Here is a 56346-nt window from a genome sequence, read left to right as displayed (position 1 = left end):
TGCGGACAGCGGAGGAGTCTTCCCAGGTCAGAGGGCCTGCCCCCCCTTGCCGGCCGCCTCCTCCTGGTCCAACTCTCCTGGCCGCTGCTGTGTCCGTACCTGGCCGCCGTCCGGTCACCGTGTCCGGCAGTCTCCTGGCCGCTGTCTCGTCTGTGTCCGGCTGGCCGTCGCTGTGTCCGCCTGTGTCCGGTGCCTGCGTCCGTCGCTGTCCGCACCCTGGAAGACATGGCCGCCACCCTGTCCGGGGAGCCTGTCTCCGTCCGGACATGACTGAGCCCTGACCACCTTCCCGTACTGGGTTGGCCGGTCAGGGCTCTTGTCGTGTCCGGGGCCGTGTCCGCTACTGGCCGCGCCCTGGCCGCATCATGCGGAGCGCCTGGCCGACAGCCCTGGCGCGCTCGCCGTAGAGCGGCTCATCCGCCGGGTGGCTCTCGCCTGCCGGGGCGCTGTCGATGTTCAGTCGCTCACCCCGGAGCGTTGCCACCAGGGCCGCGTCCCGGAGCGAACCAGCCAGGTAGCCCAGTGCCTTACGCATCTCTTCCGCCGTAGCGTCCGGGTCAGCGACCAGATCACGGGCCTTGTCGGCGTCATCCTGGGCTGTCTCGATCATCTGGCCTTCGAGGGTGTCCGCCAGCCGGTTCAGGAAGCTGTCTCCGGACTCCACGAACGAAGGCCTATCGGCGTCGTTGCTCCACGGCAGGCGACGGAGGCGCGTCCCGCGCTCGGCTGCCTCACTCACGCGGCCACCCCCGCGCATGTGGTCCGTTCGTCCCGCTGCCGTGCCTGCTTCTCCTCGAACGCGACCAGGTACCGGGGCACGATCGGCAGCGCGTCAGCTTCGATCACGACTTCCCAGGCACGCGAGGGCTTCGGGGCAGTCATCGGCGGACAGGCGGGGACGGGGGCCGTGTCGGCCCTGTGCTTGCCCCTGGCGGGCATGCAGACGGCCAGGAGTCCAGCCAGTATCGTTCGCATTGTCGTTCGCTCCTTGTCAGCGTTCGGCCATGCCCCGGGGCCGTGTCAGCGGCTGCCGGGGTCCTTCGTCCGCGAACCTTACGCGCTTACGCGGTATCGCGGTAGCACATGTCCGCATTCACGCGGACGCTGAAGGTATGGATCTCGACCGCTCCGTCCCTGTCTGGCCTCAGGTTGCCGGGGATCTACGCCGCCGCCTGGACGCTGGCGAGTGGAAGTCTGGCGAGCGCTTCCCGGGCACGGTCACACTGGCAGCGGAGTACGACGTTACCCAGTCCACGATTCAGAAGGCCGTCGTGGCGCTGAGGCAGGAAGGCCGCCTCCGCACGGTCCTGGGTGCGGGGAGCTACGTGCTCTGAGTCGGCGGCGGAGGAGACGAAGGGACTGAGTAGTTACTGATCTTCCGTCCCGGAGTAAGAAAGACTCTCTGGAACTCAGCTCCTACGGCCTGACCCCTGGTGGTGGGACGCTTCCAGGCTTTCCGCTCAGCGCTACCGGCCCAGCGTCTCACCCCAGCGCCAGTCAAAGACTGCCGTTACCGGCGCGTGGTCTGACCAGCGTTCAGCGTGGCTAGCTGCCTTCTCCACGTACGCCTTCACGGCACGGGCCGCCAGGCCAGGCGAACTGTAGATTGCGTCAATCCGCCAGCCGCTGTCGTTGTCGAAGGCCCGCCCCCGGTACGACCACCAGGAGTACGGCCCGTCCACGCCCGGATGCAGTTCCCGCACCACATCGGCGTAGCCGGCCTCCTCGTAGACCCGGGTGAGCCAGGCGCGCTCCTCCGGGAGGAAGCCGGCGTTCCGCCGGTTGGCGCGCCAGTTCTTGAGGTCGGCCTCCCGGTGGGCGATGTTCCAGTCGCCGCAGACGAGCACCTCGCGCCCGCCGGCCGCCGCTCGCTCCCGCAGCCCGGCCAGGTACGGCAGGAACTCGGCCATGAACCGTTCCTTCTCCGCCTGCCGCTCGGTGCCCACCTCGCCGGAGGGGAGGTACAGGCTGGCGACCGTGATGCCGGGCAGGTCGATCTCCGCGTACCGGCCGGCGGTGTCGAACTCCGCCGAGCCGAAGCCGATCCGCACCGCCTCGGGGGGCCGGCGCGTGTAGAGGGAGACGCCGGCGCGGCCCTTGGCTGCGGCGGGCGCGTGGACGCTGTGCCAGCCCTCCGGTTCCCGGACGGCGTCCGGGAGCTGCGCCGGCTCGGCCCGCACCTCCTGGAGGCAGATCACGTCGGCGGCGGTCCCCGCCAGCCACTCCACGCAGCCCTTCCTGGCGGCGGCACGGAGCCCGTTCACATTCACGCTGGTCACAGTGAGCACCAGCGCACGATACCGGGACGCGGACTCCGCTCCCCGGCCGCCCGGGACATCCGTACGATGTCGCCCATGCAGCTCCGTACCGTGCGTTATGACCATCCCGATGCCCGAAAGCTGAACGACCGCGTCCAGCTGGAGTACACCGAGCGCTACGGCGATCCGGACCTCACGGAGATGGACCCGGCCCAGTTCGACCCGCCGAACGGCCTGTACCTCGTCGCGTACGACCCGGACGGCACCCCGCTGGCCACCGGCGGCTGGCGCGCGCAGGAGCGCAACCACGAGGGGTACGAGGACGGCGACGCCGAGCTGAAGCGGATGTACGTGGTCCCCGAGGCGCGCGGCCGCGGTCTCGCCCGGCGGCTGCTGGCCGCGCTGGAGGAGAGCGCCCGGGAGGCGAAGCGGATCCGCATGGTGCTGGAGACGGGCACCAAGCAGCCGGAGGCGATCGCGCTCTACACCTCCTGCGGCTATCTGCCGACCGCGAAGTTCGGCCTCTACCGCCGCGAGCCGGACAGCCGCTGCTTCGCCAAGCCGCTCACCGTGTCCGCCGGCACCCCGGCCCCCGGCCGGGCCGTCGCGCTCGGCCACCCGGCCGGAGCGGGGCCCGCGGCGGTCGGGAACGGGTAGCCGGGGGACGGCCGCGTCACGGCCGCGCCGTCGTGCCGTGCCGGTAGGTCTCCAGCAGCCGCAGCCAGACCTCGCTCATCGTCGGGAACGCCGGGACCGCGTGCCACAGCCGGCCGAGCGGCACCTCCCCGGCCACCGCCACCGTCGCCGAGTGCAGCAGTTCGGCCACGCCCGGTCCCACGAAGGTCGCCCCGAGCAGCACGTCGCGGTCCGCGTCGACGACCATCCGGGCCCGGCCGCGGTAATGGTCGGCGTACAGGCCGGCGCCGGCGACGGCTCCCAGGTCGTGGTCCACGGCCCGGACCCGGTACCCCCGGCGCCCGGCCTCCGCGGCGGTCAGCCCCACGGAGGCGGCCTCCGGCTCCCCGAACACCACCTGCGGTACCGCCGCCGAGTCCGCCGTCGCCGTGTGGGGGCCCCAGCGCACGCCCTCCTGTCCGCCGTCCTCGCCGCCCAGGGCGCGGGCCGCGATCGCCGCGCCCGCGATCCGGGCCTGGTACTTGCCCTGGTGAGTGAGGAGCGCACGCCGGTTGACGTCACCGACCGCGTACAGCCAGCCCTCCTCCACCCCGCCGACCCGGCAGGAATCGTCGGTCTCCAGCCACGACCCGGGCCGCAGGCCGACCGTCTCCAGCCCGATGCCGTCCGTGCGTGGCTCCCGCCCGGTGGCGAACAGCACCTCGTCGGCCTCGCTCTCCCCGACACCGTCCAGCACCAGCGTGACCGTGCTGTCCGCGGACGCCCGCCGCACCTCGGTCACGCTCGCGCCGGTACGGATCTCCACCCCGGCCGCCGCCAGCCCCTCGGCCACCAACTCGCCCGCGAAGGGCTCCATGCGCTGCAGCAGCCCCCCGCCGCGGACGAACATCGTGACGGCCGAGCCGAGCGCCTGCCAGGCACAGGCCATCTCCACGGCGACCGCACCGCCGCCCACCACGGCCAGCCGCTCCGGGATCTCCCGGGAACTGGTGGCCTCCCGGCTGGTCCACGGCCGCGCGCCGGGCAGCCCCGGCAGATCCGGCAGGCGGGGCCGGCTGCCCGTGGCCACCACCACCGCGTGCCGAGCCGTCAGGATGTGCTCGGCCCCCTCCGCCGGGCGGACGACCACGCGCCGCGTCCCGTCGAGCCGCCCGTGCCCCCGGACGAGTACGGCCCCCTCGGACAGCAGCCAGTCCACCTGCCCGCCGTCTTCCCAGTGCGACACGAACGCGTCCCGCCGGTCCAGTACGGGCTCCGGGGCGAGCGGCCCGGTCACCGCCTCCCGCACGCCGGCGACGGCGTGCGCCGCGGCGAGCGCGGACACCGGCCGCAGCAGCGCCTTGCTGGGCATGCAGGCCCAGTACGAGCAGTCACCGCCGAGCAGTTCGCTCTCGACGACCGCGACGGAGAGTCCGGCGGCGCGGACGCTCCGGGCGGCGTTCTCGCCGACCGCGCCCCCGCCGAGCACGATCACGTCGTACGCCTGTTCGCGCGGTGCCCGGGGACTGGGCGCGCCGGCCCCCGGCGGGGCCGGGCGGGGGCGGGGCCCGCCGGGCGGTGCCTGCCGCTCCTGCTCCTCCCCGGTCTCCGGCGGCTCCGTCGGCCCCGCCGGCTTCGTCGGCCCCGCCGCGCTCTCGTCCGGCGTTCGTGTCATTCCTGTTCCACCTCTCCGTATCCGGGTACTCGTGGACCTCCCGGGTGCCCTTTCCGGCCGTCCTCACCACGCTCCGGGAAATCGGCCACATGAACCGGCGGGATCCGGACAGGCTCCCCCTGATCTCCGGAAGCCCCGTTCCCCGGACACAGCAGCCGGCAAGGGTTCCGGCAGGACCGAACAGAAGACATCTCTGGAAGCAGGTAGGACATATGAGCACGGTCGAGCTGACCAAGGAGAACTTCGACGAGGTCGTCTCCGCCAACGACTTCGTCCTGATCGACTTCTGGGCCTCCTGGTGCGGCCCCTGCCGCACTTTCGCACCCGTGTACGAGAAGGCGGCCAACCGCCACTCGGACCTGGTCTTCGCCAAGGTCGACACGGAGGCCCAGCCCGAGCTCGCCGCGGCCTTCAACATCCAGTCCATCCCGACCCTGATGGTCGTCCGGGAGAACGTCGCGGTGTACGCCCAGCCCGGGGCCCTGCCCGAGCCCGCTCTGGAGGACATCATCGGCCAGGCCCGCGACCTGGACATGGAGAAGGTGCACCAGTCCGTCTCCGAGCAGCAGGCCGCGCAGCAGCAGGCCGGCGGCAACCAGCCCCCCGGCCCGTCCGACCCGGCGGTCTGACCGGGCCGTCCCGTCCGGACCGGCCGTCCGCCCCGGCCGGTCTTCCGGGCGGACGGCGGCGCGCGCCCGGGCCGGTGCCCGGGGTGTTCGGGCCCGGCCGGGGCCGGTGCGCGTGTTCGGGCCCGGCCGGGGCCGGTGCCGTGACCGGCGGGGTTCACCGGCACGCGGCGCCGGCCCGGCACTCCCCCAGCGCCCGGCCGGGGGTACCCCGCGCGCCGCGTTGCCGTACCGCCCGCGTACCCCCAGTACCGGTGCGGCACTCCGCCTGGCGACGCGCCGCACCGGACGCCGCGAGCTTTCCGGCAAGCCTTCCCGGCCCCGGCCCCGGCCCCGGCACTAGGCGCGAGGTCCCGTGCTCGACCGGACCGTCAGCCGCGGCGGCAGCAGTGTGGCCTCCGGGACCGGCTCCCCGTCGAGTTGCCGGATCAGCAGGTCCACGGCCCGCGTGCCGAGTTCGGCGGCCGGGATGGCGACCGAGGTGAGCGGGACGGGGGCGCGCTCCGCCTGGTCGTCGGGGCAGACGGCCACCACCGACAGGTCCTCCGGCACGCGCAGGCCCTCGGCGCGGAGTGCGTCGGTCAGCGGGCCCAGCACGGCCTCGTTGTGGACCACCACGCCGGTGGGTGGCGGGTCCGTCCCGAGCAGCCGCCGCACCAGGGCGGGTGCGGCGGCCGGATCGGTCCCGCCGGGGTGCACCGCGGCGGCGAGCCCGTTCCGCTCCGCGGCCGCCGTGAACCCCTCCGCGACGCGCCGCGCGAAACCGGTGCCCCGTTCGTAGACCTCCGGCGGTGAGCCGAGCAGCGCGACGCGGCGGTGACCGAGCAGGGCCAGGTGTTCGACGCAGGTCTCGCCGACGGCCCGGAAGTCGAGGTCGACGCAGGTCAGTCCCGCCGGTTCGGCGGGGAAGCCGATGAGCACCGAAGGCCGCCGCAGAGTGCGCAGTAACGGCAGTCTGCGGTCGTTCAGTTGTACGTCCATGACGACGAACCCGTCGGCGCGCGCGCTGTCCGCGACCCGCCGCAGCCCGTCCTCGCCCTCCTCCCCGGTGAGCAGCAGCACGTCGTGGTCGTGGCGGCGCGCCGCGGTGACGACCGACATGGCGAACTGGGTGACGACCGGCAGATGGACACCGCTGCGCAGCGGCATCACCAGGGCGAGGGCACGGGAGCGGGCACCGGCGAGGGCGCGGGCCCCCGCGTGCGGGTGGTAGCCGAGTTCCCGGATGCTGGCCTCGATCCGGCGGCGGGTCTCCTCCGATATGGGCCGTTTGCCGTTGAGCGCGTAGCTGACGGTGCTGGGCGAGACCCCGGCGTGCCGGGCCACGTCAGTGATCTTGACCATGCCGGACATCCTCCCCGGAGCCGTCGGCTTCCAGATGCCAGGGTCTTCCCCCGGTGCCGCGCGCGGTGACCCGCACCGCCTCGCCCTCCCGCCGCACGGTGTACTCGGCGCCCGGCGGCACCCGCACCGTCACCTCGGCGCCGTCCGCCAGCCCGTACGCCCGGAGCGTGACCCCGTCCGCCCAGTCGTAGTCGGGCCGGTCGTCCACCGAACCGAGCGGGAGCACGGCGCCGGGCCGGACGAGGACCGGCGCGCTGAGGAAGCCGTGGGTCTCCCGCACCCACCGGGGCCCGGTGACCCGCTCACCGGACAGGAGATGGGTCCAGGTCCCCTCGGGCACGTAGTACGCGACCTCGCCGCCGTCCGAGAAGACCGGAGCGACGAGCAGGTCGGGGCCGAGCATGTACTGCCGTTCCAGGTGTGCGCAGGCCGGGTCGTCCGGGAACTCCAGCGCCATGGCCCGCATCATCGGCACGCCCTCGGTGTGGGCCTGCCGGGCCACTTCGGCCAGGTACGGCATCAGCCGCAGCTTGAGCCGGGTGAAGACGCGCAGGACGTCCACGGCCTCCTCGTCGAACAGCCACGGCACGCGGTAGGAGGACGAGCCGTGCAGCCGGCTGTGCGAGGAGAGCAGCCCGAAGGCGATCCACCGCTTGAACAGCGCGGCGTCCGGGGTGCCCTCGAAGCCGCCGATGTCGTGCGACCAGTAGCCGAAGCCGGAGAGCCCCAGCGACAGCCCGCCGCGCAGCGACTCGGCCATGGACGCGTAGGTGGACTCGCAGTCGCCGCCCCAGTGCACGGGGAGGCGCTGGCCGCCGGCGGTCGCCGAGCGGGCGAAGACGACGGCCTCTCCCTCGCCGCGCTCGCGGCGCAGCAGGTCGAAGACCGTCTCGTTGTAGAGCTGGGTGTAGTAGTTGTGCATCCGCTCGGGGTCGGAGCCGTCCGCGTAGACGACATCGGTGGGTATCCGCTCCCCGAAGTCGGTCTTGAAGCAGTCCACGCCCATGTCGAGCAGCCGCTTCAGCTTGCCGGCATACCAGGCGCGGGCCGCGGGGTTGGTGAAGTCCACCAGGGCCATGCCCGGTTGCCACAGGTCCCACTGCCAGACGCCGCCGTCCGGTCTGCGCAGCAGGTGGCCGCGGTCGCGGCCCTCGGCGAAGAGCGGCGAGCGCTGCGCGATGTACGGGTTGATCCAGACGGAGATCCGCAGCCCGCGTTCCCTCAGCCGGCGCAGCATCCCCTCGGGATCGGGGAAGACCCGGCAGTCCCACTCGAAGTCGCACCAGTGGAACTCGCGCATCCAGAAGCAGTCGAAGTGGAAGACGGAGAGCGGGAGCCCGCGTTCGGCCATGCCGTCGACGAAGGAGGTGACGGTCGCCTCGTCGTAGTCGGTGGTGAAGGAGGTTGACAGCCAGAGTCCGAAGGACCAGGCGGGCGGCAGGGCGGGACGCCCGGTGAGGGCGGTGTACCTGCGGAGGATCTCCTTCGGGGTGGGCCCGTGGATGACGTAATACTGCAGTTCCTGGCCCTCGACGCTGAACTGGACCCGGGAGACCGCCTCGGAGCCGACCTCGAAGGAGACCCGGCCCGGGTGGTCGACGAAGACGCCGTAGCCGGCGTCGGTGAGGTAGAACGGCACGTTCTTGTAGGACTGCTCGCTGGAGGTGCCGCCGTCGGCGTTCCAGATGTCGACGGCCTGGCCGTTCTTCACCAGCGGGCCGAAGCGCTCGCCGAGCCCGTAGACGCTGGTCCCGACCCGCAGGTCGAGTTGCTCGCGGAGGTAGTGGCCGCCGTCGCCGGTCTCCATGATGCCCATGCCCTTGACGCCGCTGCTGGTCAGCGTCCGCCCGCCGGCCCGGAAGTCCAGCGACCAGGGGCCCTTGCGGCCGACGGCCAGCGACAGGCCGCCGGAGGTGAGGACGGCTTCCTCCCCGTCGTACGCGACCTCGGGCAGGAAGCCCTCCTGCGGGGAGAGCGGGAAGTGCGGTCCGGTGTCCGTGCCGCCCGCGAAGTGGGTGAGGCGGACGCCGATCACGCCGGGCATGGGGGAGGTGCAGGTGATCGTGACGACGGGGCCTTTGAGGAGGTCGCCGCGGTGGCGGATCGGACGGGTGGGCGCGTGGATCTCCAGCGTGCCCGGGCCCGTGGTGACGTCGAGGACTTCGACGGGGTAGGACCCGGTCACGCCCTCGCGCATCAGCCAGTAGCCGTCGGTGAACTTCATGCGTCAGCCCTTTCGGCTCACGTGGTGGGGGGCCACAGCGGAAACCCGGTCACTTGACCGCGCCCACGGCGATGCCGCGGGTCAGGGTCCGCTGGAAGAGGAGGAAGAAGACGATCGCCGGGAGGACGCCCAGCAGCGCGGCCGCGTTGGTCATCGTGGCGTCCATCAGCCGCTGCCCCTGGAGTACCCCGAGGGCGACCGAGACCGTCTGGTTGTCGTTGGAGATCAGCATGACCAGCGGCAGCAGGAACTCGTTCCAGGTCCAGATGAAGAAGAAGACCAGCAGCACGCCGAGCGTGGGACGGCTGACGGGGACGACGACGCGCCACAGCACCTGCCACTTGTTCGCCCCGTCGATCCTCGCCGCCTCGACGACCTCCCGGGGGAAGGAGCCCAGGACAGAGGCGAGCAGATACGTTCCGAAGGCGGCCTGGATCACCGTGAAGACGATGATCACGCTGAGCCTGGTGTCGTAGAGACCCACCTGCTTCGACAGGTAGTAGACCGGGTAGACCAGCGCCTCCTGCGGCAGCATGTTGGCCAGCACGAAGAAGGCCAGCACATAGGGCCGGCCCTTGATCCGTCCGATGCCGATCGCGTAGGCGTTCAGGACCGACAGCACCACGGCGCCGACCGCCACCGACCCGCTGATCAGTACGGAGTTGAGAAGTTTCCGGCCGAAGTCGACGCGCTGCCAGAAGTCCGCCAACCCGTCCAGGTAGAGCCCCTCGGGAAGGCTGAGCGGTCCCCCGGCGCTGTACTCCGCGGGCGATTTGACGGCGTTGAGCGCCACGATGACGAACGGCAGCACCATGAACGCGGCACCGGCGCACAGCGCGACGAGCACGGGGTAACGGCGGATGGCTGTGGCGGTCACCGGGCTTCGTCCTCCGCCCTGGTCTGGAGGCGCAGCCCGAGCAGGGCCAGCGCCAGGATGAGAGCGGTGAGCACGGTGGACACCGCCGAGCCGTACCCCACCTGTGTCTTCTCGAAGAAGTTCTGGAAGGAGAAGTAGGAGGGGACATTGGTGGCGCCGCCCGGGCCGCCCTTGGTCAGGACGTACACGGCGCCGAAGACCTTCAGCGCGGCGATGGTGCACCACACCAGGACGACGTGGATCTCCGGGCGGATCTGCGGCAGGGTGATATGCCAGAACCGGCGCCACCAGCCCGCTCCGTCCAGTTCGGCCGCCTCGTACAGCCCGGGGTCGACGCGCTGCAGCCCCGCCATGAACACGACCAGCGGGAAGCCGAGCTGCACCCAGACCATCACCGCCATCACGCCGTAGAGCGCCAGGTCGGGATCGCCCAGCCAGTCCTGCCGGAGGGAGCCGAGGCCCACGGCCCGCAGCAGCTCGTTGAGGGAGCCGTCCCCGGGCGCGAGGATCCAGGACCAGACGATGCCGGCGACGGCGATCGGCAGCACCTGCGGGAGGTAGAAGCAGGCCCGCAGGACGGCCGCCCAGCGGGAGCCGAAGTGCTGGGCGATGTAGTCGAAGAGCGCGGCCGCCAGGACCAGGCCGAGGGCGGTCGGGAGGACGGCCATCGCGACGACCATGGCGACGCTGTGCCGGAACGACTCCCAGAAAGCCGAGTCCCCGGCGAGCTGCCGGTAGTTGTCCAGGCCGGTCCAGCCGGGCGTGCCCACGCCCCGCCAGTCGGTGAAGCTGATGCCGGTGTTCAGGGCGAACGGGACGACGACGACGGCGAGGAAGGCGAGGGTGCCGGGGAGCAGGAAGAGGACGTAGGAGTCCCGGCGGCCGGGGCGGTGGTGGCCGCCGCGGGCCCGCCGGGGCGCTCCTCCCCGGCGGGCCGCGGGCCGCTTGGCGACGGTGCTCACCGCTTCGGCGCGCCCGCGTCGTACGCCTTCTGCAGGGCGTCCAGGTACTGGTCGGGGCTGGCGCTGCCGGTGATCAGCTTCTGCGTCTCGGAGACGAGGACGTCGTAGAAGCCGGGGACGGGCCAGTCCGGGTAGAAGGCCAGGCCGTCGTTCTCGGAGAGCGTGTTGAAGTTCTCGATGAGGGTCTTCGACTGCGGGTCGGTGATGGCGGAGGGGTCGGCGGCGACGGGGACGCCGCCCTTGTTGCCGAGCAGGTTCTGGATCTTCTTCGTCATCGTGATGTCGATGAAGTCGTAGGCGAGTTCCTTGTTCTTCGCACCCTTGGGGACGACCCAGAGGTTGCCGCCGGAGCCCAGGGTGAGGTCCGAGCCGGGCCACAGGAAGGTGCCCCAGTCGAAGGTGTCGATCTCGCTCTGGAAGCGGCCGAACCACCAGCTGCCGGAGAAGAGGATGGGGTACGTGCCGGAGATGAAGGCGACGCCCGCGTCCTCGGCCTTGGTGCCGCTGGAGGTCTTGGCGATGTAGCCCTTCTTCACCCAGTCGGCGAAGGTCTCGGCGGCCCGCGTCCAGGCCGTGTCGTGGAAGTCGGTCCGGCCCCGGTAGAGCTCGTAGGCGTCCACCCAGGAGCGGTCGGCCCGGGAGAGGGCGAGCTGGTAGACGTACTGGTGGGCTATGTACTCGGCGCCGGCGTTGGCCAGCGGGGTGACGCCCTTGGCCTTGAACGCGGCGAGTGCCTCGGTGAGTTCGGCGAAGGTGGCGGGGACCTCGACGCCGTGCTTCGCGAAGAGGTCCTTGTTGTAGTACGCCATGGTGTATTCGGCGTAGTTGGGAACGCCATACCACGTGCCGGAGCCCATCACGCCGTCCGCGTCGTACCGGCTGGTGGTCTCGACACTGTCGCTGAGCTGCTTGTCCCAGCCCCGCTCGGTGGCCTCGGAGCTGAGGTCGGTCAGCAGCCCCTGGCGGGAGAGCAGCCCGGCCGTGGCATTGCCCTTGTTGTACTCCATGAGGTCCGGGGCGTCGTCGGAGTTGAGGATCATCGGGGCGGTCTTCTGGATCTGTTCGAAGCCCTTCTCCTCGAACTCGACCTTCACGCCCGGGTGGGTCTTCTCGAACTCCTCGATCGCTGCGGCCCAGGCCCGGCCCATGGCGCTGTCCGGGCCCTCGTAGTGCCAGAGCCTGAGGGTCTTTCCGTCGCCCGCGGCCGTACCGTCCGAGGTGCCGCAGCCGCTCAGCGCCAGGGTCAGGGCTCCCGCGAGGGCGGCTGCCAGCAGGCCCGCCCCGCGCTTTCGTGCCGTCAACATCCGCTTCCTCCGGGAGAGGGGATCAGAGCTGGGAACGGGTGGCGTGGATGGTTCACCCGCCGTCGAAGCGATTCGAAGAAATCGTCGAAGCGCTTCGATTGACGGGAACGTAAGCCCAGGCCCTAGGTATGTCAACGCTCTTGACGAAACCCGCCGCCGCTCTCCGCCCGGACGGTTGGGCCCGGAGACGGCGCCCACCTGCCCGGGCAGACCCTCCGCAGGCACCCGGGCAGTCCCTCGGCGGCCCCGAGGACCCGGCGCCGGGACCCCGCGCGATCCGGGGGGACGCCTCGGCCGGCAGCTCGCGGGCGGCAGGCGCACCGCGCCGCCGCACAGCACGAAAGAACCCCTGCCGGATCTCTCCTGCAGGGGTTCTCACCGCTGTGCCGTGCGATGTTCGCACTGTCTGTGTCTGTGGACCTGTGGGGATTTGAACCCCAGACCCCCTCGATGCGAACGAGGTGCGCTACCAGACTGCGCCACAGGCCCTTGCGACGTGAGGAACTCTAGCATCCCGGCGGGGCAGCTCGGAAATCCGTTGCCGTGCTGGTCACCGTGGCCGTCGGCGGGCCCGGGCGGGCAGGCACCGGACTCCGCCCCGGCCCCGGGATCACTCGTTGGCGGCGCGCGGCCGGTCCTCGTCCGCGTACTGGTCGAAGAGCGGGGTGCGGCCCCGGTCCCGGGAGCGGCGGGGGCCGCGCTCCCGGCGGCTCTCGCGCGCGGCGGGCCCCGGCTCCGGCCCGGGCTCGGCGGGCGGCTCGGCGGCCGGTTCGGCCGCGCTGGAGCGGGCCGAACTCCACGCGTCGGGGGCGTCGAGGTCCACGCCGCCGGTGGCACGGGGAGCGACCGGCGCCGTGACGTAGGTGGGCAGCGGCACCGGGACCGGCTCCCAGCTCTCCCCGTCCGGCCGGACCCGCTCGCGCTGCTGGTCGACCCATTCGGCGTGGTCGGTCTGCTCGACGAGCGCGCGGCGGCCCGCCGCATGGGGGGACGCCGGAGCGGGCTCGGGAGCCGGCTCCGGGCCGGTCTCCTCGCCGGCCGCCTCGCCGTCCGCGGCCGCGGGGCGTGCCGGCTGCCCGGGACCGCGCGGGCCGCGCTCGCGCAGCCGCTGGGCGGCGGCTTCGGCGCGCCGCCGGTCCATGGTGAAGGCGAAGCGGCGCCGCTCCTGCGCCCGCAGATGAACGATGTACGAGCTGAGCAGCACGGCCGGGACTGCGGGGGCCCACAGGAAGGCGAGCCCGCCGACCGCCGCGACGACCGCGCCGAGCGCGAAGGCGAGGAACAGCACCATGGTGGTGCGGCGGCGGCGCGCCAGAACCTTGGAGCGGCGGGCCCGTTCGGCGACGGAGACGGCGCGGCGGCCGTCCGGCCCGGCGGACGCGTGGTCCGCCGCGGGCGGCGCGGGGTCGCCGTCGGCGCGCAGCGACTCGGGAACCGGCATGGCCGCGGACATGGCGAAGGCCCGGACGTCGACCGTGTCGGTCGGCGCTTCCGGGTCGGCGGCGGGCGCTTCCGGATCGGCGGGGCCGACGTAGTCGTCCGCTTCGCCGGAGTGGCGCTCCTCCAGGTCCTTGGCGTAACGGCGCTCCATACCGGCCCGTCCGGACAGCAGCCGGATGGCGGTGGAGAAGCGTTCCGTAGGACGAGCCTCGTTGAGTTCGTCCTGCCTACGGAGCCACATCGGCACCAGGTAGGCGGCCCAGGCCCCGACAATGACTGCGTAGATGAGGCCGCTGCTGCTCACGCCTCACACGGTAGAGGGGTTTTCAGCAGGCCATCCGCCAATTGCCACGGTGTGTCGCACGATCTGGCTGATAACTCGAACTTTTTTTCCGATTGCCTGGTCGAGCTGACGGAGAATGCGCTTTATCGCCGCTTAATATCGAACACATTTCTTATTTGTGGGCCGTTCCGGGCCGGACCCGGTGCCAGCGGTTCAGCAGCCCTTCCGGCACCTCCTCCGCGGTGAGGGCGAAGACCAGGTGGTCGCGCCAGTCCCCGTCGATGTGGAGATAGCGCGGACGCAGCCCTTCCTCACGGAATCCCAGCTTTTCGACGACACGGCGGCTCGGCCCGTTCTCGGGCCGGATGCACACCTCGATGCGGTGCAGGCCGACCGTGCGGAAGCAGTGGTCGACGGCGAGCGCCACAGCCGTCGGGGTGACCCCGCGCCCGGCGACCTCCTGGTCCACCCAGTAACCGATATGGCCGGAGCACATGGAGCCCCAGGACATTCCCGCGACCGTCAACTGCCCGGCCAGCCGCCCCCGGTACTCGATGACGAAGGGCAGCATCCGGGCCGCGTTGGCCTCGGAGCGCAGATGCCGCACCATCTGGCGGTAGGTCGGGCGCTGCGCCGACGGGCCACCCGCCACGGGCGGCGGGATGGTCGCCTCCCAGGGCCGCAGCCAGTCGCGGTTGCGGCGGTTGACCTCGCGCCAGTCCCGCTGGTCGCGCATCCGGATGGGGCGGAGGGTGACGTCGCCGTCGGTCAGGACCGCCGGCCAGAGGGGAGTCATCGGTGGGCCCGGGGAACCGTGCCGCCGTCGGGGGGCGTCCCGCCGCCCCCGCCGGGGGCGGGGCGGGGGTGGTCGCCACCGCGGAGCTGGTCGACGGCGTGCACCAGCAGCCGGCCGAGGACGGCGAGACCGTCCCGGACCCCGCCGGTGGAGCCCGGCAGGTTGACGATCAGCGTGCCGCCGGCGGTTCCGGCCAGGCCACGGGAGAGCGCGGCGGTGGGCACCTTCGCCAGCCCTTCGGCGCGCAGGGCCTCGGGGATCCCGGGGATCTCCCGGTCGAGGACCCGGCGGGTCATCTCGGGTGTGCGGTCGGTCGGCGAGATACCGGTGCCGCCGGTGGTGAGCACCACGTCGTACCCGGCGGCGACGGCCTCCCGCAGGGCTGCTTCGACCGGTTCGCCATCGGGGACGACGCGCGGTCCGTCGGTGGCGAAGCCCATCGCGGTCAGGCCCTCGGCCAGCAGCGGGCCGCCCTTGTCGGCGTAGACGCCCGCGGAGGCGCGGTTCGAGACGGTGACGGCCAGGGCACGGTAGCCGCTCATGCGGTGCCCTCCCCGGCCGGGCGCGACCAGTCGCCGGACGTGCCGCCGCTCTTCTCCTCGACCCGCACGTCCGTGATGACCGCGGCCTTGTCGACGGCCTTCACCATGTCCACCACCGTCAGTGCGGCGACGGTGACGGCGGTCAGGGCCTCCATTTCGACGCCGGTGCGGTCGGTGGTCTTCACGGTCGCCAGGATCTCCACGGCGTCGTCGGCCACGGAGAGTTCGACCTTCACCCCGGAGACGGCCAGCGGGTGGCAGAGCGGGACGAGGTCGGGGGTGCGCTTGGCCCCCATGATCCCCGCGATGCGCGCGGTGGCGAGGGCGTCCCCCTTGGGAACGCCCTCCCCGCGCAGCAGTTCGACGACGCGCGGGGAGACGAGCACACGGCCGCTCGCGCGGGCCGCACGCGCGGTGACGTCCTTCGCGGAGACGTCGACCATGCGGGCGGCGCCCCGGGCATCGAGGTGGGTGAGGTGCTGCTGGGCGCTGCTCATCGTTCTCCCGGTCCGGTCCTTCCAGGGCAGCAACCGTACCGGGGCTCCTCCGGTTCAGCGCAGCAGGATGGCCTCCACCTCGCCGCCGGGCGGAACCGACGTGGTGTCCTCCGGGACGACGATCAGGGCGTCGGCGTCGGCGAGCGCCTTGACCAGATGGGAGCCGGGGCCGCCGACCGGGGTGACGAGGCCGTCCGCGTAACGGCCGCGGAGGAACTGCCGCTTGCCCCCGGGGGAAGAAGCGATGCCGTCGGGGCAGATCGCGCGGACCGTCTCGCGCCCGTCCGGAGCGAAGCCCATGAGAGCGCGGATCGCGGGGCGCACGAAGAGCTCGAAGGAGACGTACGCGCTGACGGGGTTGCCGGGGAGGGCCAGCAGGGGGGTGCGGTCGGGGCCGATGCGGCCGAAGCCCTGCGGTTTGCCGGGCTGCATGGCGAGCTTGCGGAAGTCGACGCGGCCGGGTCCGGGGGGTGCCGCCGCCGCGGGGGTGCCGTCGCCTTCCGCCGTCTCTCCGGTCTCGCCCGTCTTGTCCGTCTTGTCCGTCTCGCCGGAGCCGCCCGGGGCCGGGCCGCCGGGGGCCGGTTCCGCGCCGGACGCCGCGCCCGGCTCCGCCGGCCGGTCTCCGGTGGCGGGGGCGCTGCCGGAGAAGGCCTCCTTCACGACGTCGTAGGCGCCGACGCTGACGCCGCCGCTGGTGACGACGAGGTCGGCACGGAGCAACTGGTCCTCGACGGCGGAGCGCAGGGAGGCCGCGTCGTCGGCGACGGCGGTGACGCGGTAGGCGATGGCTCCCGCGTCCCGTGCGGCGGCGGTGAGCGCGAAGCTGTTGGAGTCGTGGATCTGTCCGGGGCCCAGCGGCGCACCGGGGGGAACGAGTTCGCTGCCGGTGGACATGACGACCACCCGCGGCCTGGGACGGACCCGGACGGTGGCGCGGCCGATGGCGGCCAGCAGCCCGATCTGCGCCGGGCCGATGAGCGTGCCGGCGGACAGCACCGGGGCTCCGGCGGAGACGTCGCCGCCGCGGGAGCGGATGTGGGCTCCGGCCTCCGCGGGGCGGTACACGCGGACGTCGCCGGCGGCGCCCTCGGGCGCGGCACTGTGGGCCGTCATGGCGGTGGCCGGGCCGCCGCCCGAGCCGCCGTCCGTCCACTCCACGGGCACCACCGTGTCCGCGCCGGGCGGCAGGGGGGCGCCCGTCATGATGCGGGCCGCCTCGCCGGGCCGGATGGTGGGCAGCCGGCCGCTGCCGGCCGCGATGTCGCCGATGACGGTGAGCACCGCCGGGGATTCCCCGGTCGCGTCGGCGACGTCGGCGCTGCGGACGGCGTATCCGTCCATGGAGCTGTTGTCGAACGGCGGCAGGGCCACGGCGGCGGTGACGTCCTCGACGAGGACGCAGCCCTGCGCGTCGAGCAGTTGGAGCTCCAGTGGTTCGAGCGGCCGGATGTGCCGGAGGATGTCGGCCAGATGCTCGTCGACGCTCCACACGCGGGGCGGGGCTCCGGCTCCGGCCCCGCCGGGCCCGCTCCCGTGGTCCGGGGCCGGCGACGGGACGGCGGCCGGGGCGGTGTGCCCCGGCTCTGCGGCCTGCTCAGCGGTGCTCAAGGTGCTACATCTCCTCCGCGACGTACCTCCGAAGCCAGTCCCGGAAGTCCGGTCCCAGATCCTCACGTTCGCATGCCAGTCTGACAATGGAGCGGAGGTAGTCGGCACGGTCGCCGGTGTCGTAACGGCGGCCCTTGAAGAGGACTCCGTGCACCGGGCCGCCCAGGTCCGGGTTCTGGGCCAGGGTCTGGAGGGCGTCGGTGAGCTGGATCTCACCGCCGCGTCCGGGCTGCGTCTTCCGCAGGACGTCGAAGACGGCGGCGTCGAGGACGTAGCGGCCGATGATCGCGTAGTTGCTGGGCGCCTCCTCGCGGCTGGGCTTCTCGACGAGGCCGGTGACCCGGTGGATGTCGTCGTCCCCGGTGGGCTCGATCACCGCGCAGCCGTAGAGGTGGACCTGGTCCGGGTCGACCTCCAGCAGGGCCACGACACTGCCTCCGTACCGCTCCTGCGCCTCGATCATGCGGGTCAGCAACGGGTCCCGGGGGTCGATGAGGTCGTCGCCGAGGAGGACGGCGAAGGGCTGCTCCCCGACGTGGGGTGCCGCGCACAGCACGGCGTGGCCGAGGCCACGGGGGTCGCCCTGGCGGACGTAGTGCATGGTGGCCAGGTCGCTGGACTCCTGCACGCGGGAGAGACGGTCGCCGTCGCCCTTGTGGCGGAGCATCTCCTCCAGCTCGTAGTTGCGGTCGAAGTGGTCCTCCAGCGGGCGCTTGTTGCGCCCGGTGACCATGAGGACATCGGGGAGACCGGCGGTGACGGCCTCCTCGACCACATACTGGATCGCGGGCTTGTCGACGACCGGCAGCATCTCCTTGGGGGTGGCCTTGGTGGCCGGGAGGAAGCGGGTTCCGAGTCCTGCTGCGGGAATGACAGCCTTGCTGATCCGGGTACGCGATGCAGTCATGCGGAGAACCATAACCGGTACGTATGAGCGGAACGTGATGATCCGGTAAGTGTGGCCGCATACGAGAGGATTCCCGGCTCAGATGACCACCCCGAAGTCTCGCAAGGCCCGGTTGCGCCACGGCCTCGGCCGGATGAGGTCGCGGTTGACGGAAGATGACGTCTCGGCGGCCGGAGCCGCGTTCGCGCTGCACGCCCTGGCACTCCCCGAGCTCGCATCCGCCCATACCGTCTGCGCCTATGTGTCGGTGGGGCGGGAGCCCGCGACAGGGCCGCTGCTGGACGCGCTGCGGGCACGGGGGGTGCGGGTGCTGCTGCCCGTTCTGCGGGACGACGACGACCTCGACTGGGCCCCGTACGAGGGGCCGGAGCGGCTCGTGGCGGCCGGCCGGGCGGGCCGGATGGTGCTGCGGGAGCCGGCGGACGAACCGCTGGGCCTGCGGGCCGTGCTGGAGGCCGACGCGCTGCTGCTGCCGGGGCTCGCGGTGGACGGCCGGGGACTGCGGCTGGGACGCGGCGGCGGTTCGTACGACCGGGTGCTGGAGCGGCTGGCGGAGGCCGGGGCGGACCCGGCCCTGATCGTGCTGGTGTACGAGGGCGAGGTGCTGGAGGACGTGCCCGCCGAGGCGCACGACCGGCCCGTCCAGGCGGCCGTGACCCCCACGGGGGTGCGCCGCTTCGGGCCCTGACCCCGCCGGGCGCGCCGCGGCCCCGGTGCTCCGCGCGAACACGGTGCACCGGGGCCGCCGGTGGACGGTGCGGGTCCCGTGAGCGGGAGCCGCGGCGGGCTCAGGGGATGAGCGCCAGCTTGTCCTCGGTCGCCTTCTCGACGCTCTTGCTGCCGAACACCCAGGGCAGCAGCTCGCCCTTGGCCCACTTGGACGTCTGGTCGCTGTAGTGCGTGTTGTAGGCGTGCCCCGACGCTCCGGAGAGGTTGACCCACTTCGACTTGTCGAGGTCCGCGAGGTTGACGATCATCCGCATCGACGGCACCCAGACGACGCCGTAGCCGCCGGCCGCGTTCCAGCCCGTCGCGTTGACGGCGGCCTCGCCGCCGCCGAGGTTCCACGGGCCGCGGTTGAGGGCCCAGCGGAGCACGGCGGGGCCCTTGATGCCCAGCGTCTGGTTGCGCAGCGTCAGCTGGTGCAGCCGGCCCCAGCTCCAGCTGTCGATGTCCTTGCCGAGCTTGGCGGTCAGCTCCCAGCGGGCGTCCGTCATGGCCTGCTTCAGCAGCTTGTCGCGGTCGCCGTCACCGGAGTCGGGGCGGGTGCTCGTCTTCCACCAGTCGTTGTCCTCGTCCTCCAGGATGGAGCGGACCACCTCGAACCAGCGGTCGCCGCCGTCCGGCTGGGCCGCGTCCCGCGCCCGCTCGCCGCACTCGCGGACCAGGGAGTCGCCGTCCAGGTCCTCCAGCGGGCCGGAGTCGTCGGCGGGCGGCACGCGCAGGCATTCGCCGGTGACCCGCAGTTCCTTGGGCAGCTTGTGGCCGAAGGCCAGCTTGAGGGTGTTGCGCCAGACGCCGTTGAAGTAGGCGGCGGCCGCGGAGTCGGAGTCCTGGGTGTAGTCCCAGCCCTCCAGCAGCTTCTGCGCCTCGCGGATGTAGGGGTCCTCGACGTCGATCTTGAGCAGGTAGGGCGTCAGCAGCTTGGCGATCTCGCTGCTGTCGTCCGTCTGCATGGTCTGCATGTCCTTGGTCGAGATCTTGCCGCCGTCCTTGATCTTCGACTGGATCAGGTTGTCGAGCCGCTGGCTGCGCGCTCCGTAGCCCCAGTCCTCGGTGAGGAGGTAGGGGTACTTCTCCGGGTCGACGACGGCCTGGTTGGCGGTGACGATGTAGCCGCGGGCGGGGTCCTTCTCCCAGGGGAGCGCGGACTGGGGGACGTAGCCGGTCCACCGGTACTCCGGGTCCCAGCCCGGAGCCGGGTAGCGGCCGTCGCCCTTGCCGCGGACGGGTATGCGGCCCGGCGCCTGGTAGCCGATGTGGCCGTCGGTGTCGGCGTAGAGGAGGTTCTGCGCGGGGACGTCGAAGAGCCGGGCGGCCTTGCGGAACTGGTCGAAGTCGGCGGCCTCGTTGAGGGCGAAGACGGCGTCCATGGTGCGGCCCGGGGTGAGGGCGGTCCAGCGGAGGGAGACGGCGTAGCCGCTGGCGCGGTCGGGCGAACCGGTGGTGACGGGCGCGGTTCTGCCGACGTCGTCCAGCTCGTCGCTGCGGTCGGAGACGATCGGGCCGTTGCCGGTGCTGCGGACGGTGATCCGGCGGTCGGCGCCGCCCGCGACCTTGATGGTCTCCTTGCGGGTGGTGAACGGCTTCTGCTCGCCGTCGTAGAGGTAGCCGTCCGCGGTGATCTTCTCCAGGTAGAGGTCCGTGACGTCGGCGCCCAGGTTGGTGAAGCCCCAGGAGACCTTCTGGTTGTGGCCGATGATCACGCCGGGCATGCCGGAGAAGGTGAAGCCCGCGACGTCGTAGCGGCACGTGTCGCTCACGGAACGGCAGTGCAGGCCCATCTGGTACCAGAGGGACGGCATCTGTGGTGCCAGGTGCGGGTCGTTGGCGAGGAGGGGTTTGCCGGTGGTGGTGTGCTTCCCGGAGACCACCCAGGAGTTGGAGCCGATGCCGTCGCCGTTGGGGCCGAGGAGGGCGGGTACCTCCTCCAGGGTCCTGGAGAGGGCGCCGAGCTGGGACTGGAGGCCGCCGGTGCCGGTGCCGCCGGTGCCGCCGGTGCCGCCGGTGCCCGTGCCTGCCCCGGGAACACCCGTACCCGTGCCGGTGCCGGTGCCGGTTCCGCCGGCGCCTGCGCCTGCGCCGCTGCCCGTGCCGGTCTCCGTGGCGGTCGCCTCCGGGTCGAAGGTGTCGGTCAGTTCGCCGACCGCGCCGTCGCGCACGATGGGCTTGTTCCGGCCCGCGGGGTACTCCGGGTACAGCTGGTCTATCTGCTTCTCGCTGAGCCTCGTCGTCATCAGGGAGCGGTCGATCTCGTCCTGCATGTTGCCGCGCAGGTCCCAGGCCATGGCCTTCAGCCAGGCGACCGAGTCCACCGGGTCCCAGGCCTCGGGCTTGTAGTCGTTGGTGAAGCCGAGGGCCGCGTACTCGACGGAGAGCTCGGCGCCCTCGTGCTCGGCGAGGTAGGCGTTGACGCCGTCGGCGTACGCCCGGAGGTACTTCTTGGTCCGCGACGAGAGCTTCGTCTCGTACTCCTTCTCCGCGACCTGGCGCCAGCCGAGGGTGCGCAGGAAGGCGTCGGTCTCGACCTGGCTCGCGCCGAACATCTCGGAGAGCCGGCCGGCGGTGAGATGACGCCGGACGTCCATCTCCCAGAAGCGGTCCTGGGCCTGCACATAACCCTGCGCGCGGAAGAGGTCCTCGTCGCTGCTGGCGTAGATCTGCGGGATGCCGTGGCCGTCCCGCTTCACCTCGACCGGCCCGGAGAGGCCCTTGAGGCGGATCGATCCGGTGGTCTCGGGGAAGGACGCGCGGACGGTGCTCACGCTCCAGAACGCGCCGTAGCCGACACCCGCCACGAGGGCCAGCACGATCGCGATCACGAGGAGCCGCGCGCGGCCCCTCTTCTTCTTGCCGGAAGGGCCGTTTGTGTTGGCGGGCATCGCTGTCCTTCGCGGGGCAGGGTGGTCCTGGGAGTGCTGGAGCAACTGTAGGCGCAGGCACGCGGTCGCCCCTACACGGAGTCAAGTCCGGCGGTACGGCTCACGGAGGCGTCAAGAACCCGTAAAATATTAGGTAAGGCAATGAAGTTCCGGTCGGCCGCTGGGGACGAACCACCCCATACCTCACGGAAGGGTCCAGGCCCCTGACTATCCATCAGCTGAATGAGCTCATGCTGCTCGGCTCCGTCGTCCTGCTCGTCGCGGTGGCGGCGGTACGGATCTCCTCGCGGTCCGGGCTTCCCAGCCTGCTCGTCTACCTCGGTATCGGCGTCGCGATCGGCACCGACGGGCTCGGTATCGACTTCAGCGATCCCGAGCTGACCCAGGTGATCGGCTACGCCGCCCTCGTCGTCATCCTCGCGGAGGGCGGTCTCGGTACCGCGTGGCATGAGATCAGACCGGCGCTGCCGGTGGGTGCCGCACTGTCCACCCTGGGCGTCGCCGCCAGCGTGGGGATCACCGCAGCCGGTGCGCACTACCTCGTCGGCCTGGACTGGCGGCAGTCGCTCATCATCGGCGCGGTGGTGTCCTCCACCGACGCCGCGGCCGTCTTCTCCGTCCTGCGCAGGGTGCCGCTGCCGTCCCGGCTGACCGGCGCGCTGGAGGCGGAGTCCGGCTTCAACGACGCCCCCGTCGTCATCCTGGTCGTCGCCTTCGCCACCGCCGGCCCGATCGACGCCTGGTACCTGCTGATCGGAAAGATCGTCCTCGAACTGGCCATCGGCGCGGCGATCGGCCTCGCGGTCGGCTGGCTCGGCGCGCTCGCCCTGCGGCACGTCGCCCTGCCCGCCTCCGGTCTCTACCCGATCGCCGTGATGGCGATCGCCGTCACCGCCTACGCGGCCGGCGCCCTGGCGCACGGCAGCGGCTTCCTCGCCGTCTACCTCGCCTCACTGGTCCTGGGGAACGCCGGACTGCCGCACGCACCGGCGACCCGCGGCTTCGCGGACGGGCTCGGCTGGCTGGCGCAGATCGGCATGTTCATCCTGCTGGGCCTGCTGGTCACCCCGCACGAACTGGTGGACGACATCTGGCCGGCGGTGATCGTCGGGCTGGTGCTGACCTTCGTGGCCCGGCCGCTGTCCGTGCTGCTCAGCTGCCTGCCCTTCCGGATGCCGTGGCGCGACCAGGCCCTGCTCTCGTGGGCCGGGCTGCGCGGCGCCGTGCCGATCGTCTTCGCCACCATCCCGATGGTGGCCGGAGTGCCGGGAAGCGGACGGCTGTTCAACATCGTCTTCCTGCTGGTGATCGTCTACACCCTGGTGCAGGGCCCGACGCTGCCCTGGGTCGCCCGGCGGCTGCGGCTCCGGGACCCCGAGGCCGCGGCCGACCTCGGCATCGAATCGGCACCGCTGGAGCGGCTGCGCGGGCATCTGCTGTCGACCACCGTCGCCGAGAACTCCCGGATGCACGGCGTGGAGGTCGGCGAGCTGCGGCTGCCGCCGGGGGCGGCGGTCACCCTCGTCGTCCGCGACGGCCGGAGCTTCGTCCCGGGCCCGACGACCATGCTGCGCCGCGGGGACGAACTCCTGGTCGTGGCCACCGACCCGGTACGGGACGCCGCGGAGAAACGGCTCCGGGCGGTGGCCCGGGGCGGCAAGCTCGCGGGGTGGCTGGGCACGGAGGCGGGAACGGGCTGAGGGCGGGGCGCGGCGGACGCGGGCACCGCTCGGCGGCGGGGCGGGCGGGGGCGCCGCCCGGCGGCGGGTGTGCGTGGCGTGCGTACGCGGTTCGCTGCCGGGGCTGTGGTCACACCGGGCGTTGGGCCCCGGGCATGGTGTTGGGCTCGGCCCCCGGCTCGGCTCCTGCCCGCCGTCGTGGCCGGGGTGGCCGGCGGACGACCCGGCGGCTGGGCCGGCGGCTGGGCCGGAGAAGGGCTCCGACCGGCCGGTGGCCGTGCCGGGCGGGCCTCGTCCCCCCGGGTCCCGGCCCCCGCCCCCGTTCCCGCCCTCGTACTGACGTCCGGCACGCCCGGCGGACCGGACGGTAGGATGACCGGGCAACCGACACACCACCCTGCCTGACGCAGAGCTGGCGCGACCGTACGGCGGCCTCGGTCCCCTGACATCCCGTCCTCCTGGGATGCGGACCCGGTATCTACCCCGGTTCGGCGCAAGAGGACAGCTCTCGGCGCACCCGGCGGCCACGCGCCGCGGATGCGCTACCAGGCGGCAGAAAGGTACGGCCGTGGCAGCCACGGTCACCAAGAGTTCCAGCGGGCGCCGTCCCGGTTACGGCTCGCTGCTGCGCACTCCCGGCGCATGGACGTTCCTGCTCCCCGGCTTCGCGGCCCGGCAGCCGTTCGCGATGCTGACGCTGAGCATCGTGCTGCTGGTCGAACACACCACCGGCTCGTACGGCACGGCGGGAGCGGTGGCGGCGGCCACAGGCGTCTCCATGGCACTGTTCGCGCCGCAGAGCGGCAGGCTCGCCGACCGCTGGGGACAGGCCGCGGTGCTCGTCCCGGGCGTGCTGGTCCACACCGCCGCAGTGGCCCTGCTGACGGCTCTGGCGCTGCTGGAGGCGCCCCTGTGGGCCCTGTTCGCGGCCGCCGTCCCGGCGGGCGCCTCGGTGCCGCAGGTGGGGCCGATGGTGCGGGCACGGTGGGCCGCCCTGCTGAGCGGCGGCGAGCGCGGCGGCGGACCCGGCGGCGGACGCGGAGAGCCGTCGCCGCTGCTGTCGACCGCTGCGGCGTTCGAGTCCGTGACGGACGAGCTGACCTTCGTCATCGGTCCGGTGCTGGCGACAGCCCTGTGCATCGGTGTCCACCCGGCCGCGGGCCTGCTCGCCGAGGGTGCCCTGACGTTCCTCGGCGGTCTGCTCTTCGCGGCGCAGCGGCGCACACAGCCGTCTGCACGACGGGGTGCCGGACAGCGCGGCGCGGGAGCGGGGACGGCGGAGCCCGGGGCGGGGACACCGGGGACGGGGACGGGGACGGTCGGCGTGGCTTCCGGACCGGGGGCCGGAGCGGGAGGGCGCGGAGAGCGTTCCGCGTCCGCGCTGTCGGTGCCGGGCGTGCGGGTGCTGGCCGTGCTGTTCCTCGGGATCGGGTCCGTGTTCGGGGGGATGCAGGTCTCCCTCACGGCCTTCACCGAGGCCATCGGCCACCCGGGCCTCAACGGGGCCCTGTACGGCGTCTTCGCTGGGGGCAACATGCTGGCGGGGGCCGTCTCCGGTGCCATCGTCTGGCGGCGGCCGGCCCACCGCCGGCTCCTCATCGCGTACACGGCCCTCGCCCTGGTGACGTCGCCGCTGTGGGCCGTGGACTCGGCCGCCGCCGTGGGCGCGCTCGGGCTGCTGGTCGGACTGAGCATCGCCCCGGCGCTGGTCACCGGTTACACCCTGGTGGAGTCGCTCGTTCCGGCAGCCGTGCGGACGGAGGCGTTCACCTGGCTGACCGGGGCCGTGGCGCTGGGGCAGGCCCTGGCGGCCACGGCCTCCGGACGGCTCGCCGACGTCTTCGGCGCGAACGCCGGATTCACCGTGCCGCTGGCCGGGACGGGGCTCGCCCTGCTGGTCGCGGTGGCGCTGCGGACCCGGCTCGAACCGGCCGTGCCGGTGCGGGTGGCGGCACGTGGGGTGGATCACCGTCGGGCCGCCGCAGTGGACTGAGACCACGGAATGCTGCACTATGGATCGTCGTTAGCACTCAATGAGTGAGAGTGCCAGGAGGAGCAAGTGCCGACCTACCAGTACCAGTGCACCGCATGCGGCGAGGGCCTCGAAGCGGTGCAGAAGTTCACCGACGAGGCGCTCACCGAGTGCCCCGCGTGCGAGGGGCGCCTGCGCAAGGTGTTCTCCGCGGTCGGTGTCGTCTTCAAGGGGTCCGGCTTCTACCGGACCGACAGCCGGGGCGCTTCGTCGTCCAGCAGCGCTTCCTCGTCGCCGAAGGCCAAGAGCGACAGCGGCTCGGCGTCCGCGGGCTCCGGCTCGTCGTCCGGCTCCTCGTCGGGTTCGGCCTCCTCCTCGGCGGCGCCGTCGTCCGGCTCCGGCAGCTCGGCCGGCTCGTCGGCCGCCTGAGGCCCCTGCGAGAGCCGCCTGAGGCCCGTTCGAGAGCCGCTTGAGGCCGCTTGGCGTCTGTCCGGGGCCGGCCGGCGCCGGCCCGGCATCCGCTCGGCGTTCGCCTGCCGCCCGCCCGGCAACCGCTGCTCTCCATCCGTGTCCACGCCGGTCACCGTCTTCCTGCCGGAGGACGGCGGACCGGCGTTGCCGCGCGCCCTTAAGGTATCGGCATGGCGGAGACCAGCAGCACACACGCGGACAGCGCCGGCCCCCTGGCGGAGATCGGGGTCATCGGCGGATCGGGGTTCTACTCCTTCCTCGACGACGTGACCGAGGTCACGGTCGACACCCCCTACGGCGCCCCGAGCGATTCCCTGTTCCTCGGCGAGATAGCCGGCCGGAGCGTGGCCTTCCTGCCCCGGCACGGCCGCAAGCACCACCTGCCGCCGAACCGCATCAACTACCGGGCCAACCTCTGGGCCCTGCGCGCGGCGGGTGTCCGCCAGGTGCTGGCCCCGTGCGCGGTGGGCGGGCTGCGCGAGGAGTTCGGCCCCGGCACGCTCCTCGTGCCGGATCAGCTCGTGGACCGGACGAAGTCCCGGATCCAGACCTACTTCGACGGCGAGCCCCTGCCGGACGGCTCGGTGCCCAACGTCGTCCACGTCACCTTCGCGGACCCCTACTGCCCGGCCGGACGGCGGGCGGCCATGGCGGCGGCGCGCGAGCGGGAGTGGGAACCCGTCGACGGCGGAACGCTCGTGGTCGTCGAGGGGCCCCGCTTCTCCACACGCGCCGAATCGCGCTGGCACGCGGCGCAGGGGTGGTCCGTGGTCGGCATGACGGGGCACCCCGAAGCCGTACTCGCCCGCGAACTGGGCCTCTGCTACACGTCGATCGCGCTGGTCACCGATCTGGACGCCGGTGCCGAGACGGGCGAGGGCGTCTCCCACACGGAGGTCATGAAGGTGTTCGCCGAGAACATCGGACGACTGCGGCCGCTGATCTTCCACGCCGTCGAGGCACTGCCGGAGACCGCCGCGCGGGACTGCCTCTGCACGACGGCTCTGGACGGCCTGGACACGGGAATCAAGCTGCCCTGACGGCTTGCCTTGCTCACGGGCAGGGGCTCGCGGGGTGCACGGGTCGGCGTCCGGCGGGCTCGGGCTTCGGGTTTCGGGCTTCGGGTTTCGGGCTTCGGGTTTCGGGTTTCGGGTTTCGGGTCCGGATGGTCCGCCGTGCGCGGTTCGCGTGGCGCCTCGCTCCCGGCCCTCGCTCCCGGCCCTCGGTTCGCCGTGCCCGGCTTACCGGGATCCGGCACGGGTCGGGCGGCGAGGCGCCGGGCACTTGGCGTCGGAGGCCCGGAGGCCGGGTGCCTGAACAGGTGGCGGGGCTGCCTCCTCGCCACCGGTGGGGCTCCTGTGGGTGAGCGGGTTGTCCACAACCCGTCGGTTGTCCACAGGCTCCGGCGGCGGGAGCGAAACCCGTGCATCGTGAGGGCGGAAACGAGACCGGCCCTCACACCGCAGGTGGTGACCCTCATGTCCGAGTACACCGGCAGCCCCGAGCGCCTCGCCCTGTCCGGAGCCCTTGCCCCGGTCCGGCACGCCTCCGTGCCCGCGCAGCCCACCGCGCACCCCACACACGGGGAACAGCCCGCCGCGCCGCCCGGGCTCGGCCGGGACACCTGGCTGTTGCCCCCGCCGACCGGGCCGCGCCACCGGTCCGAACGGCCGTGTCCCGCGGCTCCGGACCCCGCGGCTCCGCCCCCCGCGGGTCCGGACGCCAGTGCCCGGCCGCGCGGCCGGGCCCGGCAGTCCGGCGCCGCCCGGGCGGGCGGCGGCCGGGCGGCGGGCTGGAGCACGGGCGGCCCACCCCTCTCCCCTGCCGACCGCGGGCGGGAACACGGGGGAAGGAACGGGTGCGGGCGCGGGGACGGGCGCCCGTGGAGCGGGGGCGGCCGGGAATGGAGCGGCACGGTGCCGGTCGGGCCGCCTCGGCCGGTTCCCCCGCCCCGGCATGTGCCGCAGTTCGGACCGCTGCGGCTCGGCGGCGGCCGGTGGTGGGCGCGGAGCGCCGTGCGGCGGAGCCGGCCGGTCGCCCTGACGCTGGCAGCCGCGGTGCTCTCGGTGCCCGTCGTCGGCACGCTCGCCGAGCGATGAGTTCCCCGCTGGACAGGGCGTGCCCGCTCCGTCCACCATTGCCGTCGCACCGCCCCGGAACAGGAACATCGGTTTCCGACTCACCGAAGGGAAAGACGCTCCTTGAGCGAGGACAAGCAGAGCGTGTGGGAGGGCTTCAAGGCCTTCCTCATGCGGGGGAACGTCATCGACCTCGCGGTGGCGGTCGTTATCGGTACCGCCTTCACCAACGTGGTCAACTCGGTGGTGAAGGGACTCATCAATCCCGTGGTGGGAGCCTTCGGCACCAAGGACCTCGAACGGTACCGCTCCTGTCTCGACGGCCCCTGCAAGACCGATCAGGCGTCGGGCGAGGTCATCCGGGGCATCCCGATCATGTGGGGCACCGTGCTCAGCGCCACGCTGAGCTTCCTGATCACCGCGGCGGTCGTCTACTTCCTCATGGTGCTGCCGATGGCGAAGTTCCTCGCCCGCAAGGCAGCCCGGCAGAAGGCCGTGGAGGAGAAGCAGGCCCAGGCGGAGGCCGCCGAGATCGTGCTGCTGCGGGAGATCCGCGACGAGTTGGTCGCCCAGCGGGGCGGCTCGGGTTCACCGGTTCCCGGCCGGGAGTAACCGGCACTCGCGGGCGCCCCCGCGCATCCGGAACGGTGGGGCCGGCGGGTCCGGGGGCGGGGTCAGATGTGGTGCGGCGGCTTCTCGTCCAGGAACCGGGCGAGGTCGGCGGCGCTGCCGCCGCTCGCCGGCCGCTCACCCCAGCCGCTGTCGGTGTCATCGGCCGACGGCTGCGCGAGCGGATCGTCGAACACAAGGGAGTCGGCCGGGTCGCGGGGCGCGGAACCGGGTGCGGGGGTGTTCATGTGTCCAGAGTACGGCTATGTCCGTTTCCCGTCCCCCGCGCTCCCCGGCTCCGCGCCCTCCGTCCCCGGCTCCTCGCGTTTCTCGTTCCGGTCCTCGGCTCAGCGCGCGGCGGCCTCGGCCCGCTGCGCCTCGCCGCCCGGTGCGGTGTGCTCCGGGCCGTCCGCCCGGCGCGGAGTCCGGCCCCGTATCTCCTTGAGCAGGACGACCAGAGCGGCCGCGGAAGCCGTACCGGCGGCGACGGCCACCAGATAGAGCAGCGGCCCACTGATCAGGGGAACCACGAAGACCCCGCCGTGCGGTGCTCGCAGGGTGGCGCCGAACGCCATGGAGAGCGCACCGGTGACCGCGCCGCCCGCCATCACGGAGGGGATGACGCGCAGCGGGTCCGCCGCGGCGAACGGGATCGCGCCCTCCGTGATGAAGGAGGCGCCCAGAACCCAGGCCGCTTTGCCGTTCTCGCGTTCCGCGGTGGTGAAGAGCCTCGCCCGGAGGATCGTGGCGAGCGCCATCGCCAGCGGCGGGACCATACCGGCCGCCATCACCGCGGCCATGACCTTGAGGCTCCCGCTGTTCGCGTCGGCGAGACCGCCCACGGCGAAGGTGTACGCGACCTTGTTGAGCGGTCCACCGAGGTCGAAGCACATCATGAGACCGAGCACGGCTCCCAGGATGACGGCATGGGAGCCGGAGAGGTCGCCGAGCCACCCGGTGAGTCCGCGCTGGAGCGCGGCGACGGGCTCACCGATCACCACGAACATGAGGAAGCCGACGGCAGCGGAACCGAGCAGGGGAATCGCCAGCACCGGCATGATGCCGCGCAGGGCCGCCGGAATCCCGATCCGCTGGATGCCCCGGACCACCGTGCCCGCGATCAGGCCGGCGACCAGACCGCCGAGGAAACCGGCTTCGACGGTGACGGCGACGGCTCCGCCGACGAAGCCGGGGACGAGTCCCGGCCGGTCGGCCATGCCGTAGGCGATGTATCCGGCCAGGACGGGCACGAGGAAGCCGAAGGCGGCGCCGCCGATCTGGTGGAGCAGAGCGGCCCAGCTGACCGCCTCCGTCCAGACGAAGTGCTCGGTGACCGGCTTCGCCTCGGTGATGTCGTAGCCGCCGAGCGCGAAGGAGAGGGCGATGAGGAGTCCGCCGGCGGCGACGAACGGCACCATGTAGCTGACACCGCTCATCAGATAGCGGCGCAGCTGCGAGCCGGCTCCTTCTTCCCGGCTTCCCCCGCCGGCGTCACCGGGCGTTGCCGCACCGGGTACGGCCGGGGCCGTGGTCTCGCCGCGCCGGGCCTTGGCCCGGGCCTCGGCGACCAGTTCGGCGGGGCGGCTGATCGCGGCCTTCACGCCGGTGTCGACGGTCGGTTTCCCCGCGAACCGGGTCTTCTCCCGTATCTCCACATCGTGGGCGAAGATCACGGCGTCGGCGGCGTTGATCACAGCCGGGTCCAGTCTGCGGAACCCGGCGGAGCCCTGCGTCTCCGTCACCAGTTCCACCCCGGCGTCCCTGCCGGCCTGGTGCAGCGCCTCGGCCGCCATGTAGGTGTGGGCGATGCCGGTCGGGCAGGAGGTGACGGCGACGATGCGGAAGGGCCGTGCGTCGGGTGGGGTGCCCGCCGCGGGACCGGACTGCCCGGACGGTTCGGACGGGTCGGGCGGTTCGCTGCCGCGCTCCCTGCCCTGCCCGGGTACGGCCTCGTGGGGCGCCTCGGCGGCGCTTCCGGTCTCGTCCCGCCGGGCGGCTGCCGGTCCGGTGCCGGCCGGGGCGGCCGGGGCGGCCGGGGCGGCCGGGGCGGGGGCCGACTCGGCCGCCGGAGCGGCTCCGGCGGCCGGAACCGGCCGTTCACCGCGGATCAGGGCCGCGGCCCCGGCCGGGTCCGCGGCCGCACGGAGGGCTTCGGTGAAGGACGCGTCCATCAGGCGCCGGGCCAGTGTGGAGAGGATCGACAGATGGTCGGCGTCACCGCCGGCCGGTGCGGCGATCAGGAAGATCAGGTCGGCGGGTCCGTCGGGAGCGCCGAAGTCGACACCCGCTGCGCTGCGTCCGAACGCCAGGGTGGGTTCGGTGACATGGGCGCTGCGGCAGTGCGGTATGCCGATGCCGCCCTCCAGTCCGGTCGGCATCTGTTCCTCGCGGGCTGCGACGTCGGCAAGGAAGCCGTCGAGATCGGTGATGCGCCCGGCGGCAGCCATCCGCTCGGCGAGTTCCCGCGCCGCCTCCGCCCCGGAGGCGGCGGGCAGTCCGAGGTCGACCAGTTCTTCGGTGATCAGCTCACTCATCTCGCGCTCCATTGCTCACGCACCGCCGGGGGCGGCTGGGGGACGGGGGGTGGTTCAGGGGGCCGCGGGTTCCGTCAGCGGATGGCCGAGGGGCGGGTCCGCGGTCGTCACGACCGCGGAAAGGTCGAGGTCGGCGGGGGACGGCATGACGCTGCCGGGCAGTCCGACGGCCGCCGCGCCGTGGGCGAGGGCCGCCGCCAGAGCCGCGGGCCCCTCCCCGCCCGCGCCGAGGAAGCCGGCCAGCGAGGCGTCACCGGCTCCCACGTTGCTGCGCACGGTGACGGCCCGGGCGGTGCCGTAGCGGGCCCCGGAGCTGTCGACCAGCAGTTGCCCGTCGGCGCCCAGACTGGCCAGGACCGTGCGGGCTCCCCGGTCGCGCAGTTCCCGCGCCGCCTCCACCACGTCACCGATGCTGGCGAGGGGCCGCTCCACGGCCTCGGCCAGTTCCGCGGCGTTCGGTTTGACCACGTCGGGCCGGGCGGTGAGCGCGGCGGTCAGCGCGGGGCCGGAGGTGTCGAGGGCGATGCGGGCGCCGGCTCCATGGGCCCGGTCGACCAGGTCGGCGTACCACTGGGGCGGCAGTCCACGGGGGAGACTGCCGCAGCAGGCGATCCACGAGGCGCCGGATGCATGCTCGCGGACCTTCTCCAGCAGCGCTTCCGCTTCGGCGGCGGAGAGCTCCGGCCCCGTGGCGTTGATCTTGGTGAGGGTGGAGTCGGACTCCACGACGGAGATGTTGGAGCGGGTCCGGCCGGAGACGGGCACCTCCGCCACCGGGATGCCCTCGTCCCGGAGCAGGGCCGCGACCAGGGCTCCGGCGGGACCGCCGAGGGGCATGACGGCCACGGTGCGGCCTCCGGCGGCGGCGATGGCACGGGAGACGTTGACGCCCTTGCCACCCGGGTCCGTCCGGTCGGTGGTGGCGCGCAGCACCGCCCCGCGGACCAGGGCGGGCACCTCATAGGTCCGGTCCAGGCTGGGGTTGGGGGTGACGGTGAGGATCATGGGCGGTCCGCCCGCGGGGGAAGGCCGGGCCGTGCGCGGGTGCGTCCAGGAGGGCCCGCTGCGGAGAGGGTGCCCGTGGGGAGGCCGTCCATGGGGAGGCCCGCCGGGGGGAAGCCCGCCGAGGGGAGGCGGCCACCTGGGGCGGTACCGGGGAGGGGCAGCGAACAGCCGTGCCGGGGAGGTGCGTTGGGAGGCTGCGTGCTCGTCCGGCAGTGGGTGGCCGCGGGGCTCATGCGCGGATCACCTCCGTGCCGCGCCGCTCGATGGCGAGCGCGGTCGCGGGGTCGAGGCCCGTGTCGGTGACGAGCAGATCGGCGTCGGAGAGGTCTCCGAAGCGGGCGAAGTGCTCCTGGCCGTATTTCCCCGAGTCGGCGAGCAGCACCACGCGCCGGGCGGCCGCGATCGCCGCCCGCTTGACCGCCGCTTCGGCGAGATCGGGGGTGGTGAGACCGCCCTCCGGGGAGAAGCCGTTGGTGGCGAGGAAGAGCACATCCGCCGTGACCTCCCCGTAGGCACGCAGGGCCCAGGCGTCGACGGCGGCGCGGGTGCGATGCCGCACCCGTCCGCCGACGAGGTGGAGAGCGGTACCCGGGTGGTCGGCGAGCCGGGTGGCGATCGGCAGCGCGTGGGTGACGACGGTGAGCGGGGAGTCGTGGGGGATGGCGGCGGCGAGGCGGGCGGTGGTGGTGCCGGCGTCGAGAATGACGCTGCCCTCGGCAGGCAGCTCGGCGAGGGCGGCCCGCACGATGCGGTCCTTCTCGGCTGCCGCCACGGTGTCGCGCTCGGCGAGGCCCGGCTCGAAGTCGAGATGCCCGGCCGGAATGGCCCCGCCGTGCACCCGGCGCAGCAGCCCCGCCCGGTCGAGCGCCTTCAGGTCGCGGCGGACGGTTTCCGCGGTGACCTGGAACTCCTCGGCGAGAGAGGGGACATCGACTCGGCCCTTCTCGCGGGCGAGCCGCAGGATCTCCTGCTGACGCTCCGGTGCGTACATGATGGCTGACGTCCGTCCCATGCCCGACTGTGTGGTTTCGTCGGCAGAATACGGCCAGCACAGAGGGAAGTAAACACACTCGGGCCCACTCGGGCTGGAACGGGCATACGAAGCGACGGGGGCCCCGCGGTGTGCCGGCAGCCGGCGATCAGGGCCCCCGGGCACGCCGGGGCCCCGGGCGGCATGCGCGGAGCCCCGGTCGCCGGGGGGCGCCGGGGCTCTGCGCGAAGAGCGGCGGAGCGGGCCGTTCCCGCCGCGGGGCAGCCGTCAGGCCGCCGCGTCGAAGCCCGTGTCGCGGGCCATCTTCTTGAGTTCCAGCAGGGCGTGCTTCTCGATCTGCCGGATCCGCTCGCGGGTGAGGCCGTGCTGCCTGCCGACTTCCGTGAGCGTGCGCTCCTTGCCGTCGTCCATGCCGTACCGCATCTTGATGATCGACGCGGTGCGGTCGTCGAGCTGGCCGATCAGGTCGTCCAGCCCTTCACGGCGGAGCATGATCATCACGGACTGCTCGGGCGAGGCCGCGGAGGTGTCCTCCAGGAGGTCGCCGAACTGGGTCTCGCCCTCATCATCCACGGACATGTTGAGGCTCACGGGGTCGCGGGCCCAGTCGAGCACATCCGTGATCCGGTCGGCCTTGGCGCCCAGTTCCTTGGCGATCTCGGAGTGGTCCGGCTCACGTCCGTGTTCGCGGTTGAACTCCCGCTGCACGCGCCGGATACGTCCCAGTTCCTCGACCAGGTGGACCGGCAGCCGGATGGTCCGGGACTGGTCCGCGATGGAGCGGGTGATGGCCTGGCGGATCCACCACGTGGCATACGTGGAGAACTTGAAGCCCTTGGTGTAGTCGAACTTCTCGACCGCCCGCACCAGGCCGGCGTTGCCCTCCTGGATGAGGTCGAGCAGGGGGAGCCCGCTGCGCGGGTAGCGGCGCGCCACGGCAACGACGAGCCGGAGGTTGGAGCGGATGAAGACATCCTTGGCGCGCTCGCCCTCGGCGGCGATCGCCTCCAGTTCCTCGCGGCTCGCCCCGGCGGCGTTGACCTCGGGCCCGGCGGTTCCGCCGTCCGCACCGGCGTCTCCGTCGAGGATCTGCCGGGCGTAGACTCCCGCCTCGATGGCCTGGGAGAGCTCGACCTCCTTGGCGGCGTCGAGCAGGGGCGTGCGCGCGATCTCGTCGAGGTACATGCCGACCAGGTCGCGATCGGCGATCTCGCCTACGGCGCGAACACTGCTGGCCCGGTCGTCCGCACCGGAGGCGGCAGGCTGACGACGGGCGACGGCACGGGTTGCCATGCGTGCTCCCTTACGATGAGTAGGTCGCGGTCTGTGGCGGACGTACACCCAACCGGGTGCCCGTTCCGATGGAAACAACGACTGGAATCCGGACAGAATTCCCATGCCGACCGCCGGTTTTCCCGATCATGCAGTACCCTGTCCGGCCACAGCTGGGGGAGCAATGGCGAGCCGGTGTACAGAACTCCAGGTCAGAGCGGGTGGGGAGCAGGATCTCCAGGAGCTGACGGACCTCTACAACCACTACGTCCGTGAGACGCCCATCACGTTCGACACCGAGCCCTTCACGGCCGGACAACGCCGCCCGTGGCTGCTCTCCCACCCTCAGGACGGCCCGCACCGCCTTTTGGTTGCCGTGGAGGGCGGGCCCGGCAACAACGGGGGCCGGATTCTCGGTTACGCCACCAGCAGCCCGTTCCGTCCGAAGCCGGCTTATGCCACCTCCGCCGAGGTGACCGTCTACTGCGCGCCCGGCGCCGGTGGCCGCGGCGTCGGAACCCGCCTCTACACGGAGCTGTTCCGGGTCCTGGAGGGCGAGGATCTCCGCCGCGCCTACGCCGGGGTCACCCTGCCCAACGCCGCTTCGGTGCGGCTGCACGAGCGCTTCGGCTTCAACCGGGTCGGCACGTTCCACGAGGCGGGCCGGAAGTTCGGCCGGTACTGGGACGTCGCCTGGTTCGAGCGGCGGCTCGGCACCGGGGGTGCCGCCTAGGACCCCCGGCTCGGCGGCCGGTCCGGCGGCCGGCAGCCGGCGGTGGTGGTGGTGGCCTTTCCGGTTCAGGGGCCGAACCGCACCGATCGTTTCGCCGGGCGCCGTCCAGAAGCCGTCGACCACGCCGCGACCGACGCAAAGGCTCTCGGCGGCACCGGGCGGCCTTTCATTTAATTTTCAAGTTTCTGTACGGTGGACGCATGACGACGGCACCCGGCGGTGAGTCCCGCCGGCTCAGCGACGAAGAACAGCGCACCTGGCAGGCGTATCTGCACGCGACCGCTCTGCTGGACGACCATCTCGACCGCCAGTTGCAGCGCGACGCGGGCATGCCGCACGTCTACTACGGTCTGCTGGCCGAACTCTCCGCGGCGCCGGAACGGCGGATGCGGATGACCGAACTCGCCCGCAACTCGAAGATCACCCGCTCCCGTCTGTCGCATGCCGTGGCCCGGCTGGAGGGCAACGGCTGGGTGCGCCGGGAGAGTTGCCCCTCCGACAAGCGCGGGCAGTTCGCCGTCCTCACGGAGCAGGGGAAGGCCGTGCTGGAACGCGCGGCACCGGGACACGTCGCGGCCGTACGGGCCGCCCTGTTCGACCGTCTCAGCGCTCAGCAGGTCGGACAGCTCGGTGAGATCTGCCGGGTGGTCGCCGAAGGGCTCCAGCCGGACCGCGCGGACGCCGATCTGCCCTGGCTCCGCTGAGACCGACCCGGCGCCCCGACCAGCCGCCGCCCGCGCCCCGGCGAGCACGGCGGCGGTGACGGCGGCGGGGAGCCGCAACGGCACGGCGGCAACCGTCACGGCACAGCGGAAAGGACCCCGCTCCCCCCGAAGCGAGGTCCTTTCGGCCGGTGGACGGAGACGGCCGCGGTTCAGTGCCCGCCGGCGCTCCGTACCGTCACGTCCCGGCTCGCGCCGGTCAGTGGGCGAGAACGGGGACGGTGATCTCGTCGCCCCGATCCCCCTCCTCCTGCTCCTGCTCCCGGCCGTCCTGCCCGCCCCCGGGGGGCCCGGAGACCGCCACGGGGCCCTGCCGTCCGGCGTTGACCAGCGTGAACGCCACCGCCGCGGCCAGCGCCAGGATCGCCACCGCCCACCAGATCGCCGTGGTGAAACCGTGCACCATCGCCTGGAGCCGCAGCGCTTCGACGGTCCCGCCGGCGGATCCGGCGGCCGGTCCGGTACCGGCCGCGTGCGAGGTGAGGTACGCCGTGGTGGCGCCGGCCGCGATGGTGTTCAGCAGCGCGGTGCCGATCGCGCCGCCGACCTGCTGCGAGGTGTTGACCATGGCGGAGGCGACGCCGGAGTCCTGCGGCTGCACCCCGTGGGTGGACAGGCTCATGGCCGGCATGAAGGCCGTACCCATGCCGAGACCCATCAGCACCAGCCCGGGCAGGATCACGGTCGCGTACGGGGTCCCGATGTCGATCCGGGTCAGGATCAGCAGGCCGAGCGCGGCGACCAGGAAGCCCGGGGCCATCAGCAGCCGCGGCCGGACCCGGTTCATCAGCCGGGCGCCGATCTGGGTGGAACCCGTGATCATGCCCGCGACCATCGGCAGGAACGCCAGGCCGGTGGTGACGGGACCGTAGCCCTTCACGACCTGGAGGTAGTAGGTCAGGAAGAGGAACAGCCCGAACATGCCGATGATCGCCAGGCCCAGCGACAGATAGACGCCACCCCGGTTCCGTTCCGTCACCACGCGCAGCGGCAGCAGCGGGTTGCGCACCCGGGACTCGACGACGGCGAAGGCCGTGAGGAGGACGCCTGCCGCGGTGAGCAGGGCGACCGTCGGCCCGGCGCTCCAGCCGTCGGCCTCGGCGCGGGTGAATCCGTAGACCAGCGCGACCAGGCCGGAGGTCGCCAGGAGGACCCCGGGCACGTCCAGCCGGGACGGGTTGCGGCCCTCGTCCGGCTCCCCGATGACGAGGAGCGCGCCCGCGGCGGCGACGACCGCGAACGGGATGTTGACGTAGAAAGTCCAGCGCCAGTCCAGGTACTCGGTGAGCAGTCCGCCGAGGATCAGGCCGATGGCGCCGCCACCACCCGCGATGGCGCCGTAGATACCGAACGCCTTGGCCCGCTCCCGCGCCTCGGTGAAGGTCACCGCCAGCAGGGAGAGCGCGGCCGGGGCGAGCAGCGCGCCGAAGACGCCCTGGAGGGCACGGGCGCCGAGCATCATCGCGGTGTTGACGGCGGCGCCGCCGAGCGCCGAGGCCACCGCGAAGCCGACGAGACCGATGACGAAGGTGCGCCGGCGGCCCCAGAGGTCGGCGACCCGGCCGCCGAAGAGCAGCAGTCCGCCGAAGGCGAGGGCGTAGGCGGTGATGACCCACTGCCGGTTGCCGTCGGAGATGCCCAGGTCCGCCTGGGCGGAGGGCAGGGCGATGTTCACGATGGTGGCGTCGAGCACCACCATGAGCTGGGCGAGCGCGATGAACACCAGCGCTTTCCAGCGCCGTGGATCGGGCGCCTGCCGCTGTTCGATGTCGGGCACGATGGGTCCCCCCTGTCGGTACGGAAGTGAAGAGTGGTGACGAAGTGCAGTGCCGCATGGCGACGTGATCGCCCGGCGACGTGGCGAAGTGCCGGAACGGAACTTCTGCCGCCGGGAGGTGTGGCAGGGCATGTGGGGGGAGGCCGAGCGCGCGCCGGAGGCGTCACGGCACTCCGGGCGGAGCGCACGCTTCCGGGCGTGAACGGACGCGGGCACGGCGCCGGGTGGGGCCGGCGGGCGTCCTCGGGAAGGCGCAATCCCGGATCCGTGGGATTCCGCGGGTCTGTCGGTGTGGTCCGGTGCTGTGTGCTGCCGGTGGGCCGGTGGGCCGGTGGGCCGGTCGTGAACGGTCTGCCGGCCGGGTGATCAGGTGGCCGGGGCGGCCGGGTGGCCGGCCTCCGCTCGCCGAGGCGTCAGGATGTCTGCCGGAGGTCCTCCAAGGTGGCGGCGGAGCCGGGAAGTTCGGAACGGGCAGGGGTGCGGAGACCGTCCAGGAAGAGCTGCAGATGCCGGTGGACGTAACGGTCGAAGTCCAGGCAGCCGCTGGACGGCAGCGGACGGGTGAGCTGGGTGAGGACCACCAGGAGATCGCCGATCTCGACGTCGGTCCGCAGCCGGCCGGAACTTCTGGCGTTCTCCATCAGCGCTTCGACCGCCAGCCGCAGCCGTTCGCGCGCCGCCGCCTGCTCCGCGTCCTCCCGCGTGGCCCCCGCGAGCAGCGGGCACAGGGCACCGATCCGCTCGGCGACGGCCGCGTGGACGAAGCGGCTGAGGGCCTCGAAGCCGTCGGCCTCCTCCGCGAGTGCGGCGACCGCTTCGTCGGCGACGCGGTGGGTGACGTGGAGACTGACGCGGCGGACCAGCTCGCCCCGGTCGGCGAAGTGCCGGTAGAGCGTCGCGTTGCCGACGCCGGCGCGGCGGGCGACCTCGTCGAGCGGGATCTCCGGTCCGTGTTCCACGAACATCTCCCGGGCCGCCGCGACGATCCGTTCCCTGTTGCGCAGGGCGTCGGACCGCAGCCGCGGTTCCCACTGGCATACCGGCGTGGCGACGACGTGGTTCACGAAGACGCTCCTTCCGGTCTTCCCGCTCTTCTCGCTGCTCGGCCCCCGGTCCCCCGGCCTTCGTTCCCGGCCTTCGGTGTCCTGGGCCGGAACCGGGGAGGCTCTCCCCGGTTCGCTCGGACACTTGTCAGAACGGGGAGCGGGTCCCCGGTTATTTCGCGGGGTGCTGTGATGCCCGTCACTCATGCGGGCAGGCGCCCGGTCCGGAAACCCCGCCTTCTCCCCCGGCCCCCGATCGGAGCACCGTTTCCCCACGTTCGGCCGCTCACCGCGCGCGCCCGTACGGTCATTCGGCGCACGGTGATCACACCAGAGAGCGGCCGGGGCGCAGGACGGCCGCCCCGATCACGAAGGCGGCCGTATGCAGCAGGACGTCCCCCACCCGGACGGTACGGACGGCACCCACCCGGACGAGCACGCCGGCCCGGACCACGGCACAGGCCCGCGCAGAGGCCCGCGCACGGTCCGCGTGCGAGCGAGGGGCGCACATCCCTCGCGCCGGCTCTCCCCGCTCGCGTATCCGCCGCCGTCCTCGTCGCCGTCCTCGTCGCTGTCCTCGTCCTCGTCCGCCTCCCCGTACGCCTCTCCTCCCTCCGCGTCGGCCCCTTGGTCCCGGTGCCATCCCCGGTCCCGGTCCCGGCCCCGGTCCCGGCCCCGGCTGAAGACGGCCGCGCTCGCCCTCACCTCCGTCTCCATATCCATGGCGGCAGCGCCGACCGCCGTCCCCGTCACCCACCCCGGTCCGGGCGCCCCGTCGCTGGCGCGGGCCGGCGCCAGCTGCGTTCCGGGCCACGCCGAGGGCATACAGATGTCCGAGGGCATCCCCACCCCGCCGGGGCACGCCCCCAGCACCGGCATGCTCCGTGCCCTGACCCTGATGATCGACTTCCCGGACGTCCGGGGCGAGGGCGACGCCCGCGAGCGCTTCGCCGAGTTCTTCCCGGCGACCGCCGACTGGTACGAGACCAGTTCCTACGGCGCCCTCGACTACCGCGCGGAAACCCCCGTCAAAGGCTGGCTGCGGATGCCGCGCCCGTTCTCCGCCTACGGCATCGAACGCGGAGCCGGCTACGAACCGGGCTACCGGAGGCTCATCGAGGATCTCGCGGAGACCGCCGGCGACCGGATCGACTTCGCCCGCTACGACCTGATCAACGTGCTGGTCACCCCCAACGCGGGGCCCCCCGCCGCGGAAACCGTGCTCTCCGTCAGCTTCACCGGCGTGGCCGACGCCCCCCGTGCCGACGGCGTGCCCCTCAACCGCATCTCGTTCATCTACAGCCGCCAGAACGACGGTTCACCGGGCGCCGCGGCCAACGCCTACCGGGTACTGCCGCACGAGAACGCCCACTCGTTGGGCCTGCCCGACCTCTACACCGACGCCGACGGCGGCAGCAAGGCCGGCCACTGGGACCTCATGTCGGAGGACTGGGGACCGGGTAACGACTTCCTCGGCTGGCACAAGCGCAAGCTCGGCTGGCTGGACGAGGACCGGCACGTCGAATGCGCCGGCGGCAGCGGGCTCAGCCACCACACGATCCGGCCACTCGGGAAGCGGGACACCGGGGGAAACGTCCCGGCCGACCCGTACGAGCAGGCCGTGTCCCCGGACCAGGAGGACGGGCAGGACGGGCAGGACGGCGGGCAGGGGCGGACCGAACCGGCAGGACGGACCGGGCAGGACGGGCAGGCAGGGCAGGAGGGGCAGGCCCAGCAGGCCGGGCAGACCAGGCTGGTGTACGCACCGGTCACCGACAGCACCGGCTACGCCATCGAGGTCCGCACCCGCTCCGGCAACGACGAGGCGGTGTGCAAGCCCGGAGTGCTGGTCTACTGGGTCGACACCCGGGTGGAGACCGGCCAGGGCCCCGTCGAGGTGCGGGACAGCACACCCGGCAGCGGCGGCTGCACCCGGCTGCCCAATGTCACCGCGGAGCTGACCGACGCACCCTTCGGCGTCGGCGAAAGCTACCGGGATCCGAGGGCGGGCATCACCGTCGAGGTCACCGGCCGGGAGCCCGATGGCACCCACCGGATCACCGTGACGAGACCCTGACCCCTCCTCCGCTTCTCCGCCCTCCTGCCCGGGCCCCGGCCCCTCCTCGGCTGCTCCCCCGGCGCGCTACGCCGCCCCGCGAGCCGCTGCCCCGGCTCCCTCCACACGTACACCCAGCGGCTCGGCCAGGCCGATGGCGATCTCGTCCAGCCGCTGAATGTGCCGGGCGACCGCGCACCGACCGGTGACCGGGAGGGATGGTCGATGACCGCGATGGTGAGGGTGTCGGAGCCCGGCAGCAGCGCCTCGTCCCGCTGCTCCTCCGGCTCCTCCGGGCTCCGGGTGTGCGGCGCACGGCTACCCGGAGCGGGTACCACCCGGCCCCGCGGACGGGCCCGTCGGCCCTGTCGCGCGCCCACGGCGGGAGGGAGCCTGGAGAGGTGACGCCCGGCCGCACCACGGCTCCCCCGCGAACGACCGGACCCCGGCACCGCCCGGAGGGTTTTCGCCGGCACGACCCGGACACTCGGAAACCCGGAAACGGAGAGGAGGGCGACCGCCGTGCCCAGCATCGCCCAACGCGTCGCCGGTCTGTTCCAGGTAAAGGCGAACAAAGCCCTGGACCGGGCCGAGGATCCCCGCGAAACCCTGGACTACTCGTACCAGCAGCAGCTCGAACTGCTGCGGAAGGTGCGGCGCGGCCTGACCGACGTGGCGGCCGCCCGCAAGCGCGTCGAGCAGCAGGCGGACCGGTTGCGGCAGTCGTCCGAGAACCTGGGGGACCAGGCGGAGCAGGCACTCGCCGCCGGGCGCGAGGACCTGGCCCGCGAAGCCCTCGACCGCCGCACGGCCGCCGCCTCGCGGATCACGGAGCTGCGGGAGCAGCAGGAGTCGCTGGGGGCCCAGGAGGAGAAGCTGGCCCTGGCCGCGCGGCGTCTCCAGGCCAAGACGGAAACCTTCCGCGCCGGCAAGGAGACGATCAAGGCCCGTTACACGGCCGCGGAGGCCCAGACCCGCATCAGCGAGGCGGTCACCGGCATCGGCGAGGAGATGGGCGATGTCGGACTGGCCGTGGAGCGGGCCCGGGACAGGACCGAGCAGTTGCAGGCGCGGTCCGCGGCCCTGGACGAGCTGATGGCGTCCGGAGCACTGGAGGACGCCACGCTGCCGGCCGGCCGCGACGACCTGCGGGCCGAGCTCGACGCCGTGACGGCCGACCAGGACGTGGAGATTGAACTGGCCCGGATGAAGGCGCGGATCGCCCCGTCCGCGGGTCCGGCGGCGGTCGGCGGTCCGGCGGCGGCCGGGAGCGGCAGCCCGGCGGAGGAAGCCCGGGAGCGTGGCGGAGATCGGGCAGCACCGGAAGAGGACCGGCAGGTCCGGAACACCGGCGAAGGCGGCGCAAGCCGGGAGGGCACGCGTCCGCCGGACCAGGAGGGGACATGATGATCACGCGCATTCTGGGCGACGGCCAGTACGAGATCGCCGAGGAGCACCTCGACCGCCTCAACCGCCTCGACGCGACGCTGCAGTCGACCGTGCGGGCGGACGACGCGGCAGCCTTCGCCGCCGCCCTGTCGGCTCTGGTGGGCACGGTGCGCGAGCTCGGCACCCGGCTGCCGGACGAGATGATCACCGTCTCGGACCTGGTCCTTCCCGACGAGGACACGAGCCTGCCCCAGGTGCGGAACCTGCTCACCGACGAGGGCCTCATCCCGGGGTGATGGCGATGCGCAGCCGTTTCGAGCCCGACCGCGGGCTGACCGCCCGCATGGCGCTCACGATGTTCCTGCTCGGGCTGGTGTACGTGGGATTCGTCGCCGCGCTGATCGTGCTGCTGGAATCCCTCGTCCTGGTGATCGTCATCGCGGCCGGGCTGCTGGGCGCCCAGTACTGGTTCTCCGACCGGATCGCCCTCTACGCGATGCGCGGCCACCTCGTCACCCCGGAGCAGCATCCGCACCTGCACGGGGCTGTCGACCGGCTGTGCGCCACCGCGGACATGCCCAAACCACGGGTCGCCGTCTCCGGCATGGACCTGCCCAACGCCTTCGCCACCGGCCGGAACGCCGACCACGCCGTCGTCTGCGTGACCACCGGACTGCTGCGGCGCCTGGAGACCGAGGAACTCGAAGGGGTCCTGGCGCACGAGCTGTCGCATGTGGCGCACCGGGACGTGGCGGTGATCACCATCGCCTCGTTCCTGGGGGTGCTGGCCGGGCTCGTCGTCCGGTTCGCCTTCTACTCGCAGATGTTCGGCGGCCGGCGCGACCAGAACACGGCAGCGGTACTGGCCATGGTCATGGGGGTCTCCGCGCTCGTCTACGCCCTCAGCTTCCTGCTGATCCGCGCCCTGTCCCGGTACCGTGAACTCGCCGCCGACCGGGCCGCGGCCATGCTCACGGGCAAGCCGTCCGCCCTGGCCTCGGCACTGACGAAGGTCAGCGGCGACGTGGCCCGCATCCCCACCCGGGACCTGCGCACCGCCCAGGCCTTCAACGCGTTCTTCTTCACCCCGGCTCTGCGGCCGGGTACGGCGATGGCAGCGATGTTCTCCACCCACCCCACCCTGGAACGCCGCCTGGAGGCACTCGCGGAGATCGCCGCCCGGCTGGGCGACGGCCGGCCGTGAGGCGGGGGACGGCCGTGAACTCCGGAAGGACGGCGAACCCGGGGAGAACGGAGAACCACAGGGGGACGGCAAAGGCCGGGAGGACGGCAGGCCCCGGGAGCACAGCGAATCCCAGAAGGACGAAGAAGGCAGGGAGGACGGCAGCCCCTGGGAGGACGGCGGAGACCGGGAGGACGGCGACCCCGGAGAGAACGGCGAACCCAGGGCGAACGGCGACTCCAGGGCGAACGGCGAAGAGCCAGGAGGACAGAGATCCCGCGCAGCCGCTCCTCCCCCTCGCACGGAACGGGAAGAACGGCGGCCCGGAGTCGCGCCGGAAAGGAGCCGGCACACGATGAGAAGAAGCCGGAACACCACAGGGACGGACCGGGGCCGGGACGAGGACTGGGGTCGCGGCCGGGGCCGGGGCCGGGGCCTGCCGGGCTTCTGGAACGCGCTGCTCGGCCGGAGCAAGCCCGTCCGCCCCGACCTCGACCAGCTCTTCGGCCTCCCCTCAGCGGCGATCACCCTGCAGGCCGCCGCCGGCTTCACCCCGACCGGAGCGGGCTCGGTCTGCTTCGCCACCATCGAGGGCGGCGCGTTCAGCCAGGTCCGGCAGGAGGTCCGGGCCCTGCTGGACGCGGACTCCGAACGCGACGGCGTACCCGTGGAGTTGATCCGGGACGACTTCGGCTACTCCTGGCTGCTCTCCCGCCGCGCCCCGGAGGAACTCCCCGCCCTGGTCAACGATCTGCACGCGGTGAACACCGCCCTGCAGGACAGTGGCTTCGGCCCCCAACTGCTCTGCTCCCTCGTCACCTTCCGCAACGCCGAACAGCGGCCGCTCGCGCTGGTGTACCTCTACAAACGCGGCACCTTCTACCCCTTCGCGCCCCTCCCCGGCGAGAAGCGCGACAACCCGCTGGAGCTCCAGATCAAGGCGGCGGTCAAGGACGACCTCCGCGTCGAGGAGGACCTGGGCCGCTGGTTCCCCCTGTGGGGCGCCCCGGGCCTGTGACAAACCCACGGCCTCCCATCGCCGTCACCAGCACCGCGGACGGGGCCCGCCGCACGGCCCCGGCCGGGGACCACCGCGGTGAACCGCCCGGAATGCGCGAAGGCACCAACCCGGTGGTCTCCGGATCTCCACCCGCTACACTGACCGCGGCGGCGAAGCCCCTCACCGGGCCCGCAACCACAGCCCCGCCTCCGTAGCTCAGGGGATAGAGCACCGCTCTCCTAAAGCGGGTGTCGCAGGTTCGAATCCTGCCGGGGGCACAGCGAAAAAGGCCAGCTCAGGAGTGGTTTGCTCCCAGGCTGGCCTTTTGCCGTGTCCAGGCGCCGGGCTCCTGACCCAGCCCGGTACGGGTCAGAGCGGGGACAGCCAGGGAAAACCCCGGCCGTCCCGACTCCGGGCGCTCATGGCCTCACCGGAGCCACCGCCCGGAGGCGACTACGCCGCCGCACTGCCCTGGTTGCCACTGGCCGGCATGCGCAGGGTGTGGTCGCCGAAGTCCGCGACCAGATCCAGCCTCCCACCGAGCGCCTCCACGTAGCGGGCGATGACGTCCAAGGTGGCGCCCTCACCGTGTTCGATCTGGGAAATCCGGGCGACGCTGACTCCCATTCGGGTCGCCACATCCCGCTGGGTCAACCCCGACTGCTTGCGTGCCTCGGCGAGCTGGTGGCCACGTGCCTCGGCGAGAAGCCGGCGAGACCCTGCCTCCACCTCGGCGGGCTCCACACCGGCGTCGTACAGCTCCTGCTCCAGGGCTTCCCAGTCCTGCGCGGCTTTCTTGGGCATGGCCACTCCTTCAGTCCTCGTCGCCGACGTAGTCGTGGTAGAGCTGCTCGGCCAGCGGAATGTTGTCGCGGTACCAGCGATCCCAGTTTCCGGCCTTGTCACCGCCCAGGAGCAGCAGGGCCGAGCGGGTCGGATCGAAGGCGAAGATGATCCGGATTTCAGAGCGCCCGCCCGATCCCGGCCTCAGTTCCTTCAAGTGATGCAGCCCCGAGCCCTTCAACCGGTCCACGAGGGGGCGCCCCAGGGTCGGCCCCGCCTCGCGCAAGGCAGCCACAGCCTGCGCGACCTGGGAGGCCGAACTCAGATCTTCCTTGATCAGAAGCCTGAACCACTCGGCGTACTCACCGGTGACCTTGATCGCCCAGCTCAAGACGACTCCCTTCGACACCAGGGCCAACCTTAAGGTTTTCCTTAAGCCCCGGCAAGCGTCGACGGTCTGCCATCACAGACGGAGCCCGTGGAGTTCCGCCCCTGGTGACCGCGACCGCCTGCGAGTGGAGCGACGAGGAGGGTCGGGCGTGCTCGATTCCCTCGAGACCCCCGACGGCTGCTTCGGCCACTACGCCGACATCCAGACGACCGGCTTCCGCATCCTGTCACCCGGGCATCATGTCGATCTCGCATGAAAGGCGGAAGATTTCAAGTCCAGTGAGACGGTCGTGACGCTATGAGGTTTGTGGTGTGGGTTCGCGGCGCTTGGCCGGGTCGTTGATCCAGGCCGTCTTGGGTATCTCGGGTGGTCGGGGGCGGCGGCCGAAGCGTTCGGGGTGGCGGGCGTATGCCTCGGCGAGGGTGACCGCGCATGAATCGCGGACCTCCTCGGCGGTCCCGAAGTGGACGGAGGCAGGTGTGTGCCAGCCGATCCCCGAGTGCCGGTGCTCATGGTTGTAGTACGTGATGAACGCGTCGGACCATTCGCGGGCGTGAGCCAGCGAGTCGAACCGTTCGGGATAGTCCGACATGTACTTCGTGGTCTTGAACTGGGCCTCGCTGTAGGGGTTGTCGTTGGAGACCTTCGGCCTCGAGTGCGACCGCGTCACACCCAGGTCGATCAGCAGCTCGGAGACCTTCTTGCTCGTCATCGAGGTGCCGCGGTCGGCGTGCACGGTCTCGGGCACGATGCCGTTGCGGGTGATGGTCTCGCGGATCAACTCCTGGGCCCGTTCGGCCGATTCGGCCCGCTCGACGGTGTGGCCGACGATGTACCGGCTGAAGATGTCGATGATCACGTAGGCGTGATACCAGACGCCCTTGAGCGGTCCGGCCGCCTTGGTGATGTCCCAGGTGAACACTTGCGACGGCGCGGTGGCGACCAGCTCGGGCACCGCCTTTGGCGGGATGGGTCGCCTGCCGTCGGCGCTCGCCGGACTGCCCCTGCTCACGCAGGATCCGGTACATCGTCGAGACAGAGCAGTGATAGCGCCCGGCATCCAGCTCACGGGCCCAGATCTGCGCGGGAGCCGGCTCGGCGTACTCCTCGCTGTTCATCAACCCCAGTACCGCAGCACGCTCTTCGGCCGTCAGGGCCGACGGCTGCACCTGCCGGACACGTGCTCTGCGCGGTGGTATCGGCCGCAGCCGGCGGTAGTGGGTGGCCCGAGAGCGCCCGGTGAGCCGACAGGCGGCCGTGATGCCCAGCTGAGCCTCAACGCCGGTGAACGCCTCGGCCACGACAGGGTCGGCGGCAGGCTTCAGTCCGCGCTCTCGGAGATCATTTCCAAGAGCGCGGAAGCTTTTCCCATCACTTCGAGTGCGGCCTTGTTCCGGGCCAGGCCCTTCTCCAGCCGTGCCACCTGCTGCCGCAGCTTCTCGTTCTCCACCTCCGTGGCGGACTTCTTCGCACGGGCCGGGCCGGTCCGGCGGTCGACCAGGTTTTCCAGGGCGCCGGCGTCCCGCGCGGCCCGCCATTCCTTGACGTGCGAGTGGTAGAGCCGTTCGCGGCGCAGGACCGCACCCTTCTCGTTCCTGGGCGCGGCGTCGCACTCGGCGACGATCCGCAGTTTGTACTCCGGGCTGAAGGAGCGGCGCTTCGGCCTGGGAGCCGGGTCGGATCCGGCGGGCTTGGTGCTGGTCATGAGGCGGTGGTTCTCCTGTCGTGCCCTCTCAGGCCAACCCGCCGAAGCGGAACGTCTCACCCAAGGCTGACAGAGAGGGGCGGGGCCGTCGTGGGGCCGTAGAAGGGTGCTCAACGACGGCCAACGCTGACAACCATCGACGGGTTCGCCGCAGGTCACAGCGTTGATCAGTCGGAGGACTGCAGGTCAAAGACCCGGCCCGCCACTTCTTCGGCTCCTGAGTCCAGGGGCGGTGGGCGCTTCCTCTCACGGACGTAAAGGCCTCATATCGGATGGTAGGTGTACTCTCGTTGAGGCTGTCCCGTCGGGGGACGGCGTCGTACACGTCCTATCGGAGGACGACATGGCTCTTAGCCGCCTTGCGCAGGAATTCGCTGCCGAGATCGCCCAACATGACTGGTCGGATGCCCCCTACCGGATCGACCGGGCGGGCCACAGTCGCGCCAGCGACTCAGACTCCAAGCGCACCGAGCAGGTCCTCTCCGAGAAGGAGACTGGCCGCGTCCGCACCAACGTCATGTGGGTGGTCGCCCAGACGCTCGGGCACTCAGATCCCAACTTCGATGTCTACGAGTTCGCCGAGGCGTGTGGGGTGAACACGCTCACCAAGCGGGGAGCAAAGGACGGGGGGATCGCAGCGGGTCTCCGCACCTGGTACGGCCAGTACGCACGTCCCGGCACGTGGGTGTTCGATCCCCCGGTTGAGGTCATCACCACGGAAACAAGCGACTGCTACCACGCCACCGAAGAGTGCGAACTCTTTCGCCGTGGGTACCAGGGGGCGCCCATCCTGAGGTTCCCGCCGGCCGACGTGCCGACGAAGTGGAAGCCGTGCCCCTGCGTGAATGTGCCGCGAGCCTGATCGATCTCTGTTGAGCTACGGATCAGAAGTTCCCCGTGCCACAACCGCGCCAGATCGGGCGGGGAGTCACGGGGGACTGCGGTCTCCGACAGCGCGGTCGGCGTGCGTCCGCCGAAGTCGGCATGTCGCAGGTCAGGCCGCGACTCGCCTCACATCGCTCCTCATGCGGTGGTCGAGGACTGGCCTGAATCTGCTACCCCGCGGTGGTCACGGTCACAACCGAGCACCGTGGCTGAGCCCGGTGGTCGGTACCGCGAGGCATACGCGCGCCTGGTCAGTCGGCGCACCCGCCGTCGTGGCTGACTTTCTGTGGCTGAGGCCCCAGAGCCTCGACTGGGTGAAGGTCCGTGCCAGATGCGTGACAGAAGGGGCGGTGAACCCCGAGCAGTAGCGGTCACCTCGTGTCCATGCCCGGAGCAACGTGGACGGGCATGTGCACAGGTCAGCGGGGCTGTCCGCCCCGAACCCACCGGTGATTCCCAAGCTCGCAGCTTCCGGGAGGCAGCTCGTGGCCTCCGAGCCCCGGTGATGCCCAAGCTGAGGGCTCAGGCACATCAGCATGTGACGGCCATCGTGAGTTGCTCTCGTCGACGCACTGGCAGCGTGGTGGAGGCCCATGGGAGTACAGCAGCGTGCCACGTGCGGGGTCAGGCACGGTCAACACCGGTGTCTCATGTCGAGTACCCGCCCGCTTCCTCTCCCGTTTTCCAATCCCCCGAGGGCATCAGTTGCGCCTGACGTCCAGAATCGGCCATTTATGAATGTAGGACAATTGGGCATCGGCAGGGTTCGTGAGCAGTACAACAACAATTGTTTCCTGAGGTTGCGCAGGTCAAGAGTTGTCGGGTTGCCTACTCCAAGCTGCACCCGGGGCAGGTGGTGACACTTGTAGCCGACCGAGTTCCACTCTGAAGCCAATGGCCTGATCGTGAACCTTGCTATCTTCTTGGACCAGCAAAACGCCCCGCCGCCGACGGCAGCGCTTGAGGCAGAAGCGACAGGTGCTGCTTACCGGAACACGATCACGCGCTGTGCCGGCCCGGCGAGGCAGCCCTGACCGCGTTCCGGCCGCTCGCGCGCAAGGGGTTCCGAGATCGCCCAGAGCGCGGGGTCCCACCGCGGTCGATGTCACACTTACACAAGGCCTGCCTCGGACAGGCGTTGCCACGCAGTGTGGACGTGGGCTTCCGTGAAGAGGCGTTCCTTCCGGTGGTTCCATGCCTTGATGCACGCCGTTACCGATTCGGGGTTTGGCGGAGATGTCACGATTTCTTCGGCAGCGTAAAGAACGGTGCTCAGCAGCTCCATGCCGAACGCGTCTTCAAAACCTGCTGTCAGAGCTTCGAACCTAGCAGCGGTTTCTTCGAACTCTGGGTACCTCTTCAGGAATTGTTCAGCTTCGTTGACCGATTCCTTATTGAGCTCCAGAACTGCCTGGGCTCCGCTGGTACCGTCCCCAAATCCTGTGATGAAATGCCCCTCCATCGCAGACACCGCCCTGTCAAGGGGCCGCGAATACGGGCCGTAGATGCCCTTCTCGAAGCGAAGCCCCAAGGGCAGGTGCAGCTTCTGCAGAAGGTACGCAACTTTGTGCGCCTCAAGAAGGGAAACGCGTTGTTCAAAAGCGAGGCCACGCGAAATTCCGCTTCTAATATACCGATTGAGTGCGGCAAGAAAAGCTGCGCGTTCACGCGTCATTTCGGGCGCCCGGGTGGCATTCGGCATCGATGATGCGCTTGGCGCTCCAGATGGCTCGTACACGCGAACTTCGACCCCGGGAATGGTTCCCAGAGTTCGGCGGATCATTGGCTCGACTTCCCGCCAGGAAAGACCGCCGTTCCCACACCCGAGGGGCGGTACCGCGATGGACTTAATCCCGCGCTCAACGATTTCGTCACGCAGTGCCACAAGCCCTGAGGCAATGTCTTCGATCCGTGACGGCGCACGCCAGTGGCGCTTCGTTGGGAAATTGATGACGAACCGTGGGCCGCCCACTTGCCCGACCTCGTGCACGTGCATCCGACCGACCATGACGTCGCCACGATCGCAGGACGCCTTGTAATCCTTGAAGTTCTCCGGATATGCCCGCTTGAACTGCAAGGCGATGCCCTTGCCCATGACGCCCACGGTATTGACCGTGTTAACAAGGGCATCGACATCTGCCAGAAGCAGGTTGCCGGCGCCACGCGTGATCATTGCTGCCCTTCCTTGGGGCTGTTCGTAACCGCCAGATCAGTAGTACCACTCGCGTCTGACACTCACCGGAAGCTCCGCCCCTGTCTCCCTCAGCAGGTGTCGTACTTGCTGAGCGTGATCGTGATCGTAGACTGCCGCCTCGTGCAACGCGGTCACGGGCACATGCCCGTGCACCAGGAGCTCGGCCATGCGCCGGCGCATGCGATCGCCGTCGTCGGCTGTGTTCGCCCAGTACGGTGCAGCCATGATCTCCCAGTCGACGACGCTCGGCATCATGCTGAGGTCGGTGTAGTGCCTGGTGATCTCACTTGCGCAGTTGCCGTCGCTGAACACGTAGGGTCTGTGGGACTCCATGACGCCGTCGACGGACGTAACCAGGTAGACAAGCGGGGACTGCCCGTCCCGGTAGGTGACTACGCCGCCCCGGCTGATGACGTAGAGCATGGGAGAGCGCGGGGCGAAGTAGAACGGGACGTAGTCGGCTGGACAACCGTAGGGCGGAACAGTGACCTGCCGCGACCGCCGTTCGGCTTTGACCGCCTTGTCTCCGCACTCTCTCAGCACGCCCCCTCGGCTCTGCATGGCGGTGTCCGAGACCAACTGCTTCTCGACGAGGATGTCACGCAGGTTGCGCATGTGCGTGAAGTGGAACAGTCGTCATTCCCCAACGTTCATCACAAGAGCTGAGTACACCACACCTGTGGCTGCAGCCGTGGGCTGACGGCCGTCAACCATAAGTGCCGAACAGCCTTTTGATGGGCGGTATCCAACGGGGACGGTGGTGGACGTCCCCCGTCCTCGAGACGCAGTTCGGCAAACCTCGCCGGCGGCGAATTCCGGCCACTTCCTGGCCTGTCCGTCGCTCGCGGACGGAACTCCCGAACCCGGTTGAGCAGGTTGCCGGTTCCTGCCGGGGGCACCAGCGGAAGCGCCCCGGGCCGATCACGGTCCGGGGCGTTCGGCATCCGTCGATCCGGCGGATCCGGATGCCGCTCTCTCAGTGGCTGTTCAGCGGACGCGTTCCACCCGGCGTTCGTCCCAGACGGGTTCCGCGCTCTCCCTGACCACGCCGTCCGAGCCGAAGACCAGGTAGCGGTCGAAGGAGCGGGCGAACCAGCGGTCGTGGGTCACCGCCAGCACCACGCCGTCGAACGCCTCAAGTCCCTCCTGGAGTGCCTCGGCGGATTCGAGGTCCAGGTTGTCCGTGGGCTCGTCCAGCAGCAGGGCCGTGGCGCCGGCCAGTTCCAGCAGAAGGATCTGGAAGCGTGCCTGCTGGCCGCCGGACAGCCTGTCGAAGTGCTGGTCGGCCTGGCGCTGCAGCTCGTAGCGGCGCAGCACCGACATGGCGCCTCCCCGGTCCTTCGCGTGCTCCTGCCACAGGATGTCGGCCAGCGTCCGTCCGTTCAGCTCGGGGTGGGCGTGCGTCTGCGCGAAGTGGCCCGGTACGACGCGGGCGCCCGGCTTCCATGCGCCGGTGTGGGTGACGTCCTCGCCCGCCAGCAGCCGCAGGAAGTGCGACTTGCCGGACCCGTTCGAGCCGAGCACGGCCACCCGCTCCCCGTAGAAGATCTCCAGCGAGAACGGTTTCATCAGGCCCGTCAGTTCGAGGTCCTGCAGGGTGAACGCCCGCATTCCCGTGCGTCCGCCGCCGAGCCGCATGCGGATCTCCTGCTTGCGCGGCGGCTCGGGGGGCGGTCCCGCCTCCTCGAACTTGCGGAGCCGTGTCTTGGCCGCCTTGTACCGCGACGCCATGTCGTCGCTCCGGGAGGCGTACTGCTGCATGTCGAGCACCAGGCGCCGGAGCTTGGCGTGCTGTTCCTCCCAGCGCCGCTTCAGCTCCTCGTAGCGGGCGAAGCGGTCCTGGCGTGCCTCGTGGTACGTGCCGAATCCGTCGCCGTGCACCCATACGTCGGAGCCGCTGGGCCCGGGCTCCACACTGATGATCTTCTCCGCCGCTCGCGCGAGCAGTTCCCGGTCGTGCGATACGAACAGCACGGTCTTGCGTGTTTCGCGCAACCGCTCTTCCAGCCAGCGCTTGCCCGGTACGTCGAGGTAGTTGTCGGGTTCGTCGAGCAGCAGGACCTCGTCGGGCCCGCGCAGCAGTGCTTCGAGCACCAGCCGCTTCTGCTCTCCGCCGCTCAGGGTCTGCACGAGCCTCCACTGGGCCTTTTCGTAGGGCACCCCGAGCGCGGCTGTGGTGCAGACGTCCCACAGGGTCTCGGCTTCGTATCCCTGGACCTCGGCCCAGTCGCTGAGGGCTTGGGCGTACCGCATCTGGGCGTTCTCGTCGTCGACCGTCATCATCAGGTGTTCGGCGGCGTCGAGCGCGGCCGCCGCGGTACGGATCGGCGGCGGGGCGACGGACACGAGCAGGTCGCGGACCGTCCGGTCGTCTCGGACGGAGCCCACGAACTGGGGCATGACTCCCAGTCCGCCGCTCACGGTCACGGCTCCGCCGTGTGGCTGCAGTTCGCCGGACAGGATGCGGAGCAGCGTGGTCTTCCCTGCTCCGTTGGGCCCCACCAGCGCGACGACCCGGCCTTCGCCGACCCGGAACGACACCTCTCCGAGGAGCCTCCGGCCGTCGGGGAGGTAGTAGTCGATGTGTGCGGCCTCCAGATGCCCCATGGTCATCCATTCCTCTTGTCGGCGGGTCTCGCCGAGACGAGCGAGTTCCGTGCGTGCTCGTGCGTGCTCGTGCTTGTTCGCGCTGCTGCTGGTGCGGGTGTCCCTGGTCAGCCGCGGGCGGGGACGACGCCGAAGTGCCGCCGGGTGGTGGACAGGCCGAGGTCCTGAACCGCATAGGCGGTGAGATAATAGGCTTGAGCGGGGGTGTCGGGAGACAGGGTCAGCGAGAACTCTCCGTCCTGCTCGCGGTCCGGCGATGTACGGATCCTCCGGTGGGCGGGCGCGATCGTGCACTGAAGGTAGCGGGGAACGAACACCCCCACCCGCACGGGCCCGCGGCGGGTGCCCCGGACCCGGACCCGCACGTCCAGGGTGCCTCCGGTCGCCACCTCGTCGGCCGCTTCGATCCATACCCGCGGTGACTCCGGCACCCGGAAGGCGACGTCCCCGCAGCGGACGCACACCACGCATTCCGTGTCGAGCGCGGTCGGCACCAGGGCCCGTTTGAGGAACCGCTGGGCCGGACGGCCGCACTGGCAGCGAACGGTCTCCACCGTGCTCTCGTCGAGGACGCTCCGGTCGCCGAAGTACGCGGGGTAGTCCGCCAGTTCGTTGTTCGGGTCCCGGGACAGCTGTTGGGCGATGGCATGGTCCAGCGACTGCAGGTCGGCGGTGAGTGCCTGCATGATCTTCTCGGAGCCGTGTGCGGCAGGCGCCTGCCGGACGACCCACTGCTCCGCCTTCCTCGCCATCTTGGACAGCCGGGTGTGCAGCGGGTTGCTCTGTGGCAGGAGGCTGCCCGCCAGGTATGCCGTGAGGCGGGCGGACACCGTCAGCAGCAGCGGGTCGGGCGTCTGCGGGGGCGGTGGCGGGGTCTCCCGGTGCCGCCGGTCGTCCAGGCCGAAGCGCAGGAACGCCGGGTACGGCTGGATGGTCCGGATGCTGGAGTTGAGCAGGTCCGTCGACGAGGCGTCGGCGAGGATCCCGTCCATCCATGCCGCGTTCTCGGGCCTGCCGGAGTCGTGCACCGTCAGAGCGGCGACGATGTCCTGCGCCGTCCCGTCGACCGCGTCGAGCATGAGCTGGTACTTGGGGTCGTAGAGCGCCGCATCGGCCAGAGGGGCGCTGTTGCACGAGCCGAGCACCATCTCCACGGCACGCACGCGGTGCAGGGGGATCAGCTTGTCCTTGGGCTTGTAGCAGATGTCCGCGTAGGCACAGGCCGGACCGAGGAGGCCGGGGACCCGGGGAGCGGCGTCGCTGCGCCCGCAGAGGGTGAAGTCGGCCAGGTTCAGCGAGTCGTCCTTGCCGTGTCCCTGGAAGAGCACGCGCTTCCACTGGGTCTCCAGCACTGTGGCGCGGATGTCCTCGCGCTCCAGCCGGCGTTCATCGAAGACGTCGACCGGACCCTGCGGCGCCGGCCGGTCGCTGGCGCTGAAAAGCCCGGTGGCCGTGACCCCGGAAGCCGGGACGGCGTACTGCTTGGCCGTGAACCAGGCCAGCGAGGGTGCGTCCCGCCCGGTCAGGAACGCGACGTCGGTCCGACCGGACCGGTGGGCGCTCAGCACGATGTCGCGCACGGGATCCAGCGTCAGGTGCCGGTACAGCCCGACGACGAGCAGCGAACCCGCCCGGCCGGCGAACTCCCCGGTCAGCTCGTGCTCCTCGTGCCAGCGGGCCGCCAGGGGACGCAGCAGGGCGATGAGCCCGTCGGGAAGGGCGTCGGCGCTCAGCAGCACACCGTGCCGGTACGGCGCCGGCCGTGCGACGCCGTCGTAGAGGCTCGCGGACCGCTGCACCGACTCCGCCAGGTCGGTCCGCTCGCCTGTCCAGACCGGCACGCCGGAGGGGGAGCCGGTGGTGAGGAAGTCCTCGACCGCATCGGCGTAAGCGGCCTGCTCCGTGACGGTGAACCAGGGGGTGGCCGTCGTGATCGCTTCGCCGGTGAGGGACAGCATGCTGTTCTGACTCCTCGTCGCGGTGAGTGGATGCGGGGCGCCATGTGCTTGCAGGAGGCCGGCCGTCACGCCCCGTCGGTGGTCCGGGTGGCCCAGGAGAGGGTTTCCGCGAGGGTCCGCCAGATCTCCGAGGTGAGATAGACGTTGGAGGAGTCCTGGGTCTGCTGCGCGAGTTCCTCCACGTTGCGCACGCCGCGGTCCTTCTCGCCCCTCGCGATGAGGATCTGATTGGCCAGCAGCTTGAGCCGGATCCGGTCGCGGAACGTGAACAACGAGTCGTCCGTCAGCTGCCGGCACAGGGCGTCCGCCTGGTCGATGTCCCTGCGGTTGAGGGCCAGGAAGGCCTTGAGCAGGACCAGTTCCTGCTGGTGGAGCTGGGTTCCCACCAGGTTCAGGGCCTGCTCCGCCTCCCCCAGCCGCTGCTCCGCCGCATCGAGCTTGCGTGGTGTCATCTGCAGGTAGAGAGAAGCAGCGGCCAGCCGCAGACGCATCCACAGGACGAGGTCGTCGCGGCTGTCCAGTTCCTGGAGAGCCCGCTCAAGGAGCCGTTCCGCGCCGGCGAAGTCGCTCTGCCGCATATGGACGTTGGCCGCCGCCCACAGCACCTCGGTCAGCAGCGTCCGGTGCAGCTCGCCGGCCAGCGCCTCCATCTCGTCCGCGTGCTTCCGCGCGTCGGCCAGTAATCCGGACTCCGCCTCCGCCGAGACGAGCACGAGCAGCGCCCGGGCGATGTCGGCGGCCGGCAGGGCGTGTTCGGTCGCGATGGCCAGCGCCTCCTCGGCCGCCATGCGGGCCTGGGCCATGTCTCCGCACGACCGCAGCGCCTTGGCGTGCTGGGCGAGCGCGCGGACCCGCAGATCGGGCATCTCCATGGCCCTGCTGAGCGTGACGAGCTCCCCGGCCGTCTTCAGCTCCTCCTGTCTGCGGCCTTCGTCCGCATAGAGCTGGACCATGCTCCACAGGGCCATCCACCGCAGTCCGAGGTCGCCGGTCGGTGCCTGAGTGGCCTCCTCCAGAAGGTGCAGGGCCCGGTCCCGGTTGTCGGAGGAGCTCGCCCAGGCAAGTGCCTGGCCGAGCTGTGACACCTCCGTGGCGGCTTCGCCCTGGAAGGCACTGACCGGCACATTGAGCCGTTGCGTGAGGTGCTCGATCACCTTGTCGGTCGGCCGCCGGGCCCCCGACTCGAGGCGTGACAAATACGCCGTGGACAAGCCACCCGCGGCCAGTTCGGCCTGCGAGAGGCCGCACGCCAAGCGGAGCGAGCGCAGCCGCTGGCCGAACGCCGGTTGTTCAAGCATCTCTACCGTCCTGTGCAGTGCCTCCAGCAAGCAGAACCCATACTTCTCCCCGGATTACTCGCTTGTCAAATCGCGTAGCAATGATGGCAATAATTAGGCAAGAAGTATGCCCGTGCAGGTTCCCGCCGGGTGCGCCCCGGCGAGGCGGCCGGCCTACGGCCAGTCGATGGCGGACCCGGAGAGGGAGGCGGCGGGCCAGTCGATGCCGGACGGGGACGCGGGGACCGTGCCGGCCCCGGCCGCCGCTATCGCCCGGACGTCCGCCGACCCGGCCCCGGCCGCCGCGCCGATGAGCAGAGCCGAAAGCATCAGCACCGCGCCCGCCCGCTGAATCGTGGCCTTGAACATGATCGATAACCCCCTTGCGCACCCGGAGGTGCGGCGCGTCCGTCGATTGAGTGCCGTACGGGAAGCCCGGCTCCCCGTACGGCGACAGGGGAACCCTAGAGTG

51 protein-coding genes and 2 tRNA genes are annotated in these 56346 nt (G+C 71.6%); 19 read left to right on the top strand and 34 right to left on the bottom strand.

Going from position 1 to position 56346, the window contains the following annotated elements; genetic code table 11:
• Positions 1 to 340: 340 nt before the first annotated feature.
• Entirely contained in the window at positions 341 to 739 is a 399-nt protein-coding gene (locus KBZ10_RS17985; RefSeq protein WP_210988653.1) for a hypothetical protein, read from the bottom strand.
• Positions 736 to 975: a hypothetical protein gene (locus KBZ10_RS17980; RefSeq protein WP_210988652.1), complete on the bottom strand. Its 240-nt coding sequence runs from the start codon at positions 973 to 975 to the stop codon at positions 736 to 738. The genes KBZ10_RS17985 and KBZ10_RS17980 overlap by 4 nt, the downstream gene beginning before the upstream one ends.
• Positions 976 to 1112: 137 nt before the next feature.
• On the opposite strand from KBZ10_RS17980, the gene KBZ10_RS17975 reads away from it, so the two are divergent.
• Entirely contained in the window at positions 1113 to 1334 is a 222-nt protein-coding gene (locus KBZ10_RS17975) for a winged helix-turn-helix domain-containing protein (RefSeq protein WP_210988651.1), read from the top strand.
• A 132-nt stretch (positions 1335 to 1466) separates the two neighbouring features.
• Here the strand turns inward: KBZ10_RS17975 and KBZ10_RS17970 are convergent, their stop codons facing one another.
• Complete coding sequence (locus KBZ10_RS17970; RefSeq protein WP_307847494.1) at positions 1467 to 2288, bottom strand: exodeoxyribonuclease III; 822 nt, start codon at positions 2286 to 2288, stop codon at positions 1467 to 1469.
• A 57-nt stretch (positions 2289 to 2345) separates the two neighbouring features.
• Here KBZ10_RS17970 and KBZ10_RS17965 point away from each other — a divergent pair, with 57 nt between their 5' ends.
• On the top strand, positions 2346 to 2915 hold the full coding sequence (locus KBZ10_RS17965) for a GNAT family N-acetyltransferase (RefSeq protein ID WP_210988649.1): 570 nt from the start codon (positions 2346 to 2348) through the stop codon (positions 2913 to 2915).
• A 16-nt stretch (positions 2916 to 2931) separates the two neighbouring features.
• Here the strand turns inward: KBZ10_RS17965 and KBZ10_RS17960 are convergent, their stop codons facing one another.
• Positions 2932 to 4548 carry an NAD(P)/FAD-dependent oxidoreductase gene (locus tag KBZ10_RS17960; protein ID WP_210988648.1) on the bottom strand — a complete coding sequence of 539 codons (1617 nt, stop codon included), beginning with the start codon at positions 4546 to 4548 and terminating at the stop codon, positions 2932 to 2934.
• 212 nt (positions 4549 to 4760) lie between these two features.
• Between KBZ10_RS17960 and trxA the strand changes: the two genes are divergently transcribed.
• A complete protein-coding gene (trxA, locus tag KBZ10_RS17955) occupies positions 4761 to 5177 on the top strand; it encodes a thioredoxin (protein WP_210988647.1) in 417 nt (138 codons plus the stop codon).
• Between the two features lie 336 nt (positions 5178 to 5513).
• On the opposite strand, the gene KBZ10_RS17950 is transcribed toward trxA, so the two are convergent.
• From KBZ10_RS17950 to galU, 12 genes are all read right to left on the bottom strand, one after another.
• Positions 5514 to 6518: a LacI family DNA-binding transcriptional regulator gene (locus tag KBZ10_RS17950; RefSeq protein ID WP_210988646.1), complete on the bottom strand. Its 1005-nt coding sequence runs from the start codon at positions 6516 to 6518 to the stop codon at positions 5514 to 5516.
• The gene (yicI, locus tag KBZ10_RS17945) at positions 6502 to 8742 is read right to left on the bottom strand and encodes an alpha-xylosidase (RefSeq protein ID WP_210988645.1); all 2241 of its coding nucleotides are present in this window, start codon (positions 8740 to 8742) and stop codon (positions 6502 to 6504) included. The genes KBZ10_RS17950 and yicI overlap by 17 nt, the downstream gene beginning before the upstream one ends.
• 49 nt (positions 8743 to 8791) lie before the next feature.
• Entirely contained in the window at positions 8792 to 9556 is a 765-nt protein-coding gene (locus tag KBZ10_RS17940; protein ID WP_210988683.1) for a carbohydrate ABC transporter permease, read from the bottom strand.
• A gap of 59 nt (positions 9557 to 9615) precedes the next feature.
• Positions 9616 to 10581 carry a carbohydrate ABC transporter permease gene (locus KBZ10_RS17935; RefSeq protein WP_210988644.1) on the bottom strand — a complete coding sequence of 322 codons (966 nt, stop codon included), beginning with the start codon at positions 10579 to 10581 and terminating at the stop codon, positions 9616 to 9618.
• Positions 10578 to 11885 (bottom strand): extracellular solute-binding protein, encoded by a 1308-nt coding sequence (locus KBZ10_RS17930; RefSeq protein ID WP_210988643.1) that lies wholly within the window; start codon positions 11883 to 11885, stop codon positions 10578 to 10580. The genes KBZ10_RS17935 and KBZ10_RS17930 overlap by 4 nt, the downstream gene beginning before the upstream one ends.
• Before the next feature lie 415 nt (positions 11886 to 12300).
• Positions 12301 to 12374: transfer RNA gene (locus KBZ10_RS17925), tRNA-Ala, on the bottom strand.
• Between the two features lie 121 nt (positions 12375 to 12495).
• Entirely contained in the window at positions 12496 to 13629 is a 1134-nt protein-coding gene (glpR, locus tag KBZ10_RS17920) for a gephyrin-like molybdotransferase receptor GlpR (RefSeq protein WP_210988642.1), read from the bottom strand.
• 151 nt (positions 13630 to 13780) lie between these two features.
• Positions 13781 to 14404 (bottom strand): GNAT family N-acetyltransferase, encoded by a 624-nt coding sequence (locus tag KBZ10_RS17915; protein ID WP_210988641.1) that lies wholly within the window; start codon positions 14402 to 14404, stop codon positions 13781 to 13783.
• The gene (locus KBZ10_RS17910; RefSeq protein ID WP_210988640.1) at positions 14401 to 14946 is read right to left on the bottom strand and encodes a molybdenum cofactor biosynthesis protein B; all 546 of its coding nucleotides are present in this window, start codon (positions 14944 to 14946) and stop codon (positions 14401 to 14403) included. Before KBZ10_RS17910 ends, KBZ10_RS17915 begins: the two co-directional genes overlap by 4 nt.
• Entirely contained in the window at positions 14943 to 15443 is a 501-nt protein-coding gene (gene moaC / locus KBZ10_RS17905; protein ID WP_210988639.1) for a cyclic pyranopterin monophosphate synthase MoaC, read from the bottom strand. Before moaC ends, KBZ10_RS17910 begins: the two co-directional genes overlap by 4 nt.
• Before the next feature lie 54 nt (positions 15444 to 15497).
• On the bottom strand, positions 15498 to 16934 hold the full coding sequence (gene glp / locus KBZ10_RS17900) for a gephyrin-like molybdotransferase Glp (protein ID WP_307847496.1): 1437 nt from the start codon (positions 16932 to 16934) through the stop codon (positions 15498 to 15500).
• A gap of 121 nt (positions 16935 to 17055) precedes the next feature.
• Positions 17056 to 17958 carry a UTP--glucose-1-phosphate uridylyltransferase GalU gene (gene galU / locus KBZ10_RS17895; RefSeq protein ID WP_210988637.1) on the bottom strand — a complete coding sequence of 301 codons (903 nt, stop codon included), beginning with the start codon at positions 17956 to 17958 and terminating at the stop codon, positions 17056 to 17058.
• 82 nt (positions 17959 to 18040) lie between these two features.
• Between galU and KBZ10_RS17890 the strand changes: the two genes are divergently transcribed.
• On the top strand, positions 18041 to 18646 hold the full coding sequence (locus KBZ10_RS17890; protein ID WP_210988636.1) for a 5-formyltetrahydrofolate cyclo-ligase: 606 nt from the start codon (positions 18041 to 18043) through the stop codon (positions 18644 to 18646).
• A gap of 100 nt (positions 18647 to 18746) precedes the next feature.
• Here KBZ10_RS17890 and KBZ10_RS17885 read toward each other — a convergent pair whose 3' ends face one another.
• Complete coding sequence (locus tag KBZ10_RS17885; protein ID WP_210988635.1) at positions 18747 to 21560, bottom strand: penicillin acylase family protein; 2814 nt, start codon at positions 21558 to 21560, stop codon at positions 18747 to 18749.
• Between the two features lie 230 nt (positions 21561 to 21790).
• Here KBZ10_RS17885 and KBZ10_RS17880 point away from each other — a divergent pair, with 230 nt between their 5' ends.
• The 6 genes from KBZ10_RS17880 to mscL all read left to right on the top strand — a co-directional run bounded on the left by KBZ10_RS17880 (position 21791) and on the right by mscL (position 28372).
• On the top strand, positions 21791 to 23260 hold the full coding sequence (locus tag KBZ10_RS17880; RefSeq protein WP_210988634.1) for a potassium/proton antiporter: 1470 nt from the start codon (positions 21791 to 21793) through the stop codon (positions 23258 to 23260).
• Positions 23261 to 23807: 547 nt separating this feature from the next.
• Entirely contained in the window at positions 23808 to 25232 is a 1425-nt protein-coding gene (locus KBZ10_RS17875; protein ID WP_210988633.1) for an MFS transporter, read from the top strand.
• Positions 25233 to 25298: 66 nt separating this feature from the next.
• A complete protein-coding gene (locus tag KBZ10_RS17870; RefSeq protein WP_210988632.1) occupies positions 25299 to 25640 on the top strand; it encodes an FmdB family zinc ribbon protein in 342 nt (113 codons plus the stop codon).
• Between the two features lie 212 nt (positions 25641 to 25852).
• On the top strand, positions 25853 to 26722 hold the full coding sequence (locus KBZ10_RS17865) for an S-methyl-5'-thioadenosine phosphorylase (RefSeq protein ID WP_210988631.1): 870 nt from the start codon (positions 25853 to 25855) through the stop codon (positions 26720 to 26722).
• A gap of 918 nt (positions 26723 to 27640) precedes the next feature.
• Entirely contained in the window at positions 27641 to 27781 is a 141-nt protein-coding gene (locus KBZ10_RS17860) for a hypothetical protein (RefSeq protein ID WP_210988630.1), read from the top strand.
• A 102-nt stretch (positions 27782 to 27883) separates the two neighbouring features.
• The gene (gene mscL / locus KBZ10_RS17855) at positions 27884 to 28372 is read left to right on the top strand and encodes a large conductance mechanosensitive channel protein MscL (protein ID WP_210988629.1); all 489 of its coding nucleotides are present in this window, start codon (positions 27884 to 27886) and stop codon (positions 28370 to 28372) included.
• 62 nt (positions 28373 to 28434) lie between these two features.
• On the opposite strand, the gene KBZ10_RS17850 is transcribed toward mscL, so the two are convergent.
• The 5 genes from KBZ10_RS17850 to KBZ10_RS17830 all read right to left on the bottom strand — a co-directional run bounded on the left by KBZ10_RS17850 (position 28435) and on the right by KBZ10_RS17830 (position 34192).
• Positions 28435 to 28617, bottom strand: coding sequence for a hypothetical protein (locus KBZ10_RS17850; RefSeq protein WP_210988628.1), 183 nt, complete (start codon positions 28615 to 28617; stop codon positions 28435 to 28437).
• A 99-nt stretch (positions 28618 to 28716) separates the two neighbouring features.
• Entirely contained in the window at positions 28717 to 30903 is a 2187-nt protein-coding gene (locus KBZ10_RS17845) for a fructose-specific PTS transporter subunit EIIC (RefSeq protein WP_210988627.1), read from the bottom strand.
• Positions 30904 to 30957: 54 nt separating this feature from the next.
• Positions 30958 to 31908, bottom strand: a complete 951-nt coding sequence (gene pfkB, locus KBZ10_RS17840; protein WP_210988626.1) for a 1-phosphofructokinase — start codon at positions 31906 to 31908, stop codon at positions 30958 to 30960.
• 229 nt (positions 31909 to 32137) lie between these two features.
• On the bottom strand, positions 32138 to 32899 hold the full coding sequence (locus KBZ10_RS17835) for a DeoR/GlpR family DNA-binding transcription regulator (RefSeq protein ID WP_210988682.1): 762 nt from the start codon (positions 32897 to 32899) through the stop codon (positions 32138 to 32140).
• A 267-nt stretch (positions 32900 to 33166) separates the two neighbouring features.
• Entirely contained in the window at positions 33167 to 34192 is a 1026-nt protein-coding gene (locus tag KBZ10_RS17830) for an RNA polymerase sigma factor RpoD/SigA (RefSeq protein ID WP_210988625.1), read from the bottom strand.
• Positions 34193 to 34355: 163 nt separating this feature from the next.
• Between KBZ10_RS17830 and KBZ10_RS17825 the strand changes: the two genes are divergently transcribed.
• Together KBZ10_RS17825 and KBZ10_RS17820 are read left to right on the top strand one after the other, a co-directional pair.
• On the top strand, positions 34356 to 34904 hold the full coding sequence (locus tag KBZ10_RS17825; RefSeq protein WP_210988624.1) for a GNAT family N-acetyltransferase: 549 nt from the start codon (positions 34356 to 34358) through the stop codon (positions 34902 to 34904).
• A gap of 200 nt (positions 34905 to 35104) precedes the next feature.
• On the top strand, positions 35105 to 35608 hold the full coding sequence (locus KBZ10_RS17820) for a MarR family winged helix-turn-helix transcriptional regulator (RefSeq protein WP_210988623.1): 504 nt from the start codon (positions 35105 to 35107) through the stop codon (positions 35606 to 35608).
• 217 nt (positions 35609 to 35825) lie between these two features.
• On the opposite strand, the gene KBZ10_RS17815 is transcribed toward KBZ10_RS17820, so the two are convergent.
• Both KBZ10_RS17815 and KBZ10_RS17810 read right to left on the bottom strand, forming a co-directional pair.
• Positions 35826 to 37403 carry an MFS transporter gene (locus KBZ10_RS17815; RefSeq protein ID WP_307847493.1) on the bottom strand — a complete coding sequence of 526 codons (1578 nt, stop codon included), beginning with the start codon at positions 37401 to 37403 and terminating at the stop codon, positions 35826 to 35828.
• Between the two features lie 413 nt (positions 37404 to 37816).
• Positions 37817 to 38467, bottom strand: a complete 651-nt coding sequence (locus tag KBZ10_RS17810; protein WP_307847492.1) for a helix-turn-helix domain-containing protein — start codon at positions 38465 to 38467, stop codon at positions 37817 to 37819.
• Positions 38468 to 39167: 700 nt separating this feature from the next.
• Here KBZ10_RS17810 and KBZ10_RS17805 point away from each other — a divergent pair.
• The 6 genes from KBZ10_RS17805 (at position 39168) to KBZ10_RS17780 (ending at position 44352) form a co-directional block, all read left to right on the top strand.
• On the top strand, positions 39168 to 40523 hold the full coding sequence (locus tag KBZ10_RS17805) for a M6 family metalloprotease domain-containing protein (RefSeq protein WP_210988620.1): 1356 nt from the start codon (positions 39168 to 39170) through the stop codon (positions 40521 to 40523).
• A 501-nt stretch (positions 40524 to 41024) separates the two neighbouring features.
• Complete coding sequence (locus KBZ10_RS17800) at positions 41025 to 41909, top strand: PspA/IM30 family protein (RefSeq protein WP_210988619.1); 885 nt, start codon at positions 41025 to 41027, stop codon at positions 41907 to 41909.
• Positions 41909 to 42187 (top strand): hypothetical protein, encoded by a 279-nt coding sequence (locus KBZ10_RS17795; RefSeq protein WP_210988618.1) that lies wholly within the window; start codon positions 41909 to 41911, stop codon positions 42185 to 42187. The genes KBZ10_RS17800 and KBZ10_RS17795 overlap by 1 nt, the downstream gene beginning before the upstream one ends.
• Before the next feature lie 5 nt (positions 42188 to 42192).
• Positions 42193 to 43095 carry a zinc metalloprotease HtpX gene (gene htpX / locus KBZ10_RS17790; RefSeq protein WP_210988681.1) on the top strand — a complete coding sequence of 301 codons (903 nt, stop codon included), beginning with the start codon at positions 42193 to 42195 and terminating at the stop codon, positions 43093 to 43095.
• Positions 43096 to 43429: 334 nt separating this feature from the next.
• A complete protein-coding gene (locus KBZ10_RS17785) occupies positions 43430 to 44092 on the top strand; it encodes a hypothetical protein (protein ID WP_247702549.1) in 663 nt (220 codons plus the stop codon).
• Between the two features lie 187 nt (positions 44093 to 44279).
• A tRNA-Arg gene (locus tag KBZ10_RS17780) sits at positions 44280 to 44352 on the top strand.
• 175 nt (positions 44353 to 44527) lie between these two features.
• On the opposite strand, the gene KBZ10_RS17775 is transcribed toward KBZ10_RS17780, so the two are convergent.
• From KBZ10_RS17775 to KBZ10_RS17755, 4 genes are all read right to left on the bottom strand, one after another.
• A complete protein-coding gene (locus KBZ10_RS17775) occupies positions 44528 to 44878 on the bottom strand; it encodes a helix-turn-helix domain-containing protein (RefSeq protein ID WP_210988617.1) in 351 nt (116 codons plus the stop codon).
• A gap of 10 nt (positions 44879 to 44888) precedes the next feature.
• Positions 44889 to 45248 carry a type II toxin-antitoxin system RelE/ParE family toxin gene (locus KBZ10_RS17770; RefSeq protein WP_247702548.1) on the bottom strand — a complete coding sequence of 120 codons (360 nt, stop codon included), beginning with the start codon at positions 45246 to 45248 and terminating at the stop codon, positions 44889 to 44891.
• Positions 45249 to 45543: 295 nt separating this feature from the next.
• Complete coding sequence (locus KBZ10_RS17760) at positions 45544 to 46260, bottom strand: DDE-type integrase/transposase/recombinase (protein WP_307847491.1); 717 nt, start codon at positions 46258 to 46260, stop codon at positions 45544 to 45546.
• A gap of 309 nt (positions 46261 to 46569) precedes the next feature.
• A complete protein-coding gene (locus KBZ10_RS17755; RefSeq protein WP_210988615.1) occupies positions 46570 to 46953 on the bottom strand; it encodes a hypothetical protein in 384 nt (127 codons plus the stop codon).
• A 343-nt stretch (positions 46954 to 47296) separates the two neighbouring features.
• On the opposite strand from KBZ10_RS17755, the gene KBZ10_RS17750 reads away from it, so the two are divergent.
• Positions 47297 to 47815: a hypothetical protein gene (locus KBZ10_RS17750; protein WP_210988614.1), complete on the top strand. Its 519-nt coding sequence runs from the start codon at positions 47297 to 47299 to the stop codon at positions 47813 to 47815.
• A 1134-nt stretch (positions 47816 to 48949) separates the two neighbouring features.
• Here KBZ10_RS17750 and KBZ10_RS17745 read toward each other — a convergent pair.
• From KBZ10_RS17745 to KBZ10_RS17720, 6 genes are all read right to left on the bottom strand, one after another.
• Positions 48950 to 50011, bottom strand: a complete 1062-nt coding sequence (locus KBZ10_RS17745; RefSeq protein WP_210988613.1) for a macro domain-containing protein — start codon at positions 50009 to 50011, stop codon at positions 48950 to 48952.
• 36 nt (positions 50012 to 50047) lie between these two features.
• The gene (locus KBZ10_RS17740) at positions 50048 to 50665 is read right to left on the bottom strand and encodes a DUF4433 domain-containing protein (RefSeq protein ID WP_282107848.1); all 618 of its coding nucleotides are present in this window, start codon (positions 50663 to 50665) and stop codon (positions 50048 to 50050) included.
• Between the two features lie 354 nt (positions 50666 to 51019).
• Positions 51020 to 52639: an ABC-F family ATP-binding cassette domain-containing protein gene (locus tag KBZ10_RS17735; protein WP_210988679.1), complete on the bottom strand. Its 1620-nt coding sequence runs from the start codon at positions 52637 to 52639 to the stop codon at positions 51020 to 51022.
• 107 nt (positions 52640 to 52746) lie between these two features.
• Positions 52747 to 54597, bottom strand: coding sequence for a hypothetical protein (locus tag KBZ10_RS17730; protein ID WP_210988611.1), 1851 nt, complete (start codon positions 54595 to 54597; stop codon positions 52747 to 52749).
• Between the two features lie 65 nt (positions 54598 to 54662).
• Positions 54663 to 55895 carry a helix-turn-helix domain-containing protein gene (locus KBZ10_RS17725; protein ID WP_210988610.1) on the bottom strand — a complete coding sequence of 411 codons (1233 nt, stop codon included), beginning with the start codon at positions 55893 to 55895 and terminating at the stop codon, positions 54663 to 54665.
• A 153-nt stretch (positions 55896 to 56048) separates the two neighbouring features.
• Positions 56049 to 56243, bottom strand: a complete 195-nt coding sequence (locus KBZ10_RS17720) for a hypothetical protein (protein WP_210988609.1) — start codon at positions 56241 to 56243, stop codon at positions 56049 to 56051.
• Positions 56244 to 56346: the final 103 nt, after the last annotated feature.

Origin of the sequence: Streptomyces sp. F63 (assembly GCF_018070345.1) — a bacterium.
Classification (GTDB): Bacteria; Actinomycetota; Actinomycetes; order Streptomycetales; family Streptomycetaceae; genus Streptomyces.
Note: the sequence above shows the minus strand (reverse complement) of the source record. Positions and strands in the feature narration are given on the sequence as shown.

Bases quoted from the DNA above. Each gene is read 5' to 3' on its own strand.
- KBZ10_RS17785 (WP_247702549.1), top strand. From the start codon at position 43,430: ATGAGAAGAAGCCGGAACACCACAGGGACGGACCGGGGCCGGGACGAG.
- KBZ10_RS17850 (WP_210988628.1), bottom strand. From the start codon at position 28,617: ATGAACACCCCCGCACCCGGTTCCGCGCCCCGCGACCCGGCCGACTCC.
- KBZ10_RS17755 (WP_210988615.1), bottom strand. From the start codon at position 46,953: ATGACCAGCACCAAGCCCGCCGGATCCGACCCGGCTCCCAGGCCGAAG.
- KBZ10_RS17745 (WP_210988613.1), bottom strand. From the start codon at position 50,011: ATGATCACGCGTGGCGCCGGCAACCTGCTTCTGGCAGATGTCGATGCC.
- KBZ10_RS17835 (WP_210988682.1), bottom strand. From the start codon at position 32,899: ATGTACGCACCGGAGCGTCAGCAGGAGATCCTGCGGCTCGCCCGCGAG.
- KBZ10_RS17950 (WP_210988646.1), bottom strand. From the start codon at position 6,518: ATGGTCAAGATCACTGACGTGGCCCGGCACGCCGGGGTCTCGCCCAGC.
- KBZ10_RS17865 (WP_210988631.1), top strand. From the start codon at position 25,853: ATGGCGGAGACCAGCAGCACACACGCGGACAGCGCCGGCCCCCTGGCG.
- KBZ10_RS17720 (WP_210988609.1), bottom strand. From the start codon at position 56,243: ATGTTCAAGGCCACGATTCAGCGGGCGGGCGCGGTGCTGATGCTTTCG.
- KBZ10_RS17725 (WP_210988610.1), bottom strand. From the start codon at position 55,895: ATGCTTGAACAACCGGCGTTCGGCCAGCGGCTGCGCTCGCTCCGCTTG.
- KBZ10_RS17750 (WP_210988614.1), top strand. From the start codon at position 47,297: ATGGCTCTTAGCCGCCTTGCGCAGGAATTCGCTGCCGAGATCGCCCAA.
- KBZ10_RS17830 (WP_210988625.1), bottom strand. From the start codon at position 34,192: ATGGCAACCCGTGCCGTCGCCCGTCGTCAGCCTGCCGCCTCCGGTGCG.
- KBZ10_RS17890 (WP_210988636.1), top strand. From the start codon at position 18,041: ATGACCACCCCGAAGTCTCGCAAGGCCCGGTTGCGCCACGGCCTCGGC.
- KBZ10_RS17825 (WP_210988624.1), top strand. From the start codon at position 34,356: ATGGCGAGCCGGTGTACAGAACTCCAGGTCAGAGCGGGTGGGGAGCAG.
- KBZ10_RS17965 (WP_210988649.1), top strand. From the start codon at position 2,346: ATGTCGCCCATGCAGCTCCGTACCGTGCGTTATGACCATCCCGATGCC.
- KBZ10_RS17940 (WP_210988683.1), bottom strand. From the start codon at position 9,556: ATGGTGCTGCCGTTCGTCATCGTGGCGCTCAACGCCGTCAAATCGCCC.
- KBZ10_RS17805 (WP_210988620.1), top strand. From the start codon at position 39,168: ATGGCGGCAGCGCCGACCGCCGTCCCCGTCACCCACCCCGGTCCGGGC.
- yicI (WP_210988645.1), bottom strand. From the start codon at position 8,742: ATGAAGTTCACCGACGGCTACTGGCTGATGCGCGAGGGCGTGACCGGG.
- KBZ10_RS17960 (WP_210988648.1), bottom strand. From the start codon at position 4,548: ATGACACGAACGCCGGACGAGAGCGCGGCGGGGCCGACGAAGCCGGCG.
- htpX (WP_210988681.1), top strand. From the start codon at position 42,193: ATGCGCAGCCGTTTCGAGCCCGACCGCGGGCTGACCGCCCGCATGGCG.
- KBZ10_RS17820 (WP_210988623.1), top strand. From the start codon at position 35,105: ATGACGACGGCACCCGGCGGTGAGTCCCGCCGGCTCAGCGACGAAGAA.
- pfkB (WP_210988626.1), bottom strand. From the start codon at position 31,908: ATGATCCTCACCGTCACCCCCAACCCCAGCCTGGACCGGACCTATGAG.
- KBZ10_RS17775 (WP_210988617.1), bottom strand. From the start codon at position 44,878: ATGCCCAAGAAAGCCGCGCAGGACTGGGAAGCCCTGGAGCAGGAGCTG.
- KBZ10_RS17845 (WP_210988627.1), bottom strand. From the start codon at position 30,903: ATGAGTGAGCTGATCACCGAAGAACTGGTCGACCTCGGACTGCCCGCC.
- KBZ10_RS17930 (WP_210988643.1), bottom strand. From the start codon at position 11,885: ATGTTGACGGCACGAAAGCGCGGGGCGGGCCTGCTGGCAGCCGCCCTC.
- KBZ10_RS17730 (WP_210988611.1), bottom strand. From the start codon at position 54,597: ATGCTGTCCCTCACCGGCGAAGCGATCACGACGGCCACCCCCTGGTTC.
- KBZ10_RS17795 (WP_210988618.1), top strand. From the start codon at position 41,909: ATGATCACGCGCATTCTGGGCGACGGCCAGTACGAGATCGCCGAGGAG.
- moaC (WP_210988639.1), bottom strand. From the start codon at position 15,443: ATGAGCAGCGCCCAGCAGCACCTCACCCACCTCGATGCCCGGGGCGCC.
- KBZ10_RS17915 (WP_210988641.1), bottom strand. From the start codon at position 14,404: ATGACTCCCCTCTGGCCGGCGGTCCTGACCGACGGCGACGTCACCCTC.
- trxA (WP_210988647.1), top strand. From the start codon at position 4,761: ATGAGCACGGTCGAGCTGACCAAGGAGAACTTCGACGAGGTCGTCTCC.
- KBZ10_RS17980 (WP_210988652.1), bottom strand. From the start codon at position 975: ATGCGAACGATACTGGCTGGACTCCTGGCCGTCTGCATGCCCGCCAGG.
- galU (WP_210988637.1), bottom strand. From the start codon at position 17,958: ATGACTGCATCGCGTACCCGGATCAGCAAGGCTGTCATTCCCGCAGCA.
- KBZ10_RS17910 (WP_210988640.1), bottom strand. From the start codon at position 14,946: ATGAGCGGCTACCGTGCCCTGGCCGTCACCGTCTCGAACCGCGCCTCC.
- KBZ10_RS17880 (WP_210988634.1), top strand. From the start codon at position 21,791: ATGCTGCTCGGCTCCGTCGTCCTGCTCGTCGCGGTGGCGGCGGTACGG.
- KBZ10_RS17885 (WP_210988635.1), bottom strand. From the start codon at position 21,560: ATGCCCGCCAACACAAACGGCCCTTCCGGCAAGAAGAAGAGGGGCCGC.
- KBZ10_RS17735 (WP_210988679.1), bottom strand. From the start codon at position 52,639: ATGGGGCATCTGGAGGCCGCACACATCGACTACTACCTCCCCGACGGC.
- KBZ10_RS17975 (WP_210988651.1), top strand. From the start codon at position 1,113: ATGGATCTCGACCGCTCCGTCCCTGTCTGGCCTCAGGTTGCCGGGGAT.